We start from the raw sequence: 55,733 nt of genomic DNA on the forward strand, positions 1-55,733 counted from the left end.
CTCAGTACCCAACAACCTTCCCCCACCCCCACCCCCCCACGCGGCGTGTGGGGGCGCGCGCCCCGGGGGGGGGCCGCGGGGGGGCCCGGGGGGGGGGCCCCCCCCCCCCGGGGTGCCGCCCCCCGGCCCGTGTCCCGCACGGGATCGGTGCGGTCGGTCACGTGTCGTCGTCGGCGACCTCGATCTCGACCGTCGTCACCGCCACCCCCTTCTCCGCTGCCGCGCGTGCGGTCGGTACGGCCGTCGGTTCGGCGGTCGGGGCCGGGCGGTCGGAGCCGTTCGGGCCCATCGTGGAGAGCAACTGGCGGGCGAGGCCGAGGCCCGTACCGCCCATGGTGAGCGCCTTCGCGAACATCTCCGCCATGCCGTCGGCGCCGTTCAGGAGGACCATCTGGTCCACGTTGCCGAAGGCGGACGCGCCGGCCTCGACGATCTCCGGCCACCGTTCGGCGAGCTGCTGCGCGACCACCGCCTCCTGGTTCTCCGCGAGAGCCGCCGCACGCGCCTTGATCGCCTCCGCCTCGGCCAGGCCCTTGGCCCGGGTGGCCTCGGCCACCGCGAGGCCCTTGGCGTGCGCCGCCGCGGCCTCGGCCTCGCCGGTGACCCGGGTCGCCGTCGCCGTCGCCGCGCTCGCCAGCTCGGTCTCCCGGGCGTTGGCCTGCGCGGCCGAGATCCGCGCGTCGCGCTCCGCCTCGGCCAGGGTCCGCGTCTCGTACGCCAGCGCGTCGGCCGGCTTGCGGACGTCCGCCTGGAGCTGCTGCTCCTTGCGGTGCGCCTCCAGCTCCGCGACCCGGGTCTCCTGGACGACGACCTCCTGCCGCGAGGCCGCCTCGGCGAGCGGACCGGCCTGCCGGGCCCGGGCGCTGGCCTGGTCCCGTTCGGCCTGATAGCCGGCCTGCAGGATCTCGCTGTCGCGGGTCGCCTCCGACATCCGGGCGGCCGCCTGCTGCTCGGCCTCGGTCGCCAGCCGGTTGGCCTCGGCCTGCGCGATCCGGGCGTCGCGCTGCACTGCGGCCGCGTGCGGGGCGGCGAGGTTCTTGATGTACCCGGTCGGATCCTCGATCTCGTGGATCTGCAGCGAGTCGACGATCAGGCCGAGCTTCTCCATCTCCGTGCCACAGGCCGAACGCGCCTGCCCGGTCAGCTTCTCCCGGTCACGGATCATGTCCTCCACGGTCAACCCGCCCACGATGGCGCGGAGATGACCGGCGAAGACGATGTGCACCCGCTCGCTCATCAGCTTCTGCTGGTCGAGGAAGCGACGGGCCGCGTTGGCGATCGACACGAAGTCGTCGCCCACCTTGAAGATGACCACGCCCCGGACCTTGAGCGGAATTCCCTGGTGGGTGACGCATTCGACCTGCAACTGCGTCTCGTTGAGGTCCAGCGACAGCTTCCGCACCGCCTGCACGCCCGGCACCACGAGGGTGCCGCGCCCGGTCACGATGCGGAAGCCCATGCCGTCGCCGAGGCCTTCGTTCTTGTGGTTGGAACCGGAGATGATGAGGGCCTCGTTGGGTTCCGCGACCCGCCACATCATCTTGAACAGGACGATCAGGACGACGACCGCGCCGACGACGGCGCCCGCCAGAATGCCGATGCCCATGGGAAAGGGTCCCCCTTCACCGGAGCCGTGCGGATCCGGTGAAGGGAGTGTGCGCCCGGCGGGCCGGGGCCTCAACGGTCGTGCAGGCTGTCGTGTCAGACGCCGTACAAGGCTGTGACATAGACGGTGCGCGGAGGGAGGTGTTCCACGACGGTCACCAGAGTGCCGACCTCGATCCGCTCCTTCGGGCCCGCCGCGTACGCGAGGAAGTGCTCGGCCCCACCGCGGATCCGGAGCATCACCTCACCGACGAGACCGGGCCCGACGGTCCCGGTCACCCGGCCGAGCAGTCCCACCATCGAGCTCTCCATCGACTCGTCCATGACCGAACGGTACGTCAGAAGGGCGGCGCGCGAGGGTGGTTGCGGTCCCGCCCTGATCAGCGGACCGAACGGGTCGACCGCACCGCGAGGCCCATGCTCCTGATGCGCGGTCTCCAGGACGCGGGATGCGCCGTGGCCGAGCAGACCACCGTCGTCGGCCGGCCCCTGGGCCCCGGCCGAGCCCCGTGTGCATCGACCTGCTCCGGGGGGAAACCGGCCGAGCTCGTCGACGACGCCGTGCACGGCACCGACGTCGAGACGAGCACCCGCTTCCTCCTGTACTCGCGGGTCGTCCGGCGCGAGCCCGGCGGAACGCTTAGCGTCGGTGCATGAGCACTCACCCGAACCGTTACGAGATCCTTCTGGTTCCCGGTCACGTCGAGGACCGGGGCGGTGCGAGCGTCGCCGACACCGCGGTGCGCTCCGCCGTGGTGGAGCGCACCGGCCGGTACGGCGAGACCGGATACCCGATCTACGAGGGCCACGGCATGACCGCCGACATCGACCCCGAGACCCGCACGGTGGAGGCCCTCCTGGTGGACGGCCGCGAGCTCGACTACGGCCTGGTGGCCCTGGTACGGGACGCGGCGCGGGGGTGAGGGGCGGGGCCCACGCCCCCGTCCGCCCTCGGCGGCGCGGGCGGTCCGGTGCCGCCCCGGTGGGCGGAGGCGGCCCGGGCGGAGGGCCCGCGCCACGGGAGGGGCCCAGGGGAGCCCCATCCCGCACACCCCCATCCCGCACCCCCGATCCCGCACGCCCCGAGTCAGCGGCCCCCAAGCCTTGGCGCCCGCGCGGGCAAGGCTGGTCGTGGCGCTGGGGGAGGCCCCAAGTCAGGCGATGCCCGGTCGATCACCCCGCCTCCGCCTCCCCAGGAACCGTTGACAGGCGCGGCGCCGGGGCTCAGACTCTGCGCGCGCAGCCGCGCGAAACTTGTTTCACCAGGCGAACAGAGTCGTTCCGCCGGGACCGGGAGAGATCCGATGAGCATCCGCGACGTGTACATCGTCGACGCCGTCCGCACCCCCATCGGGAAGTTCGGCGGCGCCCTCGCCTCCGTACGGCCGGACGACCTCGCCGCCCATGTCGTCAAGGCCCTCGTCGACCGCACTCCGGACCTCGACCCGGCCCTCGTCGACGACGTCTACTTCGGCGACGCCAACGGCGCCGGCGAGGACAACCGCGACGTGGCCAGGATGGCCGTCCTCCTCGCCGGGCTGCCGGTCACCGTCCCCGGCGTCACCGTCAACCGCCTCTGCGGCTCCGGCCTGGAGGCCGTGATCCAGGCGGCGCGCGCGATCGCGCTCGGCGACGCCTCCGTCGCCGTCGCCGGCGGCGTCGAGTCCATGTCGCGCGCCCCCTGGGTGCTCCAGAAGCCGGAGCGGGCCTTCCCCGCCGGCCACCAGCAGCTGCACTCGACCACCCTCGGCTGGCGCATGACCAACCCGGCCATGCCCGCCGAGTGGACCGTCTCCCTGGGCGAGGGCGCCGAACTCGTCGCCGACAAGCACGCCCTCGGCCGTGACGTCCAGGACGCCTTCGCCCTCGACAGCCACCGCAAGGCCGCCGAGGCGTGGGCCAAGGGACTCTACGACGGCGAGGTCGTCCCGTACCCGGGCGCGGAGCTGACCCGCGACGAGTGCGTCCGCGAGAACACCTCCCTGGAGGCGCTCGGCCGCCTCAAGCCCGCCTTCCGGGCCGACGGCGGCACGGTCACCGCGGGGAACGCCTCCCCGCTCAACGACGGCGCTGCCGCCCTCCTCCTCGTCGACGAGGACGGCCTGCGCGAGACCGGCCGGGAGCCGCTCGCCCGGATCCGCGCCTCCGCCGTCACCGGCATCGAGCCCCAGCTCTTCGGCCTCGGCCCGGTCGCCGCCGTCCAGCGCGCCCTGGGCAAGGCCGATCGCACCTTCGCCGACCTGACCACCTTCGAACTCAACGAGGCCTTCGCCGCCCAGGCCCTCGGCTGCCTCGCCGAGTGGCCGGAACTCGACCCCTCGATCGTCAACCCGCGCGGCGGCGCCATCGCCCTCGGCCACCCGCTCGGCGCGTCCGGCGCCCGCCTCGCCGGCTCCGTCGCCCACCAGCTCGCCGCCGCGGGCTCCGGCACCGGCCTCGCGGCGCTCTGCATCGGCGTCGGCCAGGGCCTGGCCCTGGTCCTGGAGCGCTGACCGGAGGCCGGAGCCTCCAAGAGGGACGTCCTACGGACACGGGAGAGCCCCCGCCTGAGCGGGGGCTCACCTCGCGCGCGGGGCGCCCGGATCACTCGGACGACGGGGCCTGGGCCTGCTGCGCCGCGACCGACTTGCGGACCTCGTCCATGTCCAGGTTGCGGGCCTGGCCGATGACGTCCTCCAGGGCCGCCTCGGGCAGCGCGCCGGGCTGCGCGAAGATCGCCACGTTGTCCCGGACGATCATCAGGGTCGGGATCGACCGGATCTCGAAGGCGGCCGCGAGCTCCTGCTGGGCCTCGGTGTCGACCTTCGCGAAGACCAGGTCCTGGTGGCGCTCGGAAGCGGCCTCGTACACCGGCCCGAACTGACGGCACGGTCCGCACCAGGAAGCCCAGAAGTCGATCAGGACGAAGTCGTTGCCGCTCACGACCTCGTCGAAGTTGTCCTTGGTGAGCTCGATGGTGCTCATGCTTCCGCCTTTCGGTCTCCGGTGGTGTCCTCACGGTCCCCTGGGGACTCGCCCCGCACAACGGCCTATCGAGCCGCGCTATTCCGGCCCGCACCCACCAGACTGTTCCCCATGACGCGAACGGCGGCGAACGAACACCCGAACGAGCACGGAAACGCGCAGGGGGAGGTCCAGGGGATGGCAGAGGGCCGCGTGCCGGGACACGGCACCGAGCACGAGTACGACGTGGTGGTCATCGGCGCGGGACCGGTCGGCGAGAACGTCGTCGACCGGGTCCGGGCGGCCGGTCTGACCGCCGCGATCGTGGAGACCGAACTCCTCGGCGGTGAGTGCTCCTACTGGGCGTGCATGCCGAGCAAGGCCCTCCTCCGCCCGGTCCTGGCCCGCTCCGACGCCCGTAAGGTCCCCGGTCTGCGCGAGGCCGTCTACGGCCCCCTGGACGCCCTGGAGGTCTTCGCGCACCGCGACGAGACCGTCGGACACTGGAAGGACGACGGGCAGGTCGACTGGCTGGACTCGATCGGGGTGCGCGTCTACCGCGGGCACGGGCGCGTGGCCGGGCCGCGGCGGGTCGTCGTCGACGGACCCGAGGGCGAGCACCACGTCCTGGCCGCGCGGCACGCGGTGGCCGTCTGCACCGGCAGCCGCGCCGTCCTGCCCCCGCTGCCCGGGCTCTCCGGCGCCCGCCCCTGGACCAGCCGCGAGGCGACCAGCGCCGACCGGGTGCCGGGCCGCCTGCTCGTGGTGGGCGGAGGCGTCGTCGGCGTCGAGATGGCCACGGCCTGGCACGCGCTCGGCTCGCACGTGACCATGCTGGTACGCGGCGAACGGCTGCTCCCGCGGATGGAGCCCTTCGTCGGCGAACGCGTCGCCGAGGCCCTGCGGGCGCGCGGCGCCGACGTGCTCACCGGCGTCGGCGTGGAGGCGGTCGTCCGGGACGGCGGAAGCGGCCCCGTCACCGTGGTCCTGGAGGGCGGCGACACCGTCGAGGGCGACGAGGTCCTCTTCGCGACCGGCCGCGCCCCGCGCACCGAGTCCCTCGGCCTGGAGACCGTCGGCCTGGAACCCGGCTCCTGGCTCGACGTCGACGACAGCCTGCTCGTCACCGGCACCGACTGGCTGTACGCCGTCGGCGACGTCAACCACCGCGCCCTCCTCACCCACCAGGGCAAGTACCAGGCCCGGATCGCCGGAGCCGCGATCGCCGCCCGCGCGGCCGGCACCCCCCTCTCTGGCGCCGCGCCCTGGGGACCGCACGCCGCCACCGCGGACCACGCCGCCGTCCCCCAGGTGGTCTTCAGCGACCCGGAGGCCGCCGCCGTCGGCCTGAGCCTCGCCGAGGCCGAACGCGCGGGACACCGCGTCCGCGCCGTCGACGTCGAGATGACCTCCGTCGCCGGCGCGAACCTCTACGCCCAGGGGTACCGGGGCCGCGCCCGGCTCGTCGTCGACCTCGACCGCGACGTCCTCCTCGGCGCCACCTTCGTAGGCCCGGCCGTCGGCGAACTCCTCCACGCCGCCACCATCGCCGTCACCGCCGAGGTCCCCGTCTCCCGCCTGTGGCACGCCGTCCCCTCGTACCCCACGCTCAGCGAGGTCTGGCTCCGCCTCCTGGAGGCCTACCGGGACGGCGCCGACCCGGCGTGAACCCCGAGGAGCGCGCCAACGCCTACGACGCCCCCTGCACCCGCTGCGGCACCCCCGTCCCGGCCGGGGCCGGGGTCCTCCGGCACGGGCGGCGCGGCTGGGACGTCTACCACCGCGAACACGCTCCCGCGCCCGGCCCGCCGCCGCCCGGCGACCACCCGGGGTGGCACCGTCGCCGCCTGCTGTCCTTGGACATCGGATCCACGGGGAACCGGCCGGAGCGGGACCGGATCACGGGGGCGGCGGTGCGGGGGAGCGACGGGACGGCGCGAGGGTGGGTACTGGATGTTGGATCCGACATCCAGGATCCGAATGCGGGATCCAACATCCAGGATCCGGATAGCAGATCCAGCCTCCAGGATCCGGATCGTGGATCCCGTGCGCCCCATCCGCATGCAGGATCCAGCATCCAGAGCGCCCCGCTCACCCTGCCCGCCCCGCCGGCCCAAGCCCTCGAAGAGCTCGCCGCCCTCCTCGCCGACCATCTGGCGAGCGGCGAACTCCTCGTCGTCTGGTACGCCCCGCACGTCCTGTCGACCCTCCACGCCGAACTGCTCCGCCACGACCTCACGCCCCTCGCCGACCGGCTCCCGGAGGGCGGGGGCGGCGTGGCCCCGCTCTGCGACCCACTGATCCTGGACCGGCACGTGGACCGCTTCCGGCCGGGTGGCCGTTCGCTGCCCGCCGTCGCCGAGTGGTACGGCGTGCCGCACGAGCGCCCGGGTGATCCGGCCTCGGACGCCGAGGCCGCGCTGGGGGTGGCGGTCGCGGTCGCGGCCTCGTATCCGGCGGTGGCGCGGCTGTCGCGGCCGATGCTCCACGCCGAGCAGACGATCTGGTACGCGGAGCAGATGGAGCGTCATCCCGACGCGCCCGCCTGGCCGTTCGATCCTGTGCAGCCTGTCACGGGCTGAAGGAAACAGGTGTGACCGACGGGGGAGCGGCCTACGCGCGCGGTACGAGCAGGGCCGCCGCGGCGCGGGCCGCCTCCAGGGCCGGGCGGGCGCCGGGGCCGGTGTCCTGCCCGAGGACGACCCTCGTGCTCAGACCGTCGAGCAGGGCGAGGAGTTCGGAGGCGCGGGCCGCCGCGTCGAGCGGGGCGAAGCGCCCGCGGGCCGCGCCCGCGGCGAGCAGGGACTCCAGGTCGCGCTGCCAGTCGGCGTCCAGTTCCCGCTGCGCTTCGCGAAGTTCGGGGTTGCCCGCGGTCCTGGCCCAGAGCTCGATCCAGAGCGTCCAGCGCGGATCGCGCGGGCCGCGCGGCAGATAGAGGCGGAGGAAGTCGTCGAGCTTCCGCTCGGCGGTGGTCCGGCGGTCGAGCAGGGCCCGGCGTTCCCCCGCGAGCGCGGCCTCGCTCCAGCGCAGCGCGGCGAGCAGCAGCCGGTCCTTGGAGCCGAAGTAGTACAGGATGTGACCGCCGCTGGTGCCGAGCCGTTCGGCCAGCGCGGACATGGTGAGGGAGGCGAGGCCGTCCTCGGCGATCGCCGCCATGGCCTCCTCCAGCATCCGCTCCTGGGTGACGTGTCCGTCGCGCCGCCGTGCCGCCCCTGCCACCGTCGCCGCACCCCGTTCCGTTCCCTCGCCCGGCCGCCCCGCGGCTGTCGGCCGCGCGTCCTCGTACCGCATCGACCTTAGCCGGATCTCCGCCGGGGTCTTGACGTGGCCGGAACCCGTCACCCATCTTGAATGTCGTTCAAGAACTTAGAACGTCATTCAAGATCCAGGCAGAGGAGCGTGATGTGCTCGACCACGAGACGGCGGCACCACCGACCACCACCCGGGACGAGGTCTTCCAGGTCGAGGCGCACGGCATCGACCCCATCCCCGACGGCGAGCGCCACGGCAGCGCCAAGGACGTCTTCTGGGTCTGGTTCGGCTCGAACCTCACCTTCACCTACGTGATCAACGGCGCCCTCGCCGTCGCCTTCGGCCTCTCCTTCTGGCAGGCCACCGCCGTCGTCGTGATCGGCGGCCTCTCCTTCCTCGCCATCGGAGCCGCGGGCCTCGGCGGCGTCCGCACCGGCACCGCCACCCTCGTCCTCTCCCGCGCCGCCTTCGGGCCCCGCGGCAACCGCCCCGCCGGCGCGCTCAACTGGGTCGTCAGCATCGGCTACACGGTCGTCAACACCGTCGTCGGCACCCTCGCCCTGGAGGCCTTCCTCGCCGCCCTCGGCTGGTCCGGCGGGGCCGCGCCCCGCGCCCTGGCGCTCGCCGTCACCCTCGCCCTGACCTTCGCGATCTCCTTCTGGGGCCACGCCACCGTCCAGTTCGCCGAGCGGTGGATGGCCTACGTCCTCGCCGTCGGCTTCGGCGTCATGGTCGTCCTCCTCGTGCCCGGCGCCGACACCTCCGCCGCCGCGAGCGGGCCCGGCGCCGCGGGCTGGAGCCTCGCGTTCGTGGTGATGCTGGCCGGCCCGTTCTCGTACCTCCCGATGCCCGCCGACTACACCCGCTACCTGCCCCGGACCACCAGCCTCCGGGCCGTCACCGTCAGCGGCGCCCTCGGCGGCTTCCTCTCCTCCGTCGCCCTCGGCATCGCGGGCGTCGCCGCCGCCACCCGCACGGACATGACCGACGCCGTCGCCGGCGCGGAGAGCCTGCTGCCCGGCTGGTTCCGGCCGGCCTTCCTCGCCCTCGTCCTCGGCGGCTCCGTCACCAACTCCGTCCTCACCCTGTACTCCTCCGGCCTCAACCTCCAGGTCCTCGGCATCCCCTGGAACCGCGCCCGCGCCCTCGCCGTCAGCGCCGCCGTGACGGCCGCCGGCTCCCTCGGCGCCCTGTTCCTCAGCGACTTCACCACCTCCCTCCTCTCCTTCCTCTCCCTCCTGATCATCGTCTTCGCCCCCTGGGGCGGCGTCTTCCTCGCCGACATGGTCCTGCGCCGCTGCCGGTACGACTCCGAGGCCCTGCACCGCACCGACCCCGGCGGCGCCTACTGGTACCGGTCCGGCTGGCACCCCGCCGGCGCCGCGGCCCTCCTCGCCGGGGGCCTCTTCTCCGCCCTCACCTGCGACTCCGCCCTCTGGACCGGCCCCCTCGTCGCGCCGCTCGGCGGCGCCGACCTCACGCTCCTCGGCGCCCCCGTCGCCGCGCTCGCGTACGTCCTCCTGGCCCGCCGCACCGCGGTACCGCACCGGGCCGCCTGACACGCCGCGCCATCCAGCCGCACCGGGCCGTCTGACACAGCGCGCGATCCGGCCGCACCAGCCCGTCTGACGCACCCCCGGCATCCGACCGCATCCGGCCGCCGACGCACCCTCGCCATCCGGCCGCACCCGGCTGTCTGGCACACCCCGCCATCCGGCCGCACCCGGCTGTCCGACCACGCCCGGACGTCCGACTCCCCCTGGCGGTCCGACGCTTCCCTGCCGCCCCGCCGAACCCGCCCCAAGCCCGTCCCGCGACCGCGACCGCCGCCACCCCACCTGTACGACAAGGAACACACCCCGCATGAACGGCACCACTCCCGCCCCCGCCGACCTGCTCCTCACCGGCGCCCGCGTGCACACCGTCGACCCCGCCCTGCCGGAGGCGGAGGCGATGGCCGTACGGGACGGCCGGATCGTCTGGCTCGGCGCCGACGCGGACGCCGCCGCCTGGACCGGCCCCGCCACCCGCGTCCTCGACGCCGGCGGACGGCTCGTCCTGCCCGGTTTCGTCGACGCCCACAACCACGTGCGCCTCGGCTCCGACGACGCCTGCGTGCAACTCGCCGGCGCCCGCACCCTCGGCGAGATCCACGCGCGCGTACGGGCCTGGCACGCCGCCCATCCCGACGCCCCCTGGATCGAGGCCGAGGCCTTCGACTACTCCGCGATCCCCGGCGGCCGCATGCCCACCGCCGCCGACCTCGACCCCGCCACCGGCACCACGCCCGCCCTCGTCCTCAGCTATGACGTCCACACCGCCTGGCTCAACACCGCCGCCCTGCGCGCCCTCGGTGTCGACCGCCACCACACCGACCTGCCCTTCGGCCGTGCCGTCACCGACCCCGCCACCGGCGAACCCACCGGCTTCGTCAAGGACTTCGCGGTCAAGGGCCTGTCCCGCGACGGCCACCGTGCCCTGCGCGCCCTCGGCGTCCCCTGGGCCTCGCCCGACCGCCAGTACGGCCGGCTCGCCCGCAGCCTCGACGACGCCATCCGCTTCGGCATCACCACCGTCGTCGAACCCCAGAACTCCCTCGACGACCTCGCCCTGTTCGCACGCGCGCGTGCCGAGGGACGACTCCGCTCCCGGATCGTCGCCGCCCTCTTCCACCCGCGCGGCACCACCGACGCCGACCTCGACGCCTTCGCGAGGGCAGCCGAGGAACACGCCGACGACCGCTTCCGCGTCGGCCCGTTGAAGCTCTACATCGACGACGTCGTCGAGCCCCGTACCGCCGCCCTCCTGGAGCCGTACGCGGGCTGCGCCCACCACCGGGGCGAGACCTTCTACCCGCCGGAGGAGTTCGCGGAGCTGCTCGCCCGCCTGGACGCCCGCGGCTTCCAGTGCTTCGTGCACGCCACCGGCGACCGCGGCATCCGCACCGTCCTCGACGCCGTGGCCCACGCGCGCGCGGCCAACGGCCCGCGCGACGCCCGCCACCAGGTCGTCCACGTCGAGTGCCTCGACCCGGCCGACACCCCGCGCTTCGCCGAACTCGGCGTCGTCGCCTGCATGCAGCCCCGGCACGCCGCCCCCGACATCGCGGGACCGGGCCAGGACTGGGCCGAGAACATCGGCCCCGACCGCTGGCACAAGGCCTGGCCGCTCCGCGACCTGCGCGACGCGGGCGCCGTCCTCGCCCTCTCCAGCGACTGGAACGTCGCCGAGATGGACCCCATGGTCGGCATCCACGCCGCCGTCACCCGCCGCCCGCTCGCCGGCGGCGAGCCCTGGACGGAGGGCCAGACCCTCACCGTCGCCGAGGCCGTCGAGGGCTACACGATGGGCTCGGCGTACGCGAACTTCCTGGAGCACGAGCGCGGCTCGCTCACCGTCGGCAAGCTCGCCGACTTCGTCGTCCTCTCCCGCGACATCCTGCGCATCGCCCCGGAGGAGATCCCCGGCACGGTCGCGGAGTGGGTGGTCGTGGGCGGCGAGGTGGTCGCGGAGCCAGCTGCGGCATGATCCCTCGGCCGGGGCACGGAGGCGGCCGCCGTTAGAGGGGGAGGACAGCCCCCCGGTCCCCAGGCCCGCCCCGAGGAGCCGGGGCAGGCCTGGAGTCCGGCCAGGGTCCGGACCGGATCACGGTCATGGATGAAGGTCACGGGTGTCGGAACCCGGATCGCGGCCCGGGGCCCCGGACCCGGATCCCGGATCCGGGATCCCGGATCCCGGATCCCGGATCCCGGTCTCCGGTCTCCGGTCTCCGGACTCCGGACTCCGGACTCCGGACTCCGGAGTTTGGATCGCGGCTCCTGGTTCCTGGATCCAGGAGCCGCATCAGCAACCCATCCCTCCGATCCGGGTCGCCCGCCCCATCAGAGACGGTCGAGGATCTTCCTCAGCTCCGCGATCTCCGCGGTCTGGGCCGTGACGACCTCGCCGGCCAGGACCTTCGCCTCCGTGTTGCCGCCGGCCTTCTGTTCGGTCTTCGCCATCTCCACCGCGCCTTCGTGGTGGGCGATCATCAGCTCCGCGAACTTGCGGTCGAAGTCCCTGCCCTGGACGGCGGCGAGGTCCTTCATGTCCTGCTCGGACATCATCCCGGCCATGCCGTGGTCCATCGCGGCGGTTTCGGGCTTGCCCCAGCCCCGCAGCCAGGCCTTCATCTTCTGGATCTCGGGATCCTGCGCCTTCTCGATGGCGGCGACGATCCTCTTCACGTCGGGGTCCTCGGCGCGTCCCTCGGCGAGCTCGGCCATCTTCAGGGCCTGCTCGTGGTGGGGGATCATCATCTGCGCGAACATCACGTCGGCCTCGTTGAAGGTCCCGGAGTTCCCGGGGGCGGACGGCGCGGCGGTGGCGGAGGTCGTGCCGCCGTGGTCCATGCCGCCCATGGTGTCGCCGTCGCCGCAGGCGGCGAGGAGCAGGGCGGTCGCGGCGACGGCGCCGGTCAGGCCGAGGACGCGGAGGGCGGCGGGCTTGCGGAAAGTACGCATGGTGATTCCTCGTGTGCTGTACGTACGGGTCAGAGGCTGTACCGGTGGCGTCCGAGCAGCGCGAAGCGGCCCGCGACGGGGTGGTACGGCCTAGATCCGCAGGACGGACAGCCGGGCGAGGTCGGGAGGGCGGCGGGGCGGGGCGTGCGGCGCGAGCGCCGGCGCGAGCCGTGCGAGGAGGAGGGTGAGCCAGTCGGGGCGGCGGCCGAGCGCGGCGCGGACGAGGCCGGCGATCAGCCAACCGGCCAGGACGGCCACGCAGAGCGTGGTCATGTCCATCCCCGAGCCGGGGGCGTGTCCGTCGGACGGCCGGGGCGTGCCGTGGCCGGCGGCGGGCGGACCGCCGTCGGCGCTGGCGGTGTGCGCCGGGGTCGTCGTGGCATGGCCGCGCGGAGGGCCTTCGGGGTGGCCCGTGGAATGCATCATGAACACCCCGAGCGCGAGCACGACGACGAGCAGAAGGTGCGCGAGGGCGCCTTCCGCTCGCTCGCCGCGGTACGGACGGGGTCGGGGCATGATCAGGTCCTCCTGGGGCCAGACCATACCGTGCCGGGGTATCAGTTCCGCGTCAGGTCGCCCCGTCGCCGGGGGGCGATCGCGTCGTCAGGACGGCAGCTCGCCGCTCATCGCCGCGGCCATCCGCAGGTGCGGGGCGGCCTCGTCCGGGCGGCCCTGGCGCTCCAGGGTGCGGCCGAGCATGAGCCGGGCGTAGTGCTCCACCGGGTCGCGGTCCAGGATGGCGCGGAGCTCGGCCTCGGCCGGCTTGAGCTGGGCGGAGTGGTAGTAGGCGCGGGCGAGCAGCAGCCGCTGGGCCGTCTGGTCCGGGTGCTCGGCGACGAGGCCGCGCAGGATGCGGACGGCGGTCTGGTACTCCTTCGCGTCGAAGAACAGCTGCGCGCGGCTCCAGCGGTCGGCGGCCGTTCCGAACTCGTAGTACGTGTCGCTCACTTGCTCTCCCTGTTCCGGGCTTCCGGATCTGCCACCCTGTGGGGTGGTCCGCCCTCGTCAACACCGAAGGCTGGTTGAACATTCCACTATTGGGATGCTCCCCGATGTCCCCCCACTCGAGAGGTGTCGATCCCCGATGAGCAATCTGGACCGCCAGGCGGAGCTCGCCGTCTGCGGTGGCCGCGGCTTCGTCGTCGCCGAGCCCGTCCGCGAACTCCTCAGTCCCCGGCACGTCCGCCTCGGCGAGTCGACGGAGGTGCGGCGCCTGCTGCCGAACCTCGGCCGCCGGATGGTCGGAGCCTGGGTCTTCGTCGACCACTACGGCCCCGACGACATCGCCGACGAGCCCGGCATGCAGGTGCCGCCCCACCCGCACATGGGTCTCCAGACCGTCAGCTGGCTGCACGAGGGCGAGGTCCTGCACCGCGACTCGACCGGCAGCCTCCAGACGATCCGCCCCCGCGAGCTCGGCCTGATGACCTCCGGCCGGGCGATCTCGCACTCCGAGGAGAGCCCCCGTACGCACGCCCGTCTCCTGCACGGCGCCCAGCTCTGGGTCGCCCTGCCGGACGCCCACCGGCACGTCGACCCGCACTTCCAGCACCACGCCGACCTGCCCAGGGTCACCGCGCCCGGCCTCACCGCCACGGTAGTCCTCGGCTCCCTCGACGGCGCGACCTCGCCGGGTACGACGTACACGCCCCTCGTCGGCGCCGACCTCGCCCTCGCCGCCGGCACCGAGACCGAGCTGCCGCTCGACCCGGACTTCGAGTACGCGGTCCTCGCCATGTCCGGCGAGGCGCACGTCGACGGCGTCCCCGTCCTCCCGGGCTCGATGCTCTACCTCGGCTGCGGCCGCACCCACCTCCCCCTCCGGGCCTCCTCCGACGCGGCTCTGATGCTCCTCGGCGGGGAGCCCTTCGAGGAGGAGATCGTCATGTGGTGGAACTTCGTCGGCCGCACCGACGACGAGATCCGCCAGGCCCGCGAGGACTGGATGGCCACCGACCGCTTCGGCGAGGTGAAGGGCTACGACGGCGACCGCCTGGACGCCCCGGAGGTCCCGGCGACCCACCTGAAGGCGCGAGGCAGGGTGCGCTGACCTGTTCTTTTCCTTGCCGAGTCGTTGCGGGGTCGGGGCACTCGGCACCTTCCCATAGCTGCTGCGGCGACTGTGGGAGGGAGTACCGCAGCCCTCCCGCAGTCGCGCGGCCGACGGGTGGGTTTCCGGAGTGTGCCCGCTCGTGTACGAGCGGGTCCGGTCAGCTGGACACTGACCCTTCACCGACCGCGCTGACGGCCCATCAGTTGTATGGGGCGGCCCCGGCATCGAACGACGCCGGAGTGGCCTCAGCCTGTCCTGCGTCGCTCCTTGACCGGCGAGGCGTCGTGGTAGACGCAGGTCCTGTGCGGGCCCGTGGACCTGACTGACTCGCTCACGCCCTGGCCCTCTCTCGGCGGCGAGATGAAGCAAGTACGCGAAATGCCGCAGCCCGCACCCGACCACAACCCCGCGTGCCACGGGCCCGAGACGCAGGCCCGCACCGCGAGGGTCATCCAGGCCCTCCTGGACGGAGATCCGGACCCCGGCCCCAGCTCCGACCGCCAACACGAGAACCGTCACGACCAGCGGACCGTAGGGTTCTCCTATGAGTACGGTGCGTGCCCGGGTGTGGCGTTTCACGATCGAGAAGGGCAAGGCCGGCGCGGAGGCTGTCCAGGCAGTCGAGATCGGCCAGGGGCCGCTCCATGTCTCCCTGGCCGCCATGGTCAACGCCAACGCCCTGGCCTGCGACCTTCGCAAAACGGTCGACCAACGCGTGCGTGACCACGAGATCCGCTTGCTGCTGAGCTACATCCTGGGTGACCAGGGCAAGGGGCCGCTCGGAGTCGAGTGCACCGCTCTCGACTCCAGTGCCCTCCACATCAAGCGCTTCGTGAGCGAGTGCACCGGACTCGGTGTGATGAGCGCCGCCAGCACGCTCCTGTTCGACTGGACCCATACGAGCGGCGGCCTCAGCAGCTTCGACGTGCTGCCGGGAAAACTCCAGGGGGTCTACGCGAAGACCGGCGTGCGGCCGGACCTCCTGTACGACTTGTCCGACGGGCCGGTCGCCGGAGAGGCGCGAGGACGGCGACGGGACAGCCCGCAGATGTTCCCGGCGGGGAAGGGCACCTCGGAGCAGAGAGAGCGTCTGGAGAAGCTCGCCCAGTGGTCCGTCGCCCACGGCGATCACGCCTACTTCATGAGCTGGGTCTGGCTCGGCCTGGGCGGGGTGTACGTCGACATCTTCCTGCCCGACGGCTCCGCGGCCTTGAAGAGCCTCACGACCGGCTGGATCGAGGTCCCCGGAGATTCGAAGCCGTGGCAGTTCCGCGTCCCGCCTCCCGACCGCCGACGCGCAGTGGACCCGGCCCCGGACGAAGACCCCATGGTGATGCTTCCCGGGCTCAGTGGCCAGGCAGCCACCAGGGAGGCGATCCGACAGACCGGCCCGGCGGCGGAAGAGGCGATGACCCGGGCCTTCGAGCGCGAGGAGAACCAGCTCGGCACGCTCGCCGGCGTGCCCGTTCGAGGACGATGGATCCGCGGTGACCTCCTGGGCGAGGCCCGGCACGAGGTCCTGCTCGGAGTCCTGGGCGAGCGCATCGAACTGGACCGCCGGGCCCAGCGCGAACGACTGGCCAGTCCCACAGGAGACCGGCTCGACACGTACCTCGACGGCCGCCTGCTCACCGCCGTGCGACCGATCGACGGCCCCCGGCCGGGATGGGACCGGATCAGCGCAGAGCTGCTGGAACTGACCTGAAGCCCTACCCGTGCCAGTCGTGCCAGTCGTGCCAGTCAGGACGTCCGCGCCGTCGCCGCCCTGCTGATCGCGGCCCGCGCAGCCGAAGGCGTCTACCTTTCCGCTGTCTCATGGTTGGTTGCGTGTCGTCGCCGGAATCCGGGGCGCAGCCTTCGCGTGGGCAGCGGCGCGAGAGGCAGGCGCGCGTGCTCTCACCCCCGGGTAACCTCCGTACGTGCCCGCGCCGCTACCTTCCTGGTGAGCAAGACGACGTGGATTTCAGAGTGCGAGGCCTTATGCAATCCGGCAGCGGGCAGCACCCCAGACTTCCTCGAACTCCTCGAAGGTGAGTTGTTCCGGCTCGTGGCCTTCCCACTCCGAGACGGGCAGCTCGGCGGTGATTCCGAACCTGCTGTCGTAGTCATCGAGGCGGCCCGCATCCCGGGCCCCCTGCCACTCGGCGAGGGAGGCAGCCGCGATCGGGATCAGCTCGGCCCTTCGAGTTCGACTTGCCGGATCACCCAGCCGTCGGCGTCGACCTCGAAGTAGAACCAGGTGTCTTCCTCGTCCCAGTAGCAGCGCATCCATGTCTTCATGAGCCGATGATGGCGGAGTCCGCCATGCCCTCCTCGGGGCGATGTCAGAGCTGTGTTGGAGGATCGCGCCATGCTGATTGCAACCGATGAGGCAGGGCGCGAGGTCAAGAGGCCGTCGAAGCCGACGATAGGCAGGATGCTGGCCGGCCTCCAGCGCGGTAACGCGCATCTGGTCCTGGAGCGGGTGGAGGAGGGCACGGAGGGCAGCTGGTATGTCCAGGTGCTGCTCCGCGAAGACAACACGTACCAACTCGAATTCCGGGACGGGGTGGCCGCCGAGCACTATCAGACGCGGACCGTTTCCCAGGAGAAGGTCCTGACCGCCATGCTGGGCTGGGCGGCCGGTGAGGTGGGCTGGAAAGACACCTTCATGTGGCACAACATCGGCTCACAGTTCGAGGCCGATAACGCCCAGCAGCAGGGCTGACACGACCTTGCGCCTGCGGCTGCACGACCTTCTCACCGACGGGCGTCAGCGTTTGCTCGTGGCAGGGAAAGGCGCCCCATGCGCCACCCGGAGCCCGCTGCCAGAAGGCGATGGCGGTGTCCTGGCGTTCGTCGGGGAAGACCTCGCCGTACGCCAGGCGGGCGTGGTCGGCGGCGGCGGAGTGGATGTGGCCGCAGCCGATCACCGGCTTGCGGCTGCGGCGCTCGCCGGTGGTGGTTCTTGGGCCCGGGCCGTCCGACCGGCCGTGCCCGCGCCGACTCGCCGAGGCGGCGCGTGCACGGCCGGCGGCCTGTGAGGGGGCCGTCCCGACCGCGTTGCGGACGCGCTGACCGAGCAGCCTGAGCGCGACGACGTGGTCCGCGTGGGTCTTCCTTTGCCGCCGCGTCAGGTGACAGTCCTGCCGCACAAGCCGTGCGGGCCGTCAGCCGGCCACGACGGTGTTCTGGGCGGCGCCGACGCGCCAGGTCCCGTCCTCCTTGACCAGGATGTAGAAGGGGCGGCCTTCGGGGCGGTCGGTGATTCGGGTGCCGTCCTGGCGGACGGGCTGCTGGCGGACGTTCACCGCGGCGACGTCGGGCCTCAGGAACAGCACGCGTTCGACGTCGTACACCGCGGTGGACTCGGTCATCGCACCGGGCAGCACCTTGCGGGTGAAGGCCGCGATCTCCTCGAAGCCCGACAACCGCTTGCCGTGGCCGGTGGTCCACACGGGGTCCTCGCGGCGGAAGACGCTCAGGAACCGGTCCACCAGCTCGTTCTGCTGGGCGTGCTCGACCTCGGCGACCAGGCGGCGAATCGCAGTCACCTCCGCCTCCGCGTCCGTACCGTCGGGGGCACCGAACACCTCGACCGGCCGGTACGAGCCCCACGCCAACTCGGCCACCGCTCCCGGCCCGCTGGGCTGCCACCCGAGAACGGCACGGGCGGCGGCGCCGCTGACGCTCTGGTCGAGGGCGAGCGCGTCGGCGAAGAGCGGACCGAAGACCTCGGCGGCCTGCTCCACCGTCACCACCTGCGGGGCGGCAAGCACTCCGGCGGCGCGGCCGGCTGCCCGGGCGAGGTCACGGACCGCGACGGCCGACTCGCCGACGCCGTGCCAGACGGTGCCGGCCTCGGCCCGCTCGACCGCGGCCACGAACAGCTCGGCCAAGTCGTCCACGTGCACGGTCGGCCAGCGCACGTCCTCATCGCCGTAGTACTCGGGCACCCCCTGCCGGCGGGCCCGGTCGACGAGGAGAGCGGGGATGCCGCCGCCGCGACCGTAGACGATGCCGGGCCGGACGACGACCGCGCGCACGCCCTCGGCGACCTCGGCCAGCACCCTCTCCTCGATCCTCGGCCGGTACCCCACGATGTCGATCGGGTCGGTCGGGGTCTCCTCGCCGACCTCCTGGGCCTCACCTGTGGCACCGAGCACCCAGACGCCGCTGGTGTAGACGAAGGGGCGGCCGGTGCCGCGCAGCGGAGTGGCGAGGGCGTCGACGACGGCGGTGTCGACGTCCACGTCACCGCTCGGGGGAGCCAGGTGGATCACCGCATCGATCTCCGGGGTCACCGCGCCGGCGAGCGAGGCCGGGTCGGCGGTGTCGCCGACCACCTGGGCGTGCCAGCCCCGGCCGGGCCTCGGCTCGGCACCCCGGATGAGTGCGACGACCCGGTGGCCGGCCGCGGCGAGGTGCTCGGAGACGGCGGAGCCGATGTAGCCGGTGGCACCGGTGAGCAGAACCTTCATGACGCTTCCCCTCTTGAGGAACGAGGCGTTTCGTCTCGTTCGGTGGCGTGGTGACGTGCTTCGAATCCGTGACGCGCGCCGGGTCTCGTGTCGGAGACCGGTCACGTGGCCGGCGACGCAACGGGTGGCTTTCTGGACGGTCGCGCCCGGGGTCGGGTGGGCGTGGACGTCGCGCGTGACCTCATGGACGGTGAGGTCCCCTGTCCGGGACTGGAGCGCCTCGGGCAGCGGCTCGGTGCCGTCGGGCCGAGCAGGCGGGCGCCGACGATCTCGCCGTGCCAGGCGGCGACGACCTCGACGAAGCCGGTGGAGACGGGCTCAGGGCCGGTGGACGGTCAGCGCGCCCTGGATCCCCCACCGATCGAGCACCGCGTAGGCGGGCTGCCATCGGTGTACGTACGCATGGTGAGCGGACCGCGGCAGGAGCTGTGTCAGCACGGCGGACACGGTCCGCTCGGAGACGCCGTCCAGGAGCCACGGCAGGAGACGTACCGCGTCGGCCGTGATCCGCTGGGTGTGGACGTGCCCGAAGTGTTCCCACTGCTCCCTGCTCAGGAAGGCCTGGACCAGCGGGAAGACGGCTTCCTCCTCGTGGAGTAGGTGGCCCTGCAGGCCGGTGATCAGCGAGCCCGCGAGCTCACCGAACAGGTCGGGCCCGACACCGGGACCGACCAGGGCCCCGTCGATCGCGTCGAGCACGGCGGCGAGCGCGGCGTGCTCGGCCTCGATCGCCTCCAGGCGCGTCAGGTCGAGGGGACGGCCGTCGAGGGCCTGACGCAGGGAGGGCAACAGGGCGCTGTCCTCGGCGGAGTGGTGAGTGTGGAAAGCCGTTCGGAACAGGCCCCAGCCCGCGGCGGTGCGCAGGACGCTCCGGGGATCCGGACGGGCGCGGGCGACGGCTCGGGCGAAGTGGCCCAGCTCCCTTCGTAAGGCGTTGTGCATCGCATACGTCACGGTCATGTCGAACCTGTCTCGCACGTCCGCAAGCCTTCCGTGAGATCCACATCTGGATCAACACGGGTTTCGTGGGGTGATCGATAACCCGACGGTTATCGCCGTACCGGGCAGGGGAGGAGCGACGCGTCAGAACCGTCGTGCGCCGAGTTCGCGGATCAGGCCGGCGAGAGCGCCGATCAGCTCGTTCTCCGCCTCGGTCCGCCAGACCAGAGCGAAGGACAGGTCCGCCAGGTCCGTGACCGGGAGCCAGCGGATGTTCGGCATGCCCCAGTGCCGAGTGACGTGGCGGGGAAAGCAGTGGAGGATCTCACCCATGCCGACCTGATTGATGAGATCCTCCGCGTTGGTCACGGAGCGAGGCCCGCGCTCGATCGGCCGGCCCTCGAAGGTCTGGAAGGGCAGATAACTGTCCTCCCAGTAATCCGGGAAGGCGGGTGCCATGGCGTGCTGGAAGTCGGCGAACATCTCCAGCCGTACCGATGCTCGCCCGGCGAGCTCGTGATCGGTGGTCACGGCGAGGACCCGCGGGTCCGTGCACAGGATCGGGCCGACGGTGAGGTCCGGTTCCTCCACGGGCAGCCAGGCGACGAGGACGTCCATGTCGTCGGCACGGAGCCGGCCGAACGGATCGACGTACTCCATCTGGCGAATCTCCAGCTCCCACTGCGGATACCGTGAGCGGAAGGCCCGCCAGTAGGGGTGCAGGTCGACGAGGTTGAACGGCATCATGCCGACGCGAAGCCTTCCGGTGACACCGCGGGCGGCCAACCGGGCACGCTCCAGAGACTCGTGGAGTCCCGCGTAGACCGGCTGCAGATCGTCGCGCAGCTGGCGTCCGACGGCGGTCAGGCGCACGGTGCGGCTGGTGCGCTCGAACAGCGCTGCGCCGATGCGCCGTTCCTGCTTCCTGATGGCCTGGCTGACCCGCGCCTGGGAGACCCGAAGCCGCTCGGCACTCCGACCGAAGTGCAACTCTTCGGCCAGGACCAGGAATATCTCGATGTCCCGCAGCTCCATCACGCCCCCGTGTCCTCCTCCGCCGACAGCTCAGAGGCCGTCGAGCCGGTGAAGTATATGTGGATCTCCTTCCGTTCCGGAGGAGTTGGACGGAGGGGGCGGTGGACGGACGACCTCGGAGAGGACGGGGTCCAGACGGCCGCCGGAGTCACCCGGCGGACCGGAGGGAGACGTCGGCGAGGTGGAGTCCGGCGCGGTGGCCGGCGGCGGCCCGTCGTAAAGGATCGCCGTGCCGTGCCGCTCTTCGAGCTCGTCGGCGGACCGCTCCACGCGGACGCGCCGGAGCCGTCGCCCTTGCCCGGTCGTCCGCTGCCGCGCCACCCTCGGACGCAGGAGGTCGACCCGGGCGGCCGGGGCGCTCGTAGCGTCGGGGCGTGCCGAGCCGCAGAGGCGGTGGGCGCGTCATCGATCGCTCCGAATGGACCCCTCTTCGTCCGACATCGACACGGCGCAGGCCCCCTCCGGGCAAGGACCTGGCCCGGGCGGCGTGGACACGCAGTCGGTTGTCGACGCGCACGCGGCCGGCTGACCCCCGTGGCACCGGTGTTCTGATCCCGCCCCTGCTCGGGGGACCGCTGGTCGCCGGGCACGGGGTGCGGAAGGCCAGCGGGCGGCCGGGCGGCCGGGGCTGAAAGGCGGCACCGAGGAGTTCCGCGCCGACGGGTTTCGCGGCGGAATGCTCACCGCACTGGCGGCTGGCGGCTGGCGGCTGGCGGCTGGCGGCGGTCGGCGGGCGGATCGGATGCGGTCTGCTGCTCGCCACCGGCCTCCTCACTCCGTTCGCCGCGACCGGTGCCATCGGGGCCATGACGGTCGCGCCCACCGTGAAGTGGCGCGACGGCCTCCGGGTGCAGAACGACGGATACGAGTAGCCGCTGGTCCTCGTCGGCACCGCCGCTGCCCTCGCCGCCACCGGCCCCGGGCCTGGTCCGCCGACGTGGCCCTCGCGCTTACGCCCCACCCCTGTGGTGGGCCGCCTTGGCGCTCGCCGCCGGACTCGGCAGCGGGTCCCTCACCGGGCTCGTCGTCACCCTGCCGGTGCGCGATCAGGAGCTGACCGGCCGGGAGCCGTGCGCCGGCGAAGAGGTCGTTCGGGGCTGAGCGGCCTGGGGCTCGCCGTCCGCTTCGGCCTCTCGGCCGCCCGGGCCGCCGTCCGCTTCGGTGTCTCGGCCGTCCGGTTCGCCCGGGACGGCCGGGACTGCCGAGACCCACGGTGACCATGGACACCGGCGACGGCACCGCGCTGGTCCGCGAGGGGGCCTCGTCGCCGTCGGACGACGCCCGCGCACCGTGGAACCCGCTTCGGGGCCTGGCGGCGGACGCCGCCTACCTCGCCTCCGTCCTGACGCAGGTCGAGGGTCCGGCCGCCCTCGTCGGCCACGTGCCCGGGCGCCGAGCCGACCGTCCGCCGGACCGCGTGGACCGGCGCCCTGCCCGCAACGGTCCCCGCGCGGGCTTCGGGGTTCCGGGGGACCGTCGTCGCGCGCGAGCCGCGGAGACCCCTGAGGGTGACCGGCGGAGCGGAACGCGGGAAGTTGTCCACAGGTCGCGGCGGGCGGCCCGGGGGAGCGGCGCGGGCGGCTAGGCTTTTCGGGTGGCCCTCATCGACGTTTCTTCCGACTCCTCCTCCTCGCCGAGCACCGACGGCTCCCCGGACGCCCTCGACGTCCTCCACCGGGTCTTCGGCTACAGTTCCTTCCGGGGCGAGCAGCAGGAGATCATCGAGCACGTCGTGGCGGGCGGCGACGCCCTCGTACTGATGCCGACCGGCGGCGGCAAGTCGCTGTGCTACCAGATCCCGGCGCTGGTGCGGCCCGGCACGGGCGTGGTGATCTCCCCGCTGATCGCGCTGATGCAGGACCAGGTGGACGCGCTGAACGCGCTGGGGGTCCGCGCCGGATTCCTCAATTCGACACAGGACCCGTACGAGCGGCAGACCGTCGAGCAGTCCTTCCTCGCCGGTGAGCTCGACCTCCTGTACCTCGCCCCCGAACGGCTCCGCACCGAGGGCGCGCAGCGGCTCCTCGACCGGGGCACGGTCTCCGTCTTCGCGATCGACGAGGCCCACTGCGTCTCCCAGTGGGGCCACGACTTCCGGCCCGACTACCTCGCGCTCTCCATGCTCCACGAGCGGTGGCCCAAGGTGCCGCGGATCGCGCTGACCGCGACGGCCACCGAGGCCACCCACGGCGAGATCGCCACCCGGCTCGGCCTGGACGAGGCCCGGCACTTCGTCGCCAGCTTCGACCGGCCCAACATCCAGTACCGGATCGCCGCCAAGAACAACCCGACCCGGCAGCTCCTCGACCTGATCCGCACCGAGCACGCGGGGGACGCCGGAGTCGTCTACTGCCTGTCGCGCTCCTCCGTGGAGAAGACCGCCGCCTTCCTCGCCGAGAACGGCGTCGACGCCATCCCGTACCACGCGGGCATGGACGCCGCGACGCGCGCCGCCAACCAGGCCCGCTTCCTCCGCGAGGACGGTGTCGTGGTCGTCGCGACCATCGCCTTCGGCATGGGCATCGACAAGCCCGACGTCCGCTTCGTCGCCCACCTCGACCTGCCCAAGTCCGTCGAGGGCTACTACCAGGAGACCGGCCGCGCGGGCCGCGACGGCGAGCCCGCCACCGCCTGGCTCGCGTACGGCCTCCAGGACGTCGTCCAGCAGCGCAAGATGATCGACGGCTCCGAGGGCGACGAGAACCACCGGCGCGCCCTCGCCGCCCATCTCGACGCCATGCTCGCCCTCTGCGAGACCGTCGAGTGCCGGCGCGTCCGGCTGCTCGCCTACTTCGGCCAGAAGTCCGAGCCCTGCGGCAACTGCGACACCTGTCTCACCCCCGCCGAGTCCTGGGACGGCACGGTCGCCGCGCAGAAACTCCTCTCCACGGTGTGGCGGCTGGCCCGCGAGCGGCGCCAGAAGTTCGGCGCCGGCCAGATCATCGACATCCTCCAGGGCAAGAAGACCGCCAAGGTCCTCCAGTTCGACCACGACACCCTCAGCGTCTTCGGCATCGGCGCCGACCTCGGCACCCCCGAGTGGCGGAGCGTGATCCGCCAGCTCCTCGCCCAGGGCCTGCTCGCCGTGGAGGGCGACTACGGCACCCTCGTCCTCACCGAGGCCAGCGGAGACGTCCTCGGCGGCCGGCGCCAGGTCCCGATGCGCAAGGAGGCCGCCAAGGCCGCCGCGCCCCGCAAGGAGAGCGGCGGCAAGTCCGGGAAGTCCCGCGTCCCGGTCGACCTGCCCGCGGCCGCCGTGCCCGTCTTCGAGGCCCTCCGGGCCTGGCGTGCGGCGACCGCGCGCGAGCAGGGCGTGCCCGCGTACGTCGTCTTCCACGACGCCACGCTGCGGGAGATCGCGACCAGCCTGCCGGGGAGCGTCGCCGAGCTCGGCACGGTCGGTGGCGTCGGCGAGGCCAAGCTCGCCAAGTACGGGGAGGGCGTCATGGAGGCCCTCGCCGAGTTCGCGGGAGCCGCGGGCGGCGGATCCGCCCCGGCGACCGAGGAGGAGGCGGCCCCGGTCGCCGAGGCGACCGAGGCGGCGGACCGGGGGGCGGCCCGTGCCGCCGGTATGCCGCGTACCCCCGGGCCGGCCGGGCGCGCCGACCGGTCCGCGCGGGCCGCCGGCCGTCCCGCCGCGGCGGCCGCTCCTCCGGAGGACGAGCCGCTCTTCTTCGGCGACGACGAGACCGAGCCGTCCTGGGACGACTGGGAGTGAGACGCCGCCCGTGGGCCCGGCCGGACCACCGTCCGGCCGGGCCCACGGCCGTGAGACGGCCGTCTCACGCCTCGGCGGCGGCCGAAGCCTCCTTGCCCGTACTCCGCTCCGCCCCCGACACCGGCTCCGCCCCCGACACCGGCTCCGCCCCCGACACCGGCTCCGCCGCCCGTGTCGGCCGGTCGAGCCGGGCGAGGCCCCGGATGGCCGGGACGCAGAGCATCGCGGCCAGCAGGACGAACGAGACCGCCGAGGAGAAGAGCAGCACCCGGTCCGCGCCGAAGGACTCCGCCGCCGGACCGGCCAGCGCACGGCCCAGCGGGATCACCATGATCGAGCCGGCGATGTCGTACGCGGAGACCCGGCTCAGCACGGCCAGCGGAATGTGGGACTGCACGCTGGTCGCCCACATCACGCCCCAGAACGCGAAGCCGCAGCCGGCCACCACGCCCGTCACCGCCGTCAGGGCGAAGTTCCAGCCGAGCGCCGGAGCCAGCGGGTTGAGCGCGAAGAAGAACATCGCGCAGACGCCCGCCACCAGGGGCCGGCGCGGCCGGACGCGCATGCCGAGCAGCCCGCCGATGATCGTGCCGAGACCGTCGGCCGAGGCGATCCAGCCGTAGCCGGTGGCGCCGTGCTGCTCCGTGAGCAGCGCCGCGCCCAGCGGCAGCGACGGCCCGAAGACGACCAGGCCGTACACCGCCCACAGCGAGATCACCGCCCACAGCCAGGTGCGCGACCGGAACTCGTGCCAGCCGGTGGCGAGCCGCCGCCACATCGGATCGTCGCTCTCGTCGACCGCGCTGCCCTCGACCGCGCTGCCCTCGCCCGTGGCGCCCTTCTCCGCGCCGCCCGTGGCCGCGCCGCCCGTGGCCGCGCCGCCCATGGCCGCCCCGCCCGGGGCCAGTCGGCGGAGCGGCAGCAGTCCGCCCGCGCTGACGGCGTACGCCACCGCGATCACCACGAACGAGCCGGCGAGGTCCCAGTACGCCACCAGGAAGCCGGCGAGGCCGGGGCCGATGAGCGTGGCCATCGACTCGGAGACGCGCAGCAGCGCGTTGGCCCGCTGGATGTCCTCGGCGACCCGGGGCACGATGCTCGCGAGCCCCGGCTGGAACATGGCGGTCGCCGCGCCGCTCACTCCCATCAGCGCCATGATCTGCCAGAGGCGCACCCCGCCTCCGGCGAAGAGCGCGGCCATGACGAGCATCGTCACCACCCGGACCGCGTCCGCGCCGACCATCATCACCTGCGGGGTGAACCGGTCGGCGAGCACACCGCCGAAGAGGATCAGCACCACGATCGGTGCCATCCACGCGGCGAGCGCGTATCCCACGCCGGTCGCCCCGAAGCCGGCGCCGAGGACCGAGGTGGTCACGGACACCATCAGCATGCCGTCGGCGAGCAGCGAGGCGCTCCGCGCGGTGAAGAACAGCCGGAAGAGGGGCGACCGCCAGGGGTTGGTCGGCGGCGCCGCCGTTCCCCGCGCGGCCACGGTGTCGTCAGCGGTCATGTGGCATCCCCCGGCTCCCGGCCGGTCCCTTCCCTGAGAATCCGCCGCGCCGCGGCGGTCTGCCGCGGCGGGCCCTCGACGAACACGTACCGGTGCGGGGCGAGGACCCCGGGCCGCCCCGGCAGGACGCACATCAGGGCGGCGTGCGCCCGCTCCGGCGTCCACTCGTCCTCCGGCCAGGCCCGCTCGTCCCCGCCGACGTACGCGGTGAGGCGGCGATCGGGCCCGTCGGGGGTTCCGGTCGCCTCCTCCACCACGACCTCGACCGGCCGCCCCCGCAGCGCCTCGGCCAGGGCTGCGGCGACGGCGGCGGGGGAGACCCAGCAGCCGTCCACCCGCGTCCACTCCGGCCCGCGCGCCACCGGACGGACCCCCGTCACCTCGGTGAGGGGCCCGGGCGTGTGCAGCGGTACGTCGGCCTCCGCGACGGCCTCCAGGAGCCGCACCAGACCCGTGACCAGTTCCTCGGCCGCCGCCCGGGGGAACAGCGCCGGGTCGGCCCAGGTCGCCAGGCGCAGGACCGGCTCCGTCTCGTACACGAAGGTCAGCAGCCGGGTCGGCAGCGACTGGCGTCCGCCCCAGGTGAGTTCGAGCTCGGGGGCGTCCCCGTCCGGCGCCGCCGCGCCGGCGAGGGTGCTCGGCAGGGCGCTGATGTCGTTGAAGACGGCGTCGCGGGTGAACCGGCTGCCCCGCTCCGTGGTGACCCGGCCGATCAGCTCCCACAGGTCGAGCGCGTCGAAGCGGCTGTGGCGGTACGCGTTCATCGCAGCCCCCCACGCCTTGGCGAGCAGCGCGTCGAAGGACGGCTCACGCACGTCGAGGGAGAGCAGGGCGTCCTGGGAGAGGGTGCTCACCGAGCGGGCGAGCTTCGGCTGGAAGCGGTTCGCGGTGGGCACGGCCGCCACGCACACCGGCTGTCCGGCCCGGTGGGCGGTGAGCAGGCACCAGGCGGTGAGCAGCACCGTGCCGGGCAGCGCACCGGTGCGCCGGGCGGCGGCGGCCAGCGCCCGGGCGCCGCGCGCCGAACGCAGGGTGAGCCCCGGGGTGTCGGTCTCCGCGCCCGTGGCGCCGTCCTCGGCGAACATCGCCTGCGGGCCGGTACGCAGGATCCGCTCCCAATGGGCGAGGGAGGCCGCCGACTTGCGCCGTCCGGCCGGGCTGTGTTCCTCGGCGGCGAGGTCGAGCGGGGTGAGCGCGGTGACCGGCGGCAACGGCTCGCCCGCCAGGAGCGCGAGCCAGTCGTCGCGGAGGACGCCGAGGGCGCTGCCGTCGGTGACGGCGTGGCTGGCGGCGAGGGCCACGCGCACGGGCCGTTCGGCGCGGGCGATGATCCGCAGCCGCAGCGGGAAGTCCAGGTCGAGCCGGAAACGCGTGTCACGGGCCGCTCGGGCGACCGCCTCGGCGTAGCCGTCGATGTCCTCCGGGAGCTCGTCGTGGTCGAGGACGGTGACCGTGAACTCCCCCTCACCGGCCACGACTTGCTCGGCGGGGACGGCGCCGCCGCCCGCCCCGTCCGGAAACCTGGTGCGCAGGGCCTCGTGGCGGACGGCGAGGTCTGCGAGGGCGCCGAGGACGCGGTCCATCCCGGTGCCGTCGGGAACCGGCCACACGTCGTGGATGTTGATGGACGCGGGTTCGTCCCTAAGGATGCAGCGGATCATGTTGGCCTGACCCATGGTGACCGGGCCCCGGCGCGCACCGCCGCCCGCGTAGGCCACGGTGACGGTGCGGGCAGCGGTGACGCCGCCGTCGGCGACGTCGGCGGGGGCGGGGGCGGTGGCGGGGGTGGTCGTCATGGTGCCACGGTCCCGGCGGTGGGGACGGGCGGGGCGGCCGGGGCGAGGGAGGGCCCGCCGGTCGGAGGGTGGTTCACGGAGGTGCCTTTCGCGTGCGCGGTGAGGGCGGGCCAGGCGTCGACGAGGAGGGCGAAGTCCGCCATGTCCGAGCGCGCTGCGGCGAGGAGTCGCGCGCGCCGCTCGGCGAAGCGGTCGGCGGCGGTCGCGTACCGGCCGCCGAGGGCGCGGTAGCGTCGGTCCAGGACGTCGAGCCGGGCCGCGTTGCCGCCCGGGTCGATCAGGGCGCTGTCCCGGGCGAGGGCGGCGACGACCGCGGGCCGCACCCGCCCGTGCCCGTCGAGGAGCGTGTCCCCGGCGGCCCTCAGGCCCGCGTACACCGCTTCGAGGTGGGCGGCGGCGAGCAGGTACTTGGCGAAGCGGAGCTGGTACGCGAGGAAGCCCTCGTCGGAACGGCGCTCACCGGTGTAGTAGTTGACGATGTGTCGGTTGTGCAGCACACCGGGCAGTCCGGCGGCGTGCACCAGGTGCAGGAGGAAGTAGTCGGTCCCGATGGTGTCGGTGGCGGGCGGCAGCGGGACCCGGCCGTACACCTCCCGGCCGAGGGCCACGTTGCACATGTCCACCCGGGTGGGGCCGACCACGGTCAGCGTGGTCAGGTCGCGGGTGAAGGGGGCGGTGCCGGCGCCCCGGAAGGCCTCCTCGACGAGGTGCCGTCGCCAGGGTTCCGGATGTGAGGACGACACGGCCAGCCCGACGACCTCGCGGTACGCCTCGGGGTCGAGGGCGCGGAGCTCGGCGAGGTCCACGGAGGGCTCGCCGATGAAGGACGCCCCGGCGAGGGCGACGGACCGGTCGGCGAGGCGGGGATCGAGCCTGCCGCGGGTGACCGAGCCGGCCACGTCCGCCGCCCTCCGGCCGAGTGCGGCGAGCTCGTGGTGGATCGGGAAGACCGTTTCCCCGTCAAGGAGTTGGTAGCGGCTGTCGGAGTCGCGGCGGTGTACGGAAGCGCAGCCGAGGGACTCGGCCAGGAGGAAGGCGCGGTTGGTGCAGGCGCCGTACGACACTCCGGCCGGGAGCATCAGGTCGAGCAGCCGGTCCGCGCGAGCGAGTCCCGCCGCCGCGATGACCTCCCGGAGGAAGGCGCGCTGCCGCTCCTCGCCGAGGTGGTGGACGACGACGCCGGGCGCCGGCGGCAGGGCGGCGACCGCCGCCCGGTGCTCGGCGAGGTCGGCGGGTGCCGAGGAGTCGAGGATCAGCAGGTGCACCTCGGCGGCGAACTCCCGGGCTCCGTAGGCCGCTTCCGCCGCGACCGCCGCGATCGTCGCCGCGCAGGCGCGGTTGGTGGGAAGGGTCAGGCAGACGCGGCGCACGAAGGCTCCCCGGTGGACGAAGGCTCCCCGGCGGACGCGGCGGACGCGGCGGCCGCAGTGGACGCGGCGGACGAGGCGGATGCGGCGCCGCGGTCGGGTGTCACGGCGGGGGCCTCCTCGTCGCCCGCGGGCCTGTCGCCGCCCTCGGACCTCTCGCCGCCCTCGGACTTCTCGTGCCAGGAGGTGAGTCCGAGCAACCGGGCCCCCAGCGGCGTGAGTTCGGCGGTCGGGTAGCGCTTGGACTCGTGGCGGACGGGGTCGCCGACGAGGGTGCGGTTCCAGCGTGGGGTGCGCAGGTGGCGCCAGGACTCGACGCGGGAGCGGCGCAGCTTCGCGTGCTCCTCCAGGGCGGGCATCATCGACAGGTACTGGACGGCGCGGACCCCGTCCGCGGAGATGTTGCGGGCGACGCCGTGGGCGAGCAGGCCGTTCCAGATCAGCAGGTCGCCGGGGTGCAGGTCAGGGCGGACCACCGGGTACTCGGAGCGGTCCACGTCGGGGCGGAGGGGGTCGCGGTCCGCGGGCTGGGCGAGCTTCCACTCCTCGAAGCGGCGGAAGAGCTCGGGGTCGCACTGGAAACCGCCGGTCTCGGGGGTGGTGTCGTTGAGCGCGATGATGCCCTGGACCCGCTGGGGCGGCACGCCGAGGGTGGTGTCGATGTCCCAGTGCAGTTCGATGTCGAAGCCGCGGTCGGTGGGTTCGATGAGGGCGCGGTCGCGGTTGCGGACGTTGGGCGGGTTGAGGTTGAGCCGGTCGAGGGTGACCCAGAGCTCCTCGCAGTCCCAGACGTCGACGAACGCGTCGTAGACGCGCTGGGACTGGCGGCTGTCCCAGAGCAGTTGGTGGTGGTAGGCCTCGACGAATCCGTAGATGTGCAGCTGCTGGTCCAGCTCGGAGCGGAACGGCCGGTCCTCGTACCAGCTGTCCGGCCGTTCGGGGTCGAGCCCCTGGAAGTCCCAGGTGAAGTCGAGGAGCCGGCGGGCCGCCTCGGCGGGGATCGCCTCGCGCACGATGACGTACCCGTACGTCTGCCAGTGCGCGAAGTCCGCCTCGGAGAGCACCCGCAGCGGTCGGGTCTTCGTCAGTTCCCGCAGGGTCGTCGCGGCGAGGTAGGACTCGCCGTCACCGCTGAAGTAGGGGCGTTCGGTGGCCGCGCGGTGCAGATACGGCGTGCGGGTGCGGCGCGGGGCGGAGGCGGCCGCAGCGGTCGGGTCGGTTGCGGACGCGGGCATCGTTGTCACAGGTCCCTCCAGGCGGGAGTCGGACGGCGTGCGGGCTGGGGGGTGCGGGGCACGGCGGCGGGAGTGGCGTGGCGGGGCGTGGACGTGGCGGGCCGGGGGAGGGGGACGGCGAGCCGGGGAGGTCGGAACGGGGGTGCGGAAGCCGGCGGCGGGGGACGAGTCGCGGGGGGACGCATCACGGGGGACGAGGGACAGAATTGGTGTAGACCAACGTCGATGTCAAGTGACTCGTCGGTATGCCCCGCGTGTCGGACGTCCTCGCGAAAGGCGCGTCTTCGAAGGTCAGTTGGACGAGGCGCATGATGATCTTTGGTCTAGACAACCTCCGGTCGGCTGGCCTACTGTCCCCTTGCGCAGAGCCGGCACCGACCCGACCGGTCGAGCCCGGCGCGACCGCTGCGCCCCGGTCGACGGCGACCGCGCGCAGGGCCCTGCCCGACGCTCCGCCGACACCCGTACCACCAGGGGGACGGGCGCTGCCGCCCCGGCCCCCACGCCCCTCGACCGACACCCCTTGACCGACCGTCCACGCCGAGAGGGAACGGTTCCATGAGCACACCCAGCGCCACGACCCCGCCTGTCACCGGACTCAAGAGCCCCGGCCCGGGCCTGATCACGCTGGACCCGGTGCACACCGCCCTGCTGGGCGCCCTCGACGCCCTCCTCGGCGGGCTCGCCGCCCGGCTCTCCGCACCCGAGGTCACCGGCCCCCCGCTGCTCGCCGCCGACGGCCTCGCCCGCCTCGACTACTTCCGCAACTTCCCCCATCTCGGCGTCCCCGCCGGGCGGTTCGCCCCCGACGCCCACGACCTTCTCGCCGCCGGACAGCCCCCCGGCGACCGGCCCCTGGAACCCACCGGTCACCTGCTGCCCTCCGCCACCTGCTACGGACTGCTGCTCTCCCTGGAGGGCGCCGACGTCGGCGAGGACGGCCTCCGCCTCTCCGCCGTCGGACGCTGCTTCCGCAACGAGACCCACTACGACGGCCTGCGCCGCCTCTGGGGCTTCCACATGCGCGAGGTCGTCTACCTCGGCACCAAGGAAGGCGCCGTCCACCACCTCGAAAGCGGCGGGGAGTTCATCCAGGAGACCGCCGCGCTCCTCGGCCTCGACCTCACCCGCGCCACCGCCGACGACCCCTTCTACGACAAGGGCGGCTCGCGGGCCCGCCTGATGGCGCTCGACCCCGTCAAGCACGAGTACAGCGCACCGGACGGCACCGCCATCGCGTCCGTCAACCGCCACCGCAACTTCTTCGGCGAGCGCCTCGACATCCGCGCCGGCAGCCACGGCCCCGCCTACAGCTCCTGCGTCGCCTTCGGTCTCGAACGCTGGACGCACGCCATGCTCCTGGCGCACGGAGGCCCCGAAGCGGCCCTCGAACGCGTCCGCGCCGCCACCGCCTGACGAGCCGTCACCGCACGAACACCCACACGGAGAACCGCACCATGGAACGCGTCACCGCCTGGATCCAGGACAAGAACCCGGGCCTCGAAGGCCCCCTCGACGTCCATGAGGACCTCATCGAGGCCCGGCTCATCGACTCCATGGACTTCCTGGAGTTCATCGACCTCCTGGAGGACATCTCCGGCACGTCGATCGACCTCCAGGAGGTCACCATCGACGACTTCCGCACCCTCGCCCGCGTCCAGGAACGCTTCCTCGCCCGCACCGCGTGACTCCCGGCGCGTTCGCGGTCGTGGCGACCACCCGGGAGGTCCTGGACGCCCCCGGCCTCGGGCCGCACCTCCTCGCCCCCTGGGAACGGCGCCGGCTGGCCGCGATCCGCGTCCCCGCCCGCGCGGACGACGTCCTGGCCGCCCGGCTCCTGCTCCGCCTCGGCGCGGCCCGCGCCACCGGGCGCCCGCCCGCCGAGGTCGGCCTCGCCCAGCGCTGCCCCGACTGCGGCCGGACCGGCCACGGCCGCCCGTACCTCCCCGCCCACCCCGGCCTGGGCGTGAGCGTCAGCCACGCCGACGGCCTGGTCGCGGCGGCCGTCGCGCCCGGCCAGGTCGGCGTCGACGTCGAACCGGCGGCCCGGCGCCCCGGCCCCCTCCGGGTCCTCCGCCGCGTCCTACCCGGACCCGACCTCCACGAGGCCCTGGCCGCCCCCGACCAGGGCCTCGCGCTCCTGCGCGCCTGGGTGCGCGCGGAGGCCCGCTTCAAGGCGGGCCGCCCACCCCCGGAGGACGTACACCTCCAGGAGTGGACGGACCACCGCCGCGCCGCCGTGGTCGCGGTCGCGACGACGGCGGTGTCCCCGACCGTCGAGCCGGTCGTCCTGGCGCCCGCGGCGCTCCTCGGAGGACCGGCACCGGCCGGCGCCCCGTGAGCGTGCGCCCCGGCGGGCGCCCGCTCCCCGGCGGTGGTCAGGCCCCGACGTACTGGGCCAGGTGCTCGCCCGTGAGCGTCGAGCGGGCGGCCACCAGGTCGGCCGGGGTGCCCTCGAAGACGATCCGACCGCCGTCGTGGCCGGCGCCCGGGCCCAGGTCCACGATCCAGTCGGCGTGCGCCATCACGGCTTGGTGGTGCTCGACGACGATCACCGACTTCCCGGAGTCGACCAGCCGGTCGAGCAGCCCCAGCAACTGCTCCACGTCGGCGAGGTGGAGACCGGTGGTCGGCTCGTCCAGCACGTACACCCCGCCCTTGTCGCCCATGTGCGTCGCCAGCTTCAGACGCTGCCGCTCGCCGCCCGAGAGCGTCGTCAGCGGCTGCCCCAGCGTGAGGTAGCCCAGGCCGACGTCCACCAGGCGCTCCAGGATCCGGTGCGCCGCGGGCGTACGGGCCTCGCCCGCGCCGAAGTACTCCTCCGCCTCCGTCACCGACATCGCGAGCACCTCGCTGATGTCCCGCCCGCCGAGTTCGTACTCCAGCACCGAGGCCATGAACCGGCGGCCCTCGCACTCCTCGCAGGTGGTGGCCACGCCCGCCATCATCGCCAGGTCGGTGTACGTGACCCCGGCGCCGTTGCACGTGGGGCAGGCGCCCTCCGAATTGGCGCTGAACAGCGCCGGCTTGACGCCGTTGGCCTTGGCGAAGGCCTTGCGGATCGGGTCGAGGAGGCCCGTGTACGTCGCCGGGTTGCTGCGCCGGGAACCGCGGATCGGCGTCTGGTCGACCGAGATCACCCCGGCGTCCGCCGGGATCGAACCGTGCACCAGCGAGCTCTTGCCGGAGCCGGCGACACCGGTGATCACGGCGAGCACGCCGAGCGGCAGGTCGACGTCCACCTTCCGCAGGTTGTTCGCGGTCGCGCCGCGGATCGCCAGGACCCCCGTCGGCTTGCGCACCGTGTCCTTCACCGAAGCCCGGTCGTCCAGGTGACGCCCCGTCACCGTGCCGCTGGCGCGCAGCCCTTCGAGCGACCCCTGGTAGGAGATCGTGCCGCCCCCGGTGCCGGCGCCGGGGCCCAGGTCCACGACGTGGTCGGCGATCGCGATCGTCTCCGGCTTGTGCTCCACGACCAGGACCGTGTTGCCCTTGTCCCGCAGCCGCAGCAGGAGTTCGTTCATCCGCTGGATGTCGTGCGGGTGCAGACCGGCCGTCGGCTCGTCGAAGACGTAGGTCACGTCGGTGAGCGAGGAGCCCAGGTGCCGGATCATCTTCACGCGCTGCGCCTCGCCGCCCGACAGGGTGCCGGCGGGCCGGTCCAGCGCCAGATAGCCGAGCCCGATCTCCACGAACGAGTCCAGGGTCCGCCGCAGCGACTCCAGCAGCGGCGCGACCGAAGGATCGTCCAACTCGCCCACCCACGCGGCGAGATCGCTGATCTGCATCGCGCAGGCGTCCGCGATGCTGATCCCCTTGATCTTCGAGGAGCGGGCGCCCTCGTTGAGCCGCGTGCCGTCGCACTCCGGACACACCTGGGTCGTGGTGGCCCGCTCCACGAACGCCCGGATGTGCGGCTGGAGCGACTCGACGTCCTTGGCCAGGAAGGACTTCTGCAGCTTGGGGATCAGGCCCTCGTACGTGACGTTGACGCCCTCGACCTTGACCCGGGTCGCCTCCTTGTACAGGAGGGTGTCCAGCTCCCGCGCGGTGTACTTCCGGATCGGCTTCGCCGGATCGAGGAGACCGGAGAGGCGGTACGTACGGCCGTACCAGCTGTCCGCCGTGTACCCGGGGATCGTGAGCGCGCCCTCGTCGAGCGACTTGGTGTCGTCGTACAGCTCCGTCAGGTCGATGTCCGAGACCCGGCCGCGGCCCTCGCAGCGCGGGCACATGCCGCCGGTGATCTGGAAGCTCGCCTTCTCCTTCACCGTCCGGCCGCCGCGCTGCACGGTCACCGCGCCCGCGCCGCTCACCGAGGGGACGTTGAAGGAGAACGCCCGCGAGGAGCCGATGTGCGGGGTGCCGAGCCGGCTGAAGAGGATGCGCAGCATCGCGTTGGCGTCGGTGGCGGTGCCCACGGTGGAGCGCGGGTCGGAGCCCATCCGCTGCTGGTCGACGATGATCGCCGTGGTCAGGCCGTCGAGCACGTCGACGTCCGGGCGCGCCAGCGTCGGCATGAACCCCTGGACGAAGGCGCTGTACGTCTCGTTGATCAGCCGCTGGGACTCGGCGGCGATCGTGTCGAAGACCAGCGAGCTCTTGCCGGAGCCGGAGACTCCGGTGAAGACCGTCAGCCGCCGCTTGGGGATCTCGACGCTGACGTCCTTCAGGTTGTTCTCGCGCGCGCCGAGCACACGGATCAGCTCGTGGCTGTCGGCGACGTGACCGTCGGCGGCGCGCGCGGGGGATCGGGTCGCGGCGCCGGTCCGCTTGGCCGTGCTCAAAGGTTTCTCCCTCGTCAGGGGTGGGCCGGTATGCGCCCCACCTTAGGCGCGCCGCGCGCTCCGGGCAGAGCGGATTCGAGGAGGCTCGGGTGGCTCCGGGGGTCCTTGGGGGTCACGGGGGCCTCGGGGGATTGGCGGCCGCAGGGGTTTCGGTGGTGGCAGGGGTCTCGGTGATGGCAGGGGCTTCGGTGGCGACAGGGCTCTCGGTGACGGCAGGGGGCGGGGAGCCGCCCGTCGACTTGATAGGCAAGTGTGCACTTGCCTATGGTGGCGGCATGGAGGAGGATCTGTTCAAGGCGCTGGCCGATCCGACGCGCCGGGTGATCCTCGACGAGCTGACCGAACGCAACGGGCAGTCGCTCTTCGAGATATGCGCCCGGCTGGCGACGCGGCACGGCCTCGCCCTCTCCCGGCAGGCGGTCAGCCAGCACCTCGCGGTGCTGGAGACCGCCGGCCTGGTCACGCCCCGTCGTGAGGGCCGATACAAGTTCCACGACCTCGACCCCCGCCCGCTGGAGCACATCGTCACGCGATGGCTCACCCCCGCACCCCCCGAGGACATCCCATGAGGATCAACATCACCAGCGTCTTCGTCGACGACCAGGAGAAGGCGCTCCGCTTCTACACCGACGTGCTCGGCTTCGCCCCCAAGCACGACGTGCCGCTCGGCGAGGACCGCTGGATCACCGTCGTCTCCCCCGAGGACCCCGAAGGCACCGAACTCCTCCTGGAGCCCTCAGGTCACCCCGCCGTCCCGCCCTACAAGGCGGCCCTCGTCGCCGACGGCATCCCCGCGACCTCCTTCGCCGTCGACGACGTCCACGCCGAACACACCCGCCTCACCGCCCTGGGCGTCCGCTTCACCCAGCCCCCCGTCGACATGGGCCCCGTCACCACCGCCGTCCTCGACGACACCTGCGGCAACCTGATCCAGATCGCCCAGTACAAGTAGGCACGGGCCCCCGCGGACGCGGAGGTGGACGAAAGGACGCGGACGGGTGAGGTGAGGGGGAGCGGTCGGTGCGCAGGGCGCCCTGTTCCGGCCGGGCCGTCACTCCGGCCGGGCCGTCACGCGCTCGGGTCGGGCCGTCAGGTGCTCGGGCCGGGCCGTCAGGTGCTCCGGCCGGGCCGTTACGCGCTCCGGCGTACCGCTCCGCCGGGGGGCGCAGCCTTCACGTGTTCCGGCGCGCCGCCCGGCCAGTGGCGGAGCGGCCCGTAAGTCAGGGAAAACGGGCGCGTCCCGCCCGGCGGAGAAAACGGGCGCGCTCGGTCCGCCGCCACCGGCAGGATGCCGACCATGTACGCCCTTCTGCGCGGGCTCGCCGCGAATCCGGCCCTGCCGTCCCGGCTACTGGATCGGCTCGTCGCGCTCGCCGACGACGAGCTCGCGGGCGTTCTGGCGGGCCGGGACGACCTCGGCCGGGCCCGGGCCCTCACCCTGGCGCGGCGGGTCGGGGAGGCCGCGGTGCCCCTCGTGCACGAGGGGTGGCTCGCCGCCGCCGACGTCGACCCGACGGAGTGGCCGGAGGCCGCTCTCGCGCTGCTGGAGCGGGGCACGGCGCCCGAGGCGTGGACGCGGACGTTCGCGGGCGACCCGGACCCGGCGCGCCGGGAGCGGCTGGCGGCCTGCCCGGGGCTCGCGGCCGATGTGATGGAACGGCTGGCGCGGGACCCGGACCCCGAGGTGGTCGCCGAGCTGGCCTCGTGGGCGCCCGCCGGCACGGCCGCCCGCCTCGCGGCCCACCCCCACCTCTCGGTACGCCGCGCGGTGGCCGGGAACGAGACGACCCCGCCCGCCGTCCTGGCGTCCCTCCTGGCCGGCGAAGGCCTGCCCCCGGCCCGCCGCTGTCGGGTCTGCGCCGTCGAGGGGACGGCGTCAGCGCCCGTCCTGCTGCCAGGTGAGCGCTGCGGGGGCGACCACGAGTCCGCCGTCGGCCACCTGCGCGAGGCCGTCCTGCGTCACCCCGCCACTCCGGCGCAGGTCGCCGCCCGCTTCGCCCACGACCCCGCCCCGATGCTGCGGTGGGCCGTCGCGGGACGGGCGGACCTGCCCCGGGAGGCCTGCGTACGGCTCGCCGCCGATCCGCTCCCCCTGGTGCGCGCCGCCCTCGCCGAGAACCCCGCGCTCGACGACGACCTGGTACGGAGCCTGGCGGCCGACCCCGACCCCGAGATGCGCCGGGCGGTGGCCCGGCACCCCCGCGTACCGCTCGACGTGCTCGTCCCCCTGGCCCGCTCCACCGCCCTCGGCGGCTCCCTCCTGCCGCGCATCGCCACCGCGTCGGCCGACGAGACCGAGGCCCTGGCCTCCTCCGGCGAGCCGGCCGCCCGCAGGCTCGTCGCCCTGCGGCGCGACCTGCCGGCGCCGGTGCGCGAACGGCTCGCCGACGACCCCGACGCGAAGGTGGCGGCCGCCGTCGCCCCGCACCCGGGGCTCTCCGCTGCGCGGCTGCGGGCCATGTTCGTACGGCACGGGCGCCAGGTGGCGACCGGCGTGGCGGCCAACCCGGACGCACCCGGGCCCCTGGTGGAGGAACTCGCCCGGCACGAACCGCCGGTCCGCAGGGCACTCCGCGAGATCGCCCGGCACCCCGCCGCCACGCCCCGGGCCCTCCTCGCCTGCCTGTCGGACGCCCGGGCGCGTCCCCTCGCCGCCCGCCACCCGGCGCTGCCGCCCACGGCCCTCGCCGCACTGCTCGCGGACGAGGACGAGGACGTACGCGAGGCGGCGGCCGCCAACCCGACCCTGCCGCCCGCCGAGATGGCGAAGCTCCTGCCGGACCCGTGAGCGGGGCACCGGGCGCGCGCGTCGGCCGTCGCCCGCCCCCCTGCGCGCCACCTGCCCCTGCTCGTCACCTGCCCCTGCTCGTCACCTGCCCCCTGCTTGCCACCCGCCCCTGTTCGTCACCCTCTGCTCGTCTCGTCCCACCCTCCGGCTCGTCACCCGCCCCCGCTCGCCGCCGCCCCCTCGCCCGCCCCCCGCTCGCCGCCGCCCCTCGCTCGCCGCCCCCCGCGCTCGTCGCAGGCCCCCCGCCCCTCGTCTGCCCCCCCGCCCGCCGTCCCCGCCGGCCGCGAGGTGCCCCCGGCCGGTGGATGGCGGCCCGCCCCCTTCACATCCCCGCCCCCTCACTCCTCACCCCCGCCCCCCGCGCCCCCGCCCCCCGCGCCCCACCCCCACGCACCCCCCACCCCCCTGCCCCCCTCATCCCCGCCGCCCCCTCCCGGCCGCACCCCTTCGTAGGCTGCCCCCATGAGAGAACTCTTCCTGACGGATCATCAGGCCTACCTGCGTTGGCTGGACCTCCCCGGGGACGGCCCCGTGCGGGTCTTTCTGCACGGGCTCGGGTGCACCGCCGCCTCCGACTTCGCCCACATCGCGACGCACCCCGCCCTGGGCGGCGGGCGGGCGCTCCTCGTCGACCTGCTGGGGCACGGACTGAGCGACCGGCCCGCGGACTTCGACTACCGGCCGGAGGGGCAGGCCGCGGCCGTGGCCGCGCTGCTCGACCATCTCGGCCTGCGCGGCGTCGAACTCGTCGGCCACTCCATGGGCGGCGCCGTCGCGATCCACCTGGCGGCGGCCCGGCCCGGGCGGATCGCCCGGCTGGTCGTGGCGGAGCCCAACCTGTACGGGGGCGGCGGCGCGTTCAGCGGGCCGATGGCGCGGCAGCCGGAGGAGGCCTTCGTCCGAAGCGGGTATCCGAAGCTGCTGGCCCTCGCCGAACGGGCCGACTACGCGGCGCGGTTGCGGCTCGCCGACGCGCGGGCCGTGCACCGGTGCGCGGTCGCGCTCGTCGAGGGCGGTGACCCGGAGGCCGGTGAGGTGCTGCGGGCGCTGAGGCTGCCCAGGGCGTTCCTCGTGGGGGAGCGGAGCCTGCCGGACCGGGCCGCCGAGCAGGCGGCGGAGATGGGTGTGCCCGTCCTGGAGGTGCCCGCGGCCGGACACAACCTGATGCTCGACAACCCGGACGGCTTCGCCGCCGCCCTCGCCCGCGCCCTCGCGCTGCCGGAGTGATTCCCGGCCAACCGGCCGACCCGGCCGGGCCCGGGGTCTTGCGCGGGCCACCCGCCCCTCTCTACGCTCGGGCGCCGATAGTTAGGAATCTTTCCTAACGAGCGATCGCCCTGGAGAGAAAGGGAGTTGTCATGCGCCGACGAAGCGCCATCCCGCTCGGACTCGCCGCTCTGCTGGCCCTGCCCCTCGCCGTCCTGCCCGAGCGGGAGGCCGAGGCCGCCGACGCCCTCGTCTCCGCGGGCAAGCCGGCGACGTCCTCGTCCGTGGAGGGCTCGGGCTTCGCCCCCGGGCTCGCCGTGGACGGCAACCGCGCCACCCGCTGGGCCAGCCTGGAGGGCGTCGATCCGCAGTGGATCCGGATCGACCTCGGGGCGAACCACACGCTCTCCAGGATCAAGCTCGACTGGGAGGCCGCCCACGCGACGACGTACCGCCTCCAGACCTCGGCCGACGGCTCGACCTGGACCGACGTCTACGCGACCACGAGCGGCGACGGCGCCGTCGACGACGTCACCGTCTCCGGCACCGGCCGGTACGTCCGCATGTACGGCACCGGCCGGGGCACCCCGTACGGCTACTCCCTCTACGAGTTCGAGGTCTACGGCTCCCCGGCCGGCGGCGGGGGCGGCACCGGCCCCGCCGTGCCCTTCGGCAGCCACCTCAAGCCCTACGCCGCCGGCATGCTCAAGCCCTCCGGCACCCAGTCCGGCATCGACCAGAAGGTCGTCGACTACTACAACCGCTGGAAGGCCGCCTTCGTCCGGCAGAACTGCGGCAACGGCTGGTACCAGGTCATCTCGCCCGACGCCGACCATCCCTACGTCGCCGAGGCCCAGGGCTACGGCATGGTCATCGCCGCCACCATGGCGGGCGCCGACCCCGACGCCAAGAAGATCTTCGACGGCCTCGTCAAGTGGAAGCTGGACCACCCCTCGTCCATCAACCCGGACCTGCTCGCCGCCGAACAGGACGTCAACTGTCGCAGCGTCAACGGGGGTGACGGCGCCACCGACGGCGACATGGACGTCGCCTACGGCCTGCTCCTCGCCGACAAGCAGTGGGGCAGCGCCGGCACGTACGACTACAAGGCGCTCGCCCTCAAGCACATCGCCGCCATCAAGAAGGACGAGCTGAACCCCACCACCAAGCTTCTCAAGCTCGGCGACTGGTCCAGCTCCGGCGACCAGTACTACTACATCTCCCGCACCTCCGACTGGATGGTCGACCACTTCCGCGCCTTCCGCGCCGCCACCGGCGACACCACCTGGGACGCGGCCCGCACCGCCCACCAGACGCAGATCGCCAACCTCCAGTCCGGCTACGCGCCGACCACCGGCCTCCTCCCCGACTTCGTCGTCGACACGAACACCAGCCCCAAGCCGGCCCCGGGCCAGGTCCTGGAGGACCCGAACGACGGCCAGTACTGGTGGAACGCCTGCCGCACCCCGTGGCGCATCGCCGACGACGCCGTCACCAGCGGCGACGCCAAGTCCCTCGCCGCCGCGCGGAAGCTGAACGGCTGGATCAAGAACAAGACGGGCGGGGACCCCAACAAGATCGCCATGGGCTACAAGCTCAACGGCACCCAGATCTCCGCGGGCAGCGAGGCCGCCTTCTTCGCCCCGTTCGCCGTCGCCGCGATGACCGACTCCGGCAGCCAGGCCTGGCTCGACGCCCTCTGGAACAAGATGGTCGCCACCCCGATCGACACCGGCAGCTACTTCTCCGCGAGCATCCAGCTCCAGGTGATGATCACGGTCTCCGGAAACCACTGGGTCCCGTAGCCGTACGGCCCCGCCCTACGGTCGGCCGGGGCCGACCAGGCCCTTCCGAGGATCGACGCGGACCCCCGCCTGCCAGGCGGCGGGTCCGCACCTCTCGCCGTTCGGGGGCGTCTCGCGCAGCGTGACCCGCGCCGAGAACGCGCGGATGACCCGGCCGGCCCCGGCGGGCGGCCCCCGCCAACTCGTCGTCGGCCGACCGACCCCTCACCGCACATCCCGCGGTGAGCCCCGGAACTCCCGGTCATGACCACCTGAACGAGTGAGCGCGGGGCGGGAACGCGCCCCTCCATACCCGATGCTGGCCCGGTACGCACCCCGATCCCCTCTCTCCCCGAGGAGCCGGCCGGCATGACCCACCCCAAGCCCCCGGGCGAACGCGCCGACGAGAAGGCCCTGTTGCTGGCCGCAGGCCTCGCCGACCTGGTCGTGGAGACGATCGGCACCGCCGCCGGTTCGCTCCGCTCCCTCCTCGGCCGCGCCGACTCCGCCGACATCGCCCAGGACGCCGCCGCCGACCTGCGAGCCCGGGGCCGGCTGGCCCTCGACCGCCTCGCCGCCGACCGCGACGGCCCCGGGTCCCTCCCGCACATGGAGCTCCTCGCCCGCGAGGCCGCCGCCCGCCGATCCGCCGCGAAAGCCTCCGCCACGAAGGAAACCCCTGCCACGGCGGAAGCCCCCGCTGCCGAGGAAGCCCCTTTCGCGGCGAAACCCCCGGCGGCGGCGCAAGCCCCCGCCACCGAACCGGGCCCTGTCGGAAAGCCGTACCCCGCCACCGAACCGGGCCCTGCCACCGAACCGGACTCCGCCACCGAGCCGGGCCCTGCGGCGGTGCCGGGCCCAGTCACCGAACCGGGCCCTGCCACCGAGCTGGGCTCTGCCACCGAGCCGGGCTGGATGACCCAGCCGCACTCCGTTCCCGGGCCGGATCCCGTTCCCGGGCCGGGTCCCGTTCCCGGGCGGGCCCCTGTCCCGGAGCCGGGTCGCGTCCCTGAGCCGGCCCCTTCCACCGAGTCGGACCGAGCCACCGAGCCGGACCCAGCCCCTGAGCCGGACCCTTCCACCGAGCCGGACCGAGCCCCTGAGCCGGACCCAGCCCCCGAGCCGGGTTGGGCGACCGAGCCGGATCCCGTTCCGGGGCCAGGCCTCGCCCCCGAGCCGTACCCCACCACCGAGCCGGACCGGGCCACCGAGCCGGACCCTGCCCCCGGGCCAGCCCCCGCCCCCGACGCCAACCCCGACACCCCGACGACCCGGTCCGAGGCGAACCCCGATGTCTGACGTCTGGGTGCCGGAGGAGTTCAAGGCGCGTACGGACGCGGTGCTCGCCGGTTTCCTCGACGACGAGGCCACCGAACTCCTCGCGGTCGACGACGCGCTCGACCCGCTCGCCGAGGCGCTGCGCGCCACCGCCCGCCACGGCAAGCGGCTCCGCGCCGCGTTCTGCTACTGGGGCTGGCGGGCCGCGGGGCAGCCCGACAGCGACGCCCTGATGCGGGCCGCCGCCGCCATGGAGCTGGTCCACGCCGCCGCTGTCGTCCACGACGACCTCATCGACGACAGCCCCCTGCGGCACGGCCACCCCACCGCCCATCACCTCTTCGCGGCCCTGCCCCATCTCGGCCGGAAGCCCCGCACGGCGGCCCGGGCGCTCGCCCTGCTGCTCGGCGACCACCTGATGGCCCTCGCCGGCCGCCTCTACGCGGAGTCCGGGCTGCCCGCCGCGTACCTCTCCCGGGGCCGGACCCTGTGGGCCGCCCTCGCGCGCGAACTCGTCGCCGGGGAAGCCCTGGAGATCCTCCACACCGGGGCCCCGCCGGACACCGGCACCTCCCTCAAGGTGGTCCGCTACAAGACCGCCAAGTACACCGTCGAACACCCCCTCCTCCTCGGCGGGCTCCTCGCCGGCGCCCCCGCCGCCCTCCGTGAGGGGTACTCCCGTTACGGGCTGCCGCTCGGCGAGGCGTTCCAGCTCCGCGACGACCTCCTCGGCCTCTTCGGAGACCCCGCCCGCACCGGCAAGGCACCCCTCGACGACCTCCGCGCCGGCCGGCCCACCGTCCTCCTCGCCGAGACGTGGAAAGCCGCGGATCCCGCGCAGCGCGCTTTGCTGCGCCGCACCCTCGACGGCGACGGGCGACCCGACGACGGCGAGCTGCGCCGGGTGCGCGACCTCATGGCCGAACTCGGCGCGCCCGCACGGGTCGAGCGCATGATCGCCGGCCGGGTCGAGGAGGCGGTCCGCACCCTCGACGAGCTCGACCTGCCGGCCGCCGCCCACCGCGCCCTCACGGACCTCGCCCACCGCGCGGCCGTCCGCCACCACTGACCTTCCCCACCGCCCCTGGAGCGCCCTCCGTGACCGGCACCCACGCCCCTTCCGCCGCCCCCGACCCGTCGACCGCCCCGTCCGCCGGCCCCGCCGCCCCGGCCGCCGGCCCCGGCGCGTACACCGACGCCTCCCTCGACGCCCTGCGCCAGAGCGGGGACGAGCTCGCCGACACCGTCGTCGCCACCCTCTTCGAACGCGGCGAGGTCGGCCTCTTCAACTCCCTCATGCGGTACGTCTCCGTCTCCGGCCAGGAGCTCCCCGCCGGCCTGCCGGACGTGGCCAGGGAGTACCTGGAGACGACGGCCGTCCCGCCGGCCTGGGTCGACTGGAACGAGATGGAGAAGGCCCGGCTCTTCTTCGCGGACAACAACGTCCACATCAACACCGCCCTCTCCTTCGCCTCCATGCCCGCCTGCTACGTCGTCCCGCCCGTCGCCCGGCTGCTCTCCGCCACCCACGGGCTGCACTACCCGAACAAGCGCATGGCGGAGACCGGCCAGTTCACGACGTACCTGATGCGGCCGGACGCCTTCGAGGCGGGCGGCCGGTTCGTGCCCGCAGCGCAGAAGGTGCGGCTGCTGCACGCCTCCATCCGCCACCACCTGATCCGCGCCGACCGCTGGGACACGGCCGCCGACGGGGTGCCGATCTGCCAGGAGGACATGATCGGCGGGCAGATGTTCTTCTCGATGCTCGTCCTGGACAGCCTCCACCGGCTCGGCGTCCACATGTCCACCGAGGGCGCCGAGGCGTACTACTACGCCTGGCGGGTGGTCGGCGCGATCCTCGGCGTCGACCAGACGGCCGTACCGAAGACCCTCGACGAGGCGCGCGCCTTCCTCGACCTCTACCTCCTCCGGCACATGGGCCCCTCGGAGGAGGGCGTGGTGCTGACCCGGCAGCTGATCGACCTGTACGAGGAGGTCGTACCGGGCACCCTCTTCGACCCGGTCGTCTCCGCCCTGATCCGCCACCTCGTCGGCGACACCGTCGGGGACTGGCTCGACGTGCCCCGCAGCCGCTGGGACACCGCGGTGAAGGCGCTGCCGCCGCTGCTCGGGGTCCTGGAGTCCGTGGAGGACGCGTCCCCGTTCGCCGCCTGGGCGCTCGACCGGCTCGGCCACCTGACCTCGGTCTTCGAGCTGTCCACGCTCACCCGGGGCCGGGTGATGCACTACGCCATCCCGGAGCACCTGAGGAAGGAGTACGGCGTCGACACGGGGGTCGCCCGCCACCACCGCTGGACGCCGCCGCCCTCCACCGTCTGACCCGCCGCACGGCCCTCTGCTCGCAGGGTGGCCCGTATGGGCCGAAAATGGACTCACCTGGTGAAGGTGAGGCGTGCATGGACGGCAGCAGGGGCATCGGGGACGGCGGGGAGGGAGTGTTCGGGGGCGGCCCGCCCCCAGGGCAGGGCCGGTTCAGCGTGGACGTACGGCCCGACCCGGGCCGGCAGACCGTCGTCGTGGCACCGCTCGGCGAACTCGACCACGACACGGTCGAGCCGCTCGGCACCGCCCTGGAGAAGCACGCCCACGCGGCCCGGATCATCGTGGACTGCGCCGGACTGGACTTCTGCGACTCCACCGGACTCAACCTGCTGCTCAAGGCCCGCGCCCGGGCCCTGGAGGCGGGCGCCCGGCTCGACCTGGCCGGACTGAGGCCGCCGGTGGACCGGATGTTCGAGATCACCGGTGCCCTGCGCGTCTTCCAGGTGTACGAGGACGTCCGCCAGGCCCTGGCCGACGACCCCTCGACCGACCCGTCCGGGCACCCTTCCACCTCCCCCTCACCGAACCACCCCGCCTCCCCTCCCGGAGACCGTCCCGCCGACCCTTCCGGGGACCGTCCCGCCGACCCCTCCGCGAACCGGCCTCCTGCCCCCTCGGGGGACGGGCCGGCCGACCCCGACGCGACCCCACCCGCCGCCCCAGCGGACCGGTCCGTCACCCCCGCGGACCGGCCCGTCACCCCCTCCACCGACCCCCCGCCTCCCGGCTCCTCCGCCGGCCCGTCCGTCGGCGGCGGCGCCGGTGAAGGATCCGGCGGCGGCTCCGGTGACGCCTCGGGCCCCGGACCGGGCGGTGGCCGCCCCGGGGACCCGGTCTGACGGGCGGCCGGTGATGGAGGACAGGGACGAGACCCGGGGCGACGGCCCACCCGTGGCGCAGACCCGCCGCCTGGTGCTGCACGGCAGCGTCGGCGCGGTCTCCCGCTGCCGTGACTTCACCGCGCGGGCGCTGGCGGACTGGGGCTGGATCCCCGCCGAGAGCGCCCTCACCCGGGAGCGGGTCGAGGACGTGCTGCTGCTGGTGTCCGAGGTGGTGACCAACGCCTGCCTGCACGGCGGCGGGCCGGAGGAGTTCGTGCTCCGGCACACGGACGGGCTGCTCCGGGTGGAGGTCGCCGACCGCAGCCCCGACCATCCGCGCCGGCTCGCCCCCCGCTCGCCGTCCCTGCCCGGCGGTCACGGGCTGATGGTCCTCGACCGGCTCGCGACCGCCTGGGGTTCCTCGGACCGGGGGCCCGGGACGGTGGGCAAGGTGGTGTGGCTGGAGATCAGCCGGCCGACTCGTCCGCCGTGGCGTCGTCCGTCAGCAGACCGTCCCTGAGCTCGCCGAGGATGCGGGCGAGCAGCCGGGACACATGCATCTGGGAGAGGCCGATCCGCTGGCCTATCTCGGCCTGCGTCAGCTCCTCGCCGAAGCGCAGGGAGAGGATCAGCCGGTCGCGGGGGCACAGCCGCTCCAGCAGCGGGCGCAGCGAGTGGAGGTCGTCGATCAGCTCGAAGGCGGATTCCTCGACGGCCGTGCGTCGTCCGGCCGTGCCCTGGGGGGCGCGGGACTCGTCGTCGCCGACGGGGGCGTCGAGCGAGTGGGCGCTGTAGCCGTTGGCGGCGAGTTCCCCCTCCGCCACCTCCTCCGGCGTGAGGTGAAGCCGCGCGGCGAGCTCGGCGCGGTCGGGCCGGTGCCCGTCGCGCTGTTCCAGGTCGTCGGAGGCCTTGGCCAGGTCGATCCGCAGCTCCTGGAGCCGGCGCGGCACCCGCACCGCCCAGCCGGTGTCCCGGAAGAAACGTTTCATCTCGCCGACGATCGTCGGCAGCGCGAAGGCGGAGAACTCGACGCCCCGGCCGGGGTCGAACCGGTCGATCGCCTTGATCAGGCCGATCGTCCCCACCTGCACGATGTCCTCCACCGGCTCCGGACGTCCCCGGAACCGACGGGCGCCGAACTTCACCAGGCTCAGGTTCAGCTCGATCAGGGTGTTGCGCACGTACGCGTGCTCGGGAGTGCCCTCCTCCAGCTCCCGGAGCCGTACGAACATCGCCGCGGAGAGGGTCCGCGCGTCGTCCGTGGAGGACGCCCGCGGATTCTCCGGCTCCGGAAGCCCCCCGAGGGCCCGCCGCCGCGTGGCGGCGGAAGTGGTCGCCTCCGCGCGAGCGGGCGACGGGGGCGGGGATGCGTCTACGGCTCGGCCCATGGCCATGAGGTGTTCCTCCTTGTAGAGAGGATTCCCACTCAGCAGGTTTTGACCCATATGTACCTATTTTTAAACGTTTGGGCGATTCCGGGCTCGGCCAGACGCAGGGCATGGAGACACAGGAGAGGAGCCGTGGAACCGGCACGGGACGGCCCTCCCGGCGGTACGTGCTCGACGGCGGACCCGGCACCGCCGGTACCTTCCGGCGGCTGGCGGCCCGGGCAGCGGTCGACTGGTACGGGCCGCTGTCGCCGTCGGCCAGGACGGCGGTCGCCGATGCGCAGCTCCTCGTCACCGAGCTCGTCGTCGACGCGGTACGGCGCGGGGGAGTCCCGTACGAGCTCCGCCTCGACCGCTCCCCCCACGGCATACGGCTCCAGGTGAGCGACACCTGCTCGGTCGCCCCGGGCCACGCGGGCCGACGCCGCCCGGGAGTCCCCTCCCGCACCACCCTCCACCTGGTCCGGCGGCTCGCCGCGGTCTGGGGTTGGGTGGCACATGACCACGGGCGGACCGTGTGGTGCGTAGTCCGCTTCCCCTGAGCATCCGGGGCCCCGGGAAACCGTCTGAAGCCGTCCCGGGCGGGTAGCCGCCCGGGGAACGAGCCCGCGTCCCCGCGCGGGACTCCGGACCGGAGGAGGTGTCCGCGATGGACGAGGCCCGGCTCTCCCCGCACGAGCAGCGCGTACTGGCCGAGATCGAGGCGGACCTGAACGCCGACGACCGACTCGCCCGCCGCATGGCCGGCCGCCGTCCGGCACCCGGCCTGCCCCGGCTACGGGGGCACGGTGGGAAAGGCGCCGCAGCGCTCGCGGCGGTGACCCTCACCCTGCTCGTCCTCGCCGTCGCGACCTCGGCCCCAGCCCTGATCTGGGCCTTCGCCGCCGCCTGGGTGGCGACCCTGGTTCTCCTCCTGCGCGCGGTGGCCCGCTGGACCCGGCGCCGCGCGGTCGGCGGACCCCGCGACCACTGACCCGGTCGTTCTGGCCGGGCGCTGCCCCTCCTGGGAACCCCTCAGGCGATGCCGGCGGGCGCCGCCCCCCGGCATCGCCGAGGCGTCTCGGGGGTGGGCGCCCCTCCCGCATCGAGAACGCCGCCGCGGGGCGGCTCCGCGGACCTCAGTCGTCCGCGGCCCCCCGTTCGGCTGTCGGCCGGGCGCCGACCACGCCGCGCACGACCCCCAGGGCGACCAGGTCTTCCGGGCGCAGGCGCAGGTCGTCGGCGGTGGCGTCGGCGTCCTCCGGCGCGCGCTTCAGGATGGCCGTGGCGAGCTCGGGGGCGATGACGGAGAAGTACGAGTCGGGGGTCGCCCAGGTGTTGCCGGGCGCCGCGAGCGCCAGCGCGCCGCCCGAGCCGCCCTCGCCGACCAGCAGCGCGGTGACCGGGACGACGGCCTCCGCGACCGCGCCGAAGAGTTCCGCGATCGCCGGGCCCGCGCCCGCGCGCTCCGCCTCGGCGTCGTTCGCGGCGCCCGGGGTGTCGATGAGGGTCAGCACCGGGATCCGGAGCCGGTCCGCGAGCCGCACCAGGCGGGCGGCGGTGCGGAACCCGGCGGGCCGGGTCGCCGTCCCGCACTGCGCCGCGTACGCGACCGTACGGCAGGCGGCCGAAGCCGCACCGGATCCCCGGATCGGTGCCGCCGACGCGGTCGCCGGAAAGCTCCGCCCGCTCGGTGAAGACGTCGGCGAGGTAGCGGTCGGCCCGGGGCCGCTCCGGGCGGCGGGCCCGCGCCACCGCGTCGCGCCCGCTCGCGGCCGGCTCCGTGGCGCCGAGCGCGTACGGCGGCGGGACCGGCCCCTCGGCCGGGCGGGTGAGCAGCGACAGCCAGCGTCCCAGCACGTCCCGCAGCTCCGCAGCGGGGACGACCGCGTCTACGTGGCCGTGGGCGAGCTGGGACTCGGCCGTGTACGCGGCGGGGTCGGCGTCCCGGGGCCGGACGCGGGAGCCGGCGAAGCCGACCTGCGCGCCCGGCAGCGCGAGGACCACGTCCGAACCGGCGCCGAGGGTGGCCCAGCCGCCGCCGGTCGTCGGATCGCGCAGGACCGCGAGCTGCGGGAGCCCCGCGGCCCGGGTGCGCGCCGATTCCCCGGCCAGCCGCTGGAGTTGTGCCAGCGCCCGCATGCCCTCCTGCATCCGGCTGCCGCCCGTCGCCAGGAGGACCGTCACGGGCAGCCGGTGGGCCCGGGCGTGCGCGTGCGCGGCGGCGACCCGGTCTCCGGTGCCCTCGCCGATCGAACCGCCCAGGTAGCCGAACTCGAAGGAGACCAGCACCGTCCGCGCCCCACCGACCGTGCCGGTGCCGCAGACCACGGACTCGTCCTCGCCGGACCGGGCGGCCGCGGCGGCCCGCGCCCGCCCGTACCCGGGCCAGTCGAGCGGCCCGTCACCGCCGGGCCCCGCGGCGGAGGGGAGTTCGGTGAAGTCGTCGGTGACGAGGGCCACTGCCTCGCGCGCGCTCACAGCTGCTGTCATCGGGGCCTCCCGCCCGTCGGGGGTACGCCGGGTCACGCCGCCGGGTGCCGTCACCGTACCGCCGGGTAGCCGGCCGGGAAGGCCCCGTCCTCTCGGTGCGGCGAAGATCACTCCGCCCGCTCCGCCGACTCTCTCGGACGGGCCCGCCACCGTACGGCCCGGGGGTCGGCGACCCGTCCGCCGATCCGGGAGCCCGCCGTCCGGCAGTCAGTCCGCCGTGCGGCGGCCCACCGTCAGGCAGTCCGCACGCTGTGCGGCAGCCAGCCGTCCGGCACTCCGCCCCGCTGTGCGGCAGTCCGCTGTGCGGAGCCCGCCAGTCCGGCGGTCAGTCCGCCTTCCCGCAGGCCCTTTGTGCGGCGGCCGGCCGTCCGGACCGCGCCGGACCACGCACCGCCCGGCCCGGCCCGGCCGCCGGCCGGCCACGGCCGCCACCCCAGCGGGATCCCGAGGAGGGGCCGCGGACATCGCACGCCACATCACCCAGGGAGGCGGCCGAGGCGGCCGCGCCGACCGTTCCGTACAGCCGTCGACGGAACGGCTCGCCGCGAGTAGCAGATGGCCGCCGAGCATCGTCAGCCGCACCGGGCTCTGGAGCGCGCCCATGACGGGCGCCACGGACGTACCGGCCGTCCGCGAGCGGACCGACGCCCGTGCGTGTCCGGAGGCCTCAGGCCATGATTCCGCTGCCGTGCGGCGCGTACAGGTCGAGCAGCCGCACCCGCGTCACCTGGAGCCGGTGCGCCAGGATCGACCCGACCCAGTAGTAGACCGCCGATCCGAAGTCCACGTCCGTGTGGCACATCGCCCGTACCGCCGTGGCGTCGAACTCGTACGCCCTGACGGGGGTCATCGCCTCCGCTCCCGACTGGCACAGGTACGGCGGGAACAGCCAGGACAGGCCCACCAGCTCGCCGTGGCGCAGCGTCTCGATCACCGGCGACCCCCGCCCCGGCACCTTGGCGTCCAGGCTCACCGCCCCGGTCTTCACGATCCAGAACCGTTCCGCGTGCGCCTGCTCCTCGAAGAGCCGGTCGCCCGACTCGAAGTAGACGTCCTCGGCGAAGGCCATCAGTCGCTCGCGGTGCTCCGCCGGCAGCGAACCGACCTTGGGTGCGGCACTCCTCATGACGGGCCCTCCTCGTCGCGCGCGTACACCCCCGAACCCAGTCTCCGCCCACCGGGCCCGGAGCGCAGGCGGCACGGGTGCGTACAGCCCGCCGGCCGCCACGGCGCCGGGGGAGTGCCGGGCCCGCGCGGCTCCGGCGTGCGACGGGGGCGCGCAGGGCGGAGCATGAGACCGAGGAGCAAACGGCCCAAGGGGGCGTGAGCCAGGAGGGTGACATGCCCGACCCGGAGATGCCCGACTCGGTGAGCGACTCGGTGAGGCCCGACCCGGTGAGGCCCTACCCCGGCCCGAAGGTCGACCCGCGGGCTCCCGTCGCGGGCGACGGTGACGCGCTCGTGGTCCTGCGCGGGGTGGACAAGCACTTCGGGGCGCTGCACGTCCTCCAGTCCATCGACCTCACCATCCGGCGCGGCGAGGTGGTCGTCGTGATCGGCCCCTCCGGCTCGGGGAAGTCCACCCTCTGCCGCGCGATCAACCGCCTGGAGACCATCGACAGCGGCGAGATCCGCGTCGACGGCAGACCGCTCCCGGCCGAGGGCAGGGAACTGGCCCGGCTCCGGGCCGACGTCGGCATGGTCTTCCAGTCCTTCAACCTCTTCGCCCACAAGACCGTCCTGGACAACGTCACCCTGGGACAGATCAAGGTCCGCAAGAAGGACCGGAAGGCCGCCGAGGAGAGGGCCCGCTCGCTCCTCGACCGCGTCGGCGTCGCCGAGCAGGCCGACAAGTACCCGGCGCAGCTCTCCGGCGGTCAGCAGCAGCGGGTCGCCATCGCCCGGGCCCTGGCGATGGACCCCAAGGTGATGCTCTTCGACGAGCCGACCTCCGCCCTCGACCCGGAGATGATCAACGAGGTCCTGGAGGTCATGCGGCAGCTCGCGCAGGACGGCATGACCATGGTCGTCGTCACCCACGAGATGGGCTTCGCCCGCTCCGCCGCCCACCGCGTCGTCTTCATGGCCGACGGGCGGATCGTCGAGGAGACCACCCCCGAGGAGTTCTTCGGCAACCCGCGCAGCGCCCGCGCCCGCGACTTCCTCTCCAAGATCCTCCACCACTGACACCACCGAGCCCCACGGAAACCGCGGACGCCACCGAGCCCCCGGAAACCACGGCAGCCGCCGACACCACTCACACCACACCACCGACACCACCCACACCAACGCCACCGACACCACCGAGCCCCCACGGGGTGATCGCATGAACCCGTTCAGGACCCCCCGGACCCTCGTCGCCTCCGCGACCGCCCTCGTCCTCGCCCTCGGCACCGCGTCCTTCGCCCAGGGAGCCGTGCCCGCCGACCACGACGACGACGACCGGATCACCATCGGCATCAAGTTCGACCAGCCCGGCATCGGCCTCAAGACCCCCGACGGCACCTACACCGGCTTCGACGTCGACGTGGCCACCTACATCGCGAGGCAACTGGGCCACGAGCCCGATCAGATCGTGTGGAAGGAGGCGAAGAGCGCCGACCGCGAGACCATGCTCCAGCGCGGCGACGTCGACTTCATCGCCGCCTCCTACTCGATCAACGACGAGCGCGCCGAGAAGGTCGACTTCGCCGGCCCCTACTTCCTCGCCCATCAGGACGTGCTGATCCGCGCCGACGACGACTCCGTGAAGCGGCCGTCCGACCTGAACGACAAGCGGCTCTGCTCCGTCACTGGCTCCACCTCCGCGCAGAACGTCAAGGACGACATCGCCCCCGACGCCCAGCTCCAGGAGTACGGCGGCTACTCCGAGTGCCTGACCGGCCTGGAGAACGGCGTCATCGACGCCCTCACCACCGACGACTCGATCCTCGCCGGATACGCCGCCCAGGAGGAGTTCAAGGGCAAGTTCAAGCTCGGCGGCTTCGAGCTGAGCGACGAGAACTACGGGATCGGCGTCCAGAAGGGCAGCGACCTCAAGGGGAAGATCAACACGGCCCTGGAGAAGATGGTCGACGACGGCTCCTGGGACGCCGCCGTGGAAAAGAACTTCGGCCCGGCGAACTACCAGAACGAACCGGCGCCGAAGATCGGCGTGATCGTCGAGTGAGCCGGCCGCCGTGTTCGACTTCCTCGAAGGCTACGACCTCCTGGGCGCCTTCTGGGTGACCGTCCAGCTGACCTTCTGGTCCGCCCTCGGCTCCCTCGTCTGGGGGACGCTGCTCGCCGCCATGCGCGTCGGCCCCGTCCCCCTCATGCGGGGCTTCGCCACCGCCTACGTCACCGTCGTCCGCAACATTCCCCTCACCGTCATCATCGTCTTCACCTCCCTCGGCCTCTTCCAGACCCTCGGGATCAGCCTCGGCGCCGACCGCTTCACCACCATCAACTTCCGGCTCGCCGTCCTCGGCCTGACCGCCTACACCAGCGCCTTCGTCTGCGAGGCGCTGCGCTCCGGCATCAACACCGTCCCCCTCGGACAGGTCGAGGCCGCCCGGGCGATCGGGCTCAGCTTCCCGCAGATCCTGCGGATCATCGTGCTCCCGCAGGCGTTCCGCTCCGTCGTCGGCCCGCTCACCAACGTCCTCATCGCCCTCACCAAGAACACCACCGTCGCCGCCGCGATCGGCGTCGCCGAAGCCGCCCTGCTCATGCGGGAGATGATCGAGAACGAGGCCCAGCTGATCCTCATCTCGGCGATCTTCGCCTTCGGCTTCCTCTGTCTCACCCTGCCCACCGGCCTCCTCCTCGGCCGGCTCGCCAAGAAAGTCGCGGTCAAACGGTGAGGGGCACCGGCAACGGCCGCGCGGCCAGGCACCGCACCGCCCGGGACGAAGCCGCCACCGTCCTCTACGACGTCCCGGGCCCCCGCGCCCGCCGCCGCAACCTCCTCTGGACGCTGCTCTTCCTCGCCGCCCTCGCCGCCGTCGTCCGGTGGGTGATCGTCGGACTCGACGCCAAGAACCAACTGGAGGCGGAGAAGTGGGAGCCGTTCTTCACCGACGGCCGCGTCTGGGAGACGTATCTGCTGCCCGCTCTGAAGAACACCGTCATCGCCGCGGCGCTCGCCATGGTCCTCGCGCTGCCGCTCGGCGCCCTCCTCGGCATCGCCCGCCTCTCCGACCACCGCGCCGTCCGCGCCGGCGCGGGCACCGTCGTCGAGTTCTTCCGCGCGATCCCCGTCCTCATCCTGATGCTCTTCGCCAACGCGGCCTACGCCGAGTTCACCGACATCAGCCCCGAGACCCGCCCCCTGTACGCGGTCGTCACCGGCCTGGTCCTCTACAACGCCTCCGTGCTCGCCGAGGTCGTCCGCGCCGGCATCCTCGCGCTTCCCGCCGGCCAGACCGACGCCGCCAAGGCCATCGGCATGCGCAAGGGCCAGACCATGGCGCACGTCCTCCTGCCGCAGTCCGTCACCGCCATGCTGCCCGCCCTCGTCAGCCAGCTCGTCGTCATCGTCAAGGACACCGCCCTCGGCGGCGCCATGCTCGGCTTCGCCGAACTCCTGGCCTCCGTCCGCCCCATGAGCGCCAACTACGGTGCCAACACCATCGCCTGCTTCACCGTCGTCGCCGTCCTCTTCGTCCTCCTCAACCTCGCCCTCACCACCGTCGCCTCCCGGCTCGAACGCCGCCTGCGCCGCGGCAAGCGCTCCACCGGCGCCGTCGTCACCGCCGATGCCGTCGACGACCTCGCCACCCCCGGAGAACCCCCCGGCCCCACAACGTGACGCCACCGTGGGCCACCGGCAACCCGGCCGTGCGACACTGCGCCGCACACGGCACCGGGGGAGGGGCACGGCGATGACGCACGGCAGGGCGACAGGCGGACGCGGATCCGCACGGGGGTGGGTCGCGGCCGGGACCGCCACGGTGATCGGCCTGACGGTGAGCGGCTGCTCGCCGGCGCTGCGGCCGCTCGTCGCCGTCTACGTCGACGAGCGCGGCACCCCGCGGGCCCTGCTGCGGTCCTGCGAGGACGACGGCACCATCCGGGGCCCCCTCCTGGACGTCACCCCCGACCGGCCGGAGGCCGGCACCGGACCGGACGCCCCGGAGGACCCGGAACCCTGGCAGGGCTGGCGCGCCCAGGGGACCCGCGCGGCCGAGGACATCGCGCTCTTCTCCCCGCCCGCCCGGTGGGACGTCGAGACCCGCGGCCCCCAGACCCTCCTCCCCGGCGTCACCTACGTGCTCTCGCTCGCCGACCCCGACGACGAGTACGCCTACGCCGGCGAGGTCTCCTTCACCGCCGCCGACCTCGCCGCCCTCCCCGCCGACCGGGTCCTCACCCTCGACGGCGAGACCACCAGGGACGCCTTCGAGGAGCGCGCCCGCGACGCCTGCTGACCACCCGCCGCGCCCCCGGCGCCACCCGCACCCGCATCCGTGACGAAGCCGCCAGGCAGCGGCATTCGGCCCGGACATGAGGGACACTGCTCCCGTGCGTGGACATCTACCGGACGAGAACCCGGGTTTCACAGGCCGCCGCACGGAACTGACGCGCCTCACCGCCGCGTTGGCGGAGCACCGCCTCGTCACCGTGACCGGCGTCGGCGGCGTCGGCAAGACCCGGCTCGCGCTGCGCGCCGCCCACCGCGTGCGGCACCGCCACTCCGACGGCGCCTGGTGGACCGACCTCGGCCAGCTCGACGGCGAACGCCTCCTCGTCGCCCTCGTCTCCGACTCCGTCGACCTCGCCGACCACACCCCGGGCACCGACACCGGCGCCCTGCGCCGCCGCCTCGCCGGGTCCCGCCTCCTCCTCGTCCTCGACTGCTGCGACCACCTCGCCGACGCCTGCGGCCGGCTCGTCGCCGAGCTCCTCGACGCCGCCCCCGGCCTCACCGTCCTCGCCACGTCCCGCCGCCCCCTCGGCGTCCCCGGCGAACACACCGTCCTCCTCGACCCGCTGCCGCCCGCCGGCGACGACGCCCTCGACCTCCTGCGCACCGCCACCGGAGAGGAACTCCCCGCCGGAACCGCCGCCGACATATGCGTCCGCCTCGAAGGCATCCCCCTCGCCCTGGAGCTCGCCGCCGCCCAGATCCGGCTCCAGGGCGCCGAAGCCGTCCGCGACCAGCTCGGCAGCCGCCTCACCGCGCGCCCCCAGGCCCGCTTCGACCTCCTCGCCGCCCCCGGACGCGTCTGGCCCGCCCGCCACCGAACCCTGCGCGCCGCCATCGGCTGGAGCCACGAACTCGCGAACCCCCTCGAACGGCTCCTCTGGGCCCGTCTCTCCGTCTTCCGCGGCCCCTTCGACCTCGCCACCGCCACCGCCGTCTGCACCGGCGGCCCCCTCACCCCCGACACCCTCCCCACCGCCCTCGCCGGCCTGGTCCGCGCCTCCGTCGTCCGCCCCGCCGACAGCGCCGGCCGCCACCGCC

At 73.9% G+C, this 55,733-nt stretch carries 49 protein-coding genes and 4 pseudogenes (1 of these 53 running past the window's edge); 34 read left to right on the top strand and 19 right to left on the bottom strand.

The features are described 5' to 3' along the window. Positions 1–157: 157 nt before the first annotated feature. Entirely contained in the window at positions 158–1,606 is a 1,449-nt protein-coding gene (locus tag ACFZCF_RS26545; protein WP_391289276.1) for an SPFH domain-containing protein, read from the bottom strand. Positions 1,607–1,701: 95 nt separating this feature from the next. Beyond that, positions 1,702–1,905, bottom strand: a complete 204-nt coding sequence (locus ACFZCF_RS26550; protein WP_388448704.1) for a hypothetical protein — start codon at positions 1,903–1,905, stop codon at positions 1,702–1,704. 117 nt (positions 1,906–2,022) lie between these two features. On the opposite strand from ACFZCF_RS26550, the gene ACFZCF_RS26555 reads away from it, so the two are divergent. The 3 genes from ACFZCF_RS26555 (at position 2,023) to ACFZCF_RS26565 (ending at position 4,097) form a co-directional block, all read left to right on the top strand. Further along, positions 2,023–2,262 carry a hypothetical protein gene (locus ACFZCF_RS26555; protein ID WP_391289278.1) on the top strand — a complete coding sequence of 80 codons (240 nt, stop codon included), beginning with the start codon at positions 2,023–2,025 and terminating at the stop codon, positions 2,260–2,262. Next, complete coding sequence (locus ACFZCF_RS26560; RefSeq protein ID WP_388448549.1) at positions 2,259–2,528, top strand: hypothetical protein; 270 nt, start codon at positions 2,259–2,261, stop codon at positions 2,526–2,528. The genes ACFZCF_RS26555 and ACFZCF_RS26560 overlap by 4 nt, the downstream gene beginning before the upstream one ends. 381 nt (positions 2,529–2,909) lie before the next feature. Beyond that, positions 2,910–4,097, top strand: coding sequence for a thiolase family protein (locus ACFZCF_RS26565; RefSeq protein ID WP_388448551.1), 1,188 nt, complete (start codon positions 2,910–2,912; stop codon positions 4,095–4,097). 91 nt (positions 4,098–4,188) lie between these two features. On the opposite strand, the gene trxA is transcribed toward ACFZCF_RS26565, so the two are convergent. Further along, positions 4,189–4,569, bottom strand: a complete 381-nt coding sequence (gene trxA / locus ACFZCF_RS26570; RefSeq protein ID WP_388448553.1) for a thioredoxin — start codon at positions 4,567–4,569, stop codon at positions 4,189–4,191. 177 nt (positions 4,570–4,746) lie between these two features. Between trxA and ACFZCF_RS26575 the strand changes: the two genes are divergently transcribed. After that, the gene (locus ACFZCF_RS26575) at positions 4,747–6,216 is read left to right on the top strand and encodes an FAD-dependent oxidoreductase (RefSeq protein WP_391289378.1); all 1,470 of its coding nucleotides are present in this window, start codon (positions 4,747–4,749) and stop codon (positions 6,214–6,216) included. Next, a complete protein-coding gene (locus ACFZCF_RS26580; RefSeq protein ID WP_391289281.1) occupies positions 6,213–7,130 on the top strand; it encodes a hypothetical protein in 918 nt (305 codons plus the stop codon). The genes ACFZCF_RS26575 and ACFZCF_RS26580 overlap by 4 nt, the downstream gene beginning before the upstream one ends. Before the next feature lie 31 nt (positions 7,131–7,161). Here the strand turns inward: ACFZCF_RS26580 and ACFZCF_RS26585 are convergent, their stop codons facing one another. Further along, positions 7,162–7,767 (bottom strand): TetR family transcriptional regulator C-terminal domain-containing protein, encoded by a 606-nt coding sequence (locus tag ACFZCF_RS26585; RefSeq protein ID WP_391289283.1) that lies wholly within the window; start codon positions 7,765–7,767, stop codon positions 7,162–7,164. 185 nt (positions 7,768–7,952) lie between these two features. On the opposite strand from ACFZCF_RS26585, the gene ACFZCF_RS26590 reads away from it, so the two are divergent. Further along, positions 7,953–9,359: a cytosine permease gene (locus tag ACFZCF_RS26590; protein WP_391289286.1), complete on the top strand. Its 1,407-nt coding sequence runs from the start codon at positions 7,953–7,955 to the stop codon at positions 9,357–9,359. Between the two features lie 304 nt (positions 9,360–9,663). After that, positions 9,664–11,328, top strand: a complete 1,665-nt coding sequence (locus ACFZCF_RS26595) for an amidohydrolase family protein (protein WP_391289288.1) — start codon at positions 9,664–9,666, stop codon at positions 11,326–11,328. A 353-nt stretch (positions 11,329–11,681) separates the two neighbouring features. Here ACFZCF_RS26595 and ACFZCF_RS26600 read toward each other — a convergent pair whose 3' ends face one another. The 3 genes from ACFZCF_RS26600 to ACFZCF_RS26610 form a co-directional block, all read right to left on the bottom strand. Next, the gene (locus tag ACFZCF_RS26600) at positions 11,682–12,302 is read right to left on the bottom strand and encodes a DUF305 domain-containing protein (protein ID WP_391289290.1); all 621 of its coding nucleotides are present in this window, start codon (positions 12,300–12,302) and stop codon (positions 11,682–11,684) included. Between the two features lie 90 nt (positions 12,303–12,392). Beyond that, positions 12,393–12,818 carry a DUF6153 family protein gene (locus ACFZCF_RS26605; RefSeq protein WP_391289292.1) on the bottom strand — a complete coding sequence of 142 codons (426 nt, stop codon included), beginning with the start codon at positions 12,816–12,818 and terminating at the stop codon, positions 12,393–12,395. 87 nt (positions 12,819–12,905) lie between these two features. Beyond that, entirely contained in the window at positions 12,906–13,250 is a 345-nt protein-coding gene (locus tag ACFZCF_RS26610) for a tetratricopeptide repeat protein (RefSeq protein WP_391289294.1), read from the bottom strand. A 136-nt stretch (positions 13,251–13,386) separates the two neighbouring features. Between ACFZCF_RS26610 and ACFZCF_RS26615 the strand changes: the two genes are divergently transcribed. Together ACFZCF_RS26615 and ACFZCF_RS26620 are read left to right on the top strand one after the other, a co-directional pair. Next, complete coding sequence (locus tag ACFZCF_RS26615; RefSeq protein WP_391289296.1) at positions 13,387–14,352, top strand: pirin family protein; 966 nt, start codon at positions 13,387–13,389, stop codon at positions 14,350–14,352. 547 nt (positions 14,353–14,899) lie between these two features. After that, positions 14,900–16,060 carry a hypothetical protein gene (locus ACFZCF_RS26620; protein WP_391289298.1) on the top strand — a complete coding sequence of 387 codons (1,161 nt, stop codon included), beginning with the start codon at positions 14,900–14,902 and terminating at the stop codon, positions 16,058–16,060. 273 nt (positions 16,061–16,333) lie between these two features. On the opposite strand, the pseudogene ACFZCF_RS26625 reads toward ACFZCF_RS26620, so the two are convergent. Then, a pseudogene (locus ACFZCF_RS26625) lies at positions 16,334–16,635 on the bottom strand (hypothetical protein). Positions 16,636–16,705: 70 nt separating this feature from the next. Between ACFZCF_RS26625 and ACFZCF_RS26630 the strand changes: the two are divergent. Further along, positions 16,706–17,062, top strand: coding sequence for a hypothetical protein (locus ACFZCF_RS26630; RefSeq protein ID WP_391289301.1), 357 nt, complete (start codon positions 16,706–16,708; stop codon positions 17,060–17,062). Positions 17,063–17,504: 442 nt separating this feature from the next. Here ACFZCF_RS26630 and ACFZCF_RS26635 read toward each other — a convergent pair whose 3' ends face one another. The 3 genes from ACFZCF_RS26635 to ACFZCF_RS26645 form a co-directional block, all read right to left on the bottom strand. Continuing rightward, positions 17,505–18,815, bottom strand: a complete 1,311-nt coding sequence (locus ACFZCF_RS26635) for an SgcJ/EcaC family oxidoreductase (RefSeq protein ID WP_391289303.1) — start codon at positions 18,813–18,815, stop codon at positions 17,505–17,507. 318 nt (positions 18,816–19,133) lie between these two features. Then, complete coding sequence (locus tag ACFZCF_RS26640) at positions 19,134–19,775, bottom strand: hemerythrin domain-containing protein (protein WP_391289305.1); 642 nt, start codon at positions 19,773–19,775, stop codon at positions 19,134–19,136. Positions 19,776–19,898: 123 nt separating this feature from the next. Continuing rightward, positions 19,899–20,789, bottom strand: a complete 891-nt coding sequence (locus ACFZCF_RS26645; protein ID WP_391289380.1) for a LysR substrate-binding domain-containing protein — start codon at positions 20,787–20,789, stop codon at positions 19,899–19,901. A gap of 503 nt (positions 20,790–21,292) precedes the next feature. Here ACFZCF_RS26645 and ACFZCF_RS26650 point away from each other — a divergent pair. The 3 genes and pseudogenes from ACFZCF_RS26650 to recQ all read left to right on the top strand — a co-directional run bounded on the left by ACFZCF_RS26650 (position 21,293) and on the right by recQ (position 24,507). Continuing rightward, positions 21,293–21,890, top strand: a pseudogene (locus tag ACFZCF_RS26650) (DoxX protein). Between the two features lie 184 nt (positions 21,891–22,074). After that, positions 22,075–22,179, top strand: a pseudogene (locus tag ACFZCF_RS26655) (alpha/beta hydrolase); the annotation flags it as partial. Positions 22,180–22,383: 204 nt separating this feature from the next. Further along, a complete protein-coding gene (gene recQ / locus ACFZCF_RS26660; protein ID WP_391289307.1) occupies positions 22,384–24,507 on the top strand; it encodes a DNA helicase RecQ in 2,124 nt (707 codons plus the stop codon). A gap of 64 nt (positions 24,508–24,571) precedes the next feature. On the opposite strand, the gene ACFZCF_RS26665 is transcribed toward recQ, so the two are convergent. Genes ACFZCF_RS26665 through ACFZCF_RS26680 form a run of 4 tightly spaced genes read right to left on the bottom strand, consistent with a single transcriptional unit; the run spans position 24,572 to position 30,418 of the window. After that, entirely contained in the window at positions 24,572–26,020 is a 1,449-nt protein-coding gene (locus tag ACFZCF_RS26665; protein ID WP_391289309.1) for an MFS transporter, read from the bottom strand. After that, entirely contained in the window at positions 26,017–27,816 is a 1,800-nt protein-coding gene (locus ACFZCF_RS26670) for a condensation domain-containing protein (protein WP_391289311.1), read from the bottom strand. The genes ACFZCF_RS26665 and ACFZCF_RS26670 overlap by 4 nt, the downstream gene beginning before the upstream one ends. Further along, the gene (locus ACFZCF_RS26675) at positions 27,813–29,186 is read right to left on the bottom strand and encodes a DUF6271 family protein (protein ID WP_391289313.1); all 1,374 of its coding nucleotides are present in this window, start codon (positions 29,184–29,186) and stop codon (positions 27,813–27,815) included. Before ACFZCF_RS26675 ends, ACFZCF_RS26670 begins: the two co-directional genes overlap by 4 nt. Beyond that, positions 29,168–30,418 (bottom strand): phytanoyl-CoA dioxygenase family protein, encoded by a 1,251-nt coding sequence (locus ACFZCF_RS26680; protein WP_391289315.1) that lies wholly within the window; start codon positions 30,416–30,418, stop codon positions 29,168–29,170. The genes ACFZCF_RS26675 and ACFZCF_RS26680 overlap by 19 nt, the downstream gene beginning before the upstream one ends. A 558-nt stretch (positions 30,419–30,976) precedes the next feature. Here ACFZCF_RS26680 and ACFZCF_RS26685 point away from each other — a divergent pair. The 3 genes from ACFZCF_RS26685 to ACFZCF_RS26695 are packed head-to-tail and all read left to right on the top strand — an operon-like array spanning position 30,977 to position 32,759. Further along, the gene (locus ACFZCF_RS26685; protein ID WP_388448601.1) at positions 30,977–31,834 is read left to right on the top strand and encodes a hypothetical protein; all 858 of its coding nucleotides are present in this window, start codon (positions 30,977–30,979) and stop codon (positions 31,832–31,834) included. Positions 31,835–31,875: 41 nt separating this feature from the next. Then, positions 31,876–32,106 carry an acyl carrier protein gene (locus ACFZCF_RS26690; protein WP_388448603.1) on the top strand — a complete coding sequence of 77 codons (231 nt, stop codon included), beginning with the start codon at positions 31,876–31,878 and terminating at the stop codon, positions 32,104–32,106. Positions 32,107–32,126: 20 nt separating this feature from the next. After that, a complete protein-coding gene (locus tag ACFZCF_RS26695) occupies positions 32,127–32,759 on the top strand; it encodes a 4'-phosphopantetheinyl transferase family protein (RefSeq protein ID WP_391289318.1) in 633 nt (210 codons plus the stop codon). Positions 32,760–32,796: 37 nt separating this feature from the next. On the opposite strand, the gene ACFZCF_RS26700 is transcribed toward ACFZCF_RS26695, so the two are convergent. Then, positions 32,797–35,205 carry an ATP-binding cassette domain-containing protein gene (locus ACFZCF_RS26700; RefSeq protein WP_391289319.1) on the bottom strand — a complete coding sequence of 803 codons (2,409 nt, stop codon included), beginning with the start codon at positions 35,203–35,205 and terminating at the stop codon, positions 32,797–32,799. A gap of 275 nt (positions 35,206–35,480) precedes the next feature. On the opposite strand from ACFZCF_RS26700, the gene ACFZCF_RS26705 reads away from it, so the two are divergent. The 10 genes from ACFZCF_RS26705 (at position 35,481) to ACFZCF_RS26750 (ending at position 45,945) form a co-directional block, all read left to right on the top strand. Then, on the top strand, positions 35,481–35,774 hold the full coding sequence (locus ACFZCF_RS26705) for an ArsR/SmtB family transcription factor (RefSeq protein WP_388448609.1): 294 nt from the start codon (positions 35,481–35,483) through the stop codon (positions 35,772–35,774). Beyond that, positions 35,771–36,157: a VOC family protein gene (locus ACFZCF_RS26710; protein ID WP_388448611.1), complete on the top strand. Its 387-nt coding sequence runs from the start codon at positions 35,771–35,773 to the stop codon at positions 36,155–36,157. The genes ACFZCF_RS26705 and ACFZCF_RS26710 overlap by 4 nt, the downstream gene beginning before the upstream one ends. A 345-nt stretch (positions 36,158–36,502) precedes the next feature. Next, positions 36,503–37,993 (top strand): hypothetical protein, encoded by a 1,491-nt coding sequence (locus ACFZCF_RS26715; protein WP_391289323.1) that lies wholly within the window; start codon positions 36,503–36,505, stop codon positions 37,991–37,993. A gap of 462 nt (positions 37,994–38,455) precedes the next feature. Further along, the gene (locus ACFZCF_RS26720) at positions 38,456–39,220 is read left to right on the top strand and encodes an alpha/beta fold hydrolase (protein WP_388448617.1); all 765 of its coding nucleotides are present in this window, start codon (positions 38,456–38,458) and stop codon (positions 39,218–39,220) included. Positions 39,221–39,351: 131 nt separating this feature from the next. Continuing rightward, complete coding sequence (locus ACFZCF_RS26725; protein WP_391289325.1) at positions 39,352–41,004, top strand: glycosyl hydrolase family 8; 1,653 nt, start codon at positions 39,352–39,354, stop codon at positions 41,002–41,004. A 348-nt stretch (positions 41,005–41,352) separates the two neighbouring features. Next, complete coding sequence (locus ACFZCF_RS26730; RefSeq protein WP_391289327.1) at positions 41,353–42,282, top strand: hypothetical protein; 930 nt, start codon at positions 41,353–41,355, stop codon at positions 42,280–42,282. Further along, positions 42,275–43,330 carry a polyprenyl synthetase family protein gene (locus tag ACFZCF_RS26735; protein WP_391289329.1) on the top strand — a complete coding sequence of 352 codons (1,056 nt, stop codon included), beginning with the start codon at positions 42,275–42,277 and terminating at the stop codon, positions 43,328–43,330. The genes ACFZCF_RS26730 and ACFZCF_RS26735 overlap by 8 nt, the downstream gene beginning before the upstream one ends. 143 nt (positions 43,331–43,473) lie before the next feature. Then, positions 43,474–44,601 (top strand): oxygenase MpaB family protein, encoded by a 1,128-nt coding sequence (locus tag ACFZCF_RS26740; RefSeq protein ID WP_391289382.1) that lies wholly within the window; start codon positions 43,474–43,476, stop codon positions 44,599–44,601. Between the two features lie 77 nt (positions 44,602–44,678). Continuing rightward, entirely contained in the window at positions 44,679–45,443 is a 765-nt protein-coding gene (locus ACFZCF_RS26745) for an anti-sigma factor antagonist (protein WP_391289331.1), read from the top strand. A 13-nt stretch (positions 45,444–45,456) separates the two neighbouring features. Then, on the top strand, positions 45,457–45,945 hold the full coding sequence (locus ACFZCF_RS26750) for an ATP-binding protein (RefSeq protein ID WP_391289333.1): 489 nt from the start codon (positions 45,457–45,459) through the stop codon (positions 45,943–45,945). Here the strand turns inward: ACFZCF_RS26750 and ACFZCF_RS26755 are convergent. Further along, positions 45,893–46,813 (bottom strand): SigB/SigF/SigG family RNA polymerase sigma factor, encoded by a 921-nt coding sequence (locus ACFZCF_RS26755; protein WP_391289335.1) that lies wholly within the window; start codon positions 46,811–46,813, stop codon positions 45,893–45,895. The two genes, ACFZCF_RS26750 and ACFZCF_RS26755, sit on opposite strands and share 53 nt — an antisense overlap. Positions 46,814–46,890: 77 nt before the next feature. Between ACFZCF_RS26755 and ACFZCF_RS26760 the strand changes: the two genes are divergently transcribed. Continuing rightward, positions 46,891–47,355 carry an ATP-binding protein gene (locus tag ACFZCF_RS26760; protein ID WP_391289337.1) on the top strand — a complete coding sequence of 155 codons (465 nt, stop codon included), beginning with the start codon at positions 46,891–46,893 and terminating at the stop codon, positions 47,353–47,355. 107 nt (positions 47,356–47,462) lie between these two features. After that, positions 47,463–47,786, top strand: a complete 324-nt coding sequence (locus ACFZCF_RS26765; RefSeq protein ID WP_391289339.1) for a DUF3040 domain-containing protein — start codon at positions 47,463–47,465, stop codon at positions 47,784–47,786. A 145-nt stretch (positions 47,787–47,931) separates the two neighbouring features. Here ACFZCF_RS26765 and ACFZCF_RS26770 read toward each other — a convergent pair. Next, a pseudogene (locus tag ACFZCF_RS26770) lies at positions 47,932–49,285 on the bottom strand (carboxyl transferase domain-containing protein). Between the two features lie 667 nt (positions 49,286–49,952). Further along, a complete protein-coding gene (locus ACFZCF_RS26775) occupies positions 49,953–50,411 on the bottom strand; it encodes a cyclic nucleotide-binding domain-containing protein (RefSeq protein WP_388448637.1) in 459 nt (152 codons plus the stop codon). Positions 50,412–50,626: 215 nt separating this feature from the next. Here ACFZCF_RS26775 and ACFZCF_RS26780 point away from each other — a divergent pair, with 215 nt between their 5' ends. From ACFZCF_RS26780 to ACFZCF_RS26805, 6 genes are all read left to right on the top strand, one after another. Further along, on the top strand, positions 50,627–51,472 hold the full coding sequence (locus ACFZCF_RS26780; protein ID WP_391289341.1) for an ATP-binding cassette domain-containing protein: 846 nt from the start codon (positions 50,627–50,629) through the stop codon (positions 51,470–51,472). Between the two features lie 139 nt (positions 51,473–51,611). Continuing rightward, positions 51,612–52,454, top strand: coding sequence for a glutamate ABC transporter substrate-binding protein (locus ACFZCF_RS26785; RefSeq protein ID WP_388448641.1), 843 nt, complete (start codon positions 51,612–51,614; stop codon positions 52,452–52,454). 10 nt (positions 52,455–52,464) lie between these two features. Continuing rightward, the gene (locus ACFZCF_RS26790) at positions 52,465–53,130 is read left to right on the top strand and encodes an ABC transporter permease subunit (protein WP_391289343.1); all 666 of its coding nucleotides are present in this window, start codon (positions 52,465–52,467) and stop codon (positions 53,128–53,130) included. After that, the gene (locus ACFZCF_RS26795; protein ID WP_391289345.1) at positions 53,127–54,077 is read left to right on the top strand and encodes an ABC transporter permease subunit; all 951 of its coding nucleotides are present in this window, start codon (positions 53,127–53,129) and stop codon (positions 54,075–54,077) included. Before ACFZCF_RS26790 ends, ACFZCF_RS26795 begins: the two co-directional genes overlap by 4 nt. 142 nt (positions 54,078–54,219) lie before the next feature. Beyond that, entirely contained in the window at positions 54,220–54,696 is a 477-nt protein-coding gene (locus tag ACFZCF_RS26800; RefSeq protein ID WP_388448647.1) for a hypothetical protein, read from the top strand. A 76-nt stretch (positions 54,697–54,772) separates the two neighbouring features. Further along, positions 54,773–55,733 carry the start of an NB-ARC domain-containing protein gene (locus ACFZCF_RS26805; protein ID WP_391289348.1) on the top strand. The gene runs 1,127 nt beyond the window's last position, so only the first 961 of its 2,088 coding nucleotides appear in the window; the start codon lies at positions 54,773–54,775; its stop codon lies off the right edge, out of view.

The sequence above is a fragment of the Streptomyces sp. NPDC007945 genome (genome assembly GCF_042958885.1).
Classification (GTDB): Bacteria; Actinomycetota; Actinomycetes; order Streptomycetales; family Streptomycetaceae; genus Streptomyces.

Excerpts from the sequence above, each read along its gene's own strand:
- ACFZCF_RS26690 (WP_388448603.1), top strand. The coding sequence starts at position 31,876 with ATGGAACGCGTCACCGCCTGGATCCAGGACAAGAACCCGGGCCTCGAA.
- ACFZCF_RS26560 (WP_388448549.1), top strand. The coding sequence starts at position 2,259 with ATGAGCACTCACCCGAACCGTTACGAGATCCTTCTGGTTCCCGGTCAC.
- ACFZCF_RS26745 (WP_391289331.1), top strand. The coding sequence starts at position 44,679 with ATGGACGGCAGCAGGGGCATCGGGGACGGCGGGGAGGGAGTGTTCGGG.
- ACFZCF_RS26730 (WP_391289327.1), top strand. The coding sequence starts at position 41,353 with ATGACCCACCCCAAGCCCCCGGGCGAACGCGCCGACGAGAAGGCCCTG.
- ACFZCF_RS26550 (WP_388448704.1), bottom strand. The coding sequence starts at position 1,905 with ATGGTGGGACTGCTCGGCCGGGTGACCGGGACCGTCGGGCCCGGTCTC.
- ACFZCF_RS26775 (WP_388448637.1), bottom strand. The coding sequence starts at position 50,411 with ATGAGGAGTGCCGCACCCAAGGTCGGTTCGCTGCCGGCGGAGCACCGC.
- trxA (WP_388448553.1), bottom strand. The coding sequence starts at position 4,569 with ATGAGCACCATCGAGCTCACCAAGGACAACTTCGACGAGGTCGTGAGC.
- ACFZCF_RS26670 (WP_391289311.1), bottom strand. The coding sequence starts at position 27,816 with ATGACGACCACCCCCGCCACCGCCCCCGCCCCCGCCGACGTCGCCGAC.
- ACFZCF_RS26565 (WP_388448551.1), top strand. The coding sequence starts at position 2,910 with ATGAGCATCCGCGACGTGTACATCGTCGACGCCGTCCGCACCCCCATC.
- ACFZCF_RS26600 (WP_391289290.1), bottom strand. The coding sequence starts at position 12,302 with ATGCGTACTTTCCGCAAGCCCGCCGCCCTCCGCGTCCTCGGCCTGACC.
- ACFZCF_RS26575 (WP_391289378.1), top strand. The coding sequence starts at position 4,747 with ATGGCAGAGGGCCGCGTGCCGGGACACGGCACCGAGCACGAGTACGAC.
- ACFZCF_RS26680 (WP_391289315.1), bottom strand. The coding sequence starts at position 30,418 with ATGCCCGCGTCCGCAACCGACCCGACCGCTGCGGCCGCCTCCGCCCCG.
- ACFZCF_RS26785 (WP_388448641.1), top strand. The coding sequence starts at position 51,612 with ATGAACCCGTTCAGGACCCCCCGGACCCTCGTCGCCTCCGCGACCGCC.
- ACFZCF_RS26620 (WP_391289298.1), top strand. The coding sequence starts at position 14,900 with ATGAGTACGGTGCGTGCCCGGGTGTGGCGTTTCACGATCGAGAAGGGC.
- ACFZCF_RS26710 (WP_388448611.1), top strand. The coding sequence starts at position 35,771 with ATGAGGATCAACATCACCAGCGTCTTCGTCGACGACCAGGAGAAGGCG.
- ACFZCF_RS26750 (WP_391289333.1), top strand. The coding sequence starts at position 45,457 with ATGGAGGACAGGGACGAGACCCGGGGCGACGGCCCACCCGTGGCGCAG.
- ACFZCF_RS26635 (WP_391289303.1), bottom strand. The coding sequence starts at position 18,815 with ATGAAGGTTCTGCTCACCGGTGCCACCGGCTACATCGGCTCCGCCGTC.
- ACFZCF_RS26665 (WP_391289309.1), bottom strand. The coding sequence starts at position 26,020 with ATGACCGCTGACGACACCGTGGCCGCGCGGGGAACGGCGGCGCCGCCG.
- ACFZCF_RS26705 (WP_388448609.1), top strand. The coding sequence starts at position 35,481 with ATGGAGGAGGATCTGTTCAAGGCGCTGGCCGATCCGACGCGCCGGGTG.
- ACFZCF_RS26720 (WP_388448617.1), top strand. The coding sequence starts at position 38,456 with ATGAGAGAACTCTTCCTGACGGATCATCAGGCCTACCTGCGTTGGCTG.
- ACFZCF_RS26615 (WP_391289296.1), top strand. The coding sequence starts at position 13,387 with ATGAGCAATCTGGACCGCCAGGCGGAGCTCGCCGTCTGCGGTGGCCGC.
- ACFZCF_RS26725 (WP_391289325.1), top strand. The coding sequence starts at position 39,352 with ATGCGCCGACGAAGCGCCATCCCGCTCGGACTCGCCGCTCTGCTGGCC.
- ACFZCF_RS26645 (WP_391289380.1), bottom strand. The coding sequence starts at position 20,789 with ATGGAGCTGCGGGACATCGAGATATTCCTGGTCCTGGCCGAAGAGTTG.
- ACFZCF_RS26765 (WP_391289339.1), top strand. The coding sequence starts at position 47,463 with ATGGACGAGGCCCGGCTCTCCCCGCACGAGCAGCGCGTACTGGCCGAG.
- ACFZCF_RS26780 (WP_391289341.1), top strand. The coding sequence starts at position 50,627 with ATGCCCGACCCGGAGATGCCCGACTCGGTGAGCGACTCGGTGAGGCCC.
- ACFZCF_RS26555 (WP_391289278.1), top strand. The coding sequence starts at position 2,023 with ATGCTCCTGATGCGCGGTCTCCAGGACGCGGGATGCGCCGTGGCCGAG.
- ACFZCF_RS26630 (WP_391289301.1), top strand. The coding sequence starts at position 16,706 with ATGCTGATTGCAACCGATGAGGCAGGGCGCGAGGTCAAGAGGCCGTCG.
- ACFZCF_RS26685 (WP_388448601.1), top strand. The coding sequence starts at position 30,977 with ATGAGCACACCCAGCGCCACGACCCCGCCTGTCACCGGACTCAAGAGC.
- ACFZCF_RS26640 (WP_391289305.1), bottom strand. The coding sequence starts at position 19,775 with ATGACCGTGACGTATGCGATGCACAACGCCTTACGAAGGGAGCTGGGC.
- ACFZCF_RS26545 (WP_391289276.1), bottom strand. The coding sequence starts at position 1,606 with ATGGGCATCGGCATTCTGGCGGGCGCCGTCGTCGGCGCGGTCGTCGTC.
- ACFZCF_RS26605 (WP_391289292.1), bottom strand. The coding sequence starts at position 12,818 with ATGCCCCGACCCCGTCCGTACCGCGGCGAGCGAGCGGAAGGCGCCCTC.
- ACFZCF_RS26715 (WP_391289323.1), top strand. The coding sequence starts at position 36,503 with ATGTACGCCCTTCTGCGCGGGCTCGCCGCGAATCCGGCCCTGCCGTCC.
- ACFZCF_RS26755 (WP_391289335.1), bottom strand. The coding sequence starts at position 46,813 with ATGGGCCGAGCCGTAGACGCATCCCCGCCCCCGTCGCCCGCTCGCGCG.
- ACFZCF_RS26735 (WP_391289329.1), top strand. The coding sequence starts at position 42,275 with ATGTCTGACGTCTGGGTGCCGGAGGAGTTCAAGGCGCGTACGGACGCG.
- ACFZCF_RS26595 (WP_391289288.1), top strand. The coding sequence starts at position 9,664 with ATGAACGGCACCACTCCCGCCCCCGCCGACCTGCTCCTCACCGGCGCC.